This window comes from Pseudomonas sp. Eth.TT006 (genome assembly GCF_054456575.1).
The window spans coordinates 1-57671 of sequence record NZ_JBTJEN010000006.1 but is presented as its reverse complement, the minus strand read 5'-3'; the positions used below and the strand labels follow the sequence as shown (position 1 = coordinate 57671).

At 60.6% G+C, this 57671-nt stretch carries 53 protein-coding genes, 2 tRNA genes and 2 pseudogenes (1 of these 57 running past the window's edge); 35 read left to right on the top strand and 22 right to left on the bottom strand.

Annotated elements, in window-relative coordinates; translation table 11 throughout:
- Both ACXR0M_RS11535 and ACXR0M_RS11530 read right to left on the bottom strand, forming a co-directional pair.
- On the bottom strand, positions 1–88 hold the start of the coding sequence (locus ACXR0M_RS11535; RefSeq protein ID WP_458832011.1) for a WbuC family cupin fold metalloprotein. It extends 386 nt beyond the left edge of the window; the window shows 88 of its 474 coding nt (coding positions 1–88); the start codon lies at positions 86–88; its stop codon lies beyond the left edge, outside the window.
- A 3-nt stretch (positions 89–91) separates the two neighbouring features.
- The gene (locus ACXR0M_RS11530) at positions 92–649 is read right to left on the bottom strand and encodes a hypoxanthine-guanine phosphoribosyltransferase (protein WP_016987197.1); all 558 of its coding nucleotides are present in this window, start codon (positions 647–649) and stop codon (positions 92–94) included.
- 160 nt (positions 650–809) lie between these two features.
- Here ACXR0M_RS11530 and upp point away from each other — a divergent pair, with 160 nt between their 5' ends.
- Positions 810–1448 carry a uracil phosphoribosyltransferase gene (gene upp / locus ACXR0M_RS11525; protein ID WP_007912842.1) on the top strand — a complete coding sequence of 213 codons (639 nt, stop codon included), beginning with the start codon at positions 810–812 and terminating at the stop codon, positions 1446–1448.
- Positions 1449–1450: 2 nt separating this feature from the next.
- Entirely contained in the window at positions 1451–2725 is a 1275-nt protein-coding gene (locus ACXR0M_RS11520) for a uracil-xanthine permease family protein (protein ID WP_007951684.1), read from the top strand.
- Positions 2726–2849: 124 nt separating this feature from the next.
- On the opposite strand, the gene hemH is transcribed toward ACXR0M_RS11520, so the two are convergent.
- Positions 2850–3875: a ferrochelatase gene (gene hemH, locus ACXR0M_RS11515; protein ID WP_458832010.1), complete on the bottom strand. Its 1026-nt coding sequence runs from the start codon at positions 3873–3875 to the stop codon at positions 2850–2852.
- Positions 3876–3888: 13 nt separating this feature from the next.
- Positions 3889–4791: a TIGR01777 family oxidoreductase gene (locus ACXR0M_RS11510; protein WP_458832009.1), complete on the bottom strand. Its 903-nt coding sequence runs from the start codon at positions 4789–4791 to the stop codon at positions 3889–3891.
- A gap of 197 nt (positions 4792–4988) precedes the next feature.
- On the opposite strand from ACXR0M_RS11510, the gene ACXR0M_RS11505 reads away from it, so the two are divergent.
- From ACXR0M_RS11505 to ACXR0M_RS11450, 12 genes are all read left to right on the top strand, one after another.
- Entirely contained in the window at positions 4989–5975 is a 987-nt protein-coding gene (locus ACXR0M_RS11505; protein WP_458832008.1) for an NAD(P)/FAD-dependent oxidoreductase, read from the top strand.
- Positions 5972–6187 carry a TIGR02450 family Trp-rich protein gene (locus ACXR0M_RS11500; protein ID WP_458832007.1) on the top strand — a complete coding sequence of 72 codons (216 nt, stop codon included), beginning with the start codon at positions 5972–5974 and terminating at the stop codon, positions 6185–6187. The genes ACXR0M_RS11505 and ACXR0M_RS11500 overlap by 4 nt, the downstream gene beginning before the upstream one ends.
- Positions 6188–6321: 134 nt before the next feature.
- Positions 6322–7284, top strand: coding sequence for a YbgA family protein (locus tag ACXR0M_RS11495; protein ID WP_458832006.1), 963 nt, complete (start codon positions 6322–6324; stop codon positions 7282–7284).
- Positions 7284–8225 (top strand): MerR family transcriptional regulator, encoded by a 942-nt coding sequence (locus tag ACXR0M_RS11490; protein WP_458832005.1) that lies wholly within the window; start codon positions 7284–7286, stop codon positions 8223–8225. Before ACXR0M_RS11495 ends, ACXR0M_RS11490 begins: the two co-directional genes overlap by 1 nt.
- A gap of 11 nt (positions 8226–8236) precedes the next feature.
- Positions 8237–9682, top strand: a complete 1446-nt coding sequence (gene phrB, locus ACXR0M_RS11485) for a deoxyribodipyrimidine photo-lyase (protein ID WP_458832004.1) — start codon at positions 8237–8239, stop codon at positions 9680–9682.
- The gene (locus tag ACXR0M_RS11480) at positions 9675–10097 is read left to right on the top strand and encodes a nuclear transport factor 2 family protein (protein ID WP_458832003.1); all 423 of its coding nucleotides are present in this window, start codon (positions 9675–9677) and stop codon (positions 10095–10097) included. Before phrB ends, ACXR0M_RS11480 begins: the two co-directional genes overlap by 8 nt.
- On the top strand, positions 10094–10876 hold the full coding sequence (locus ACXR0M_RS11475; RefSeq protein WP_458832002.1) for an SDR family NAD(P)-dependent oxidoreductase: 783 nt from the start codon (positions 10094–10096) through the stop codon (positions 10874–10876). The genes ACXR0M_RS11480 and ACXR0M_RS11475 overlap by 4 nt, the downstream gene beginning before the upstream one ends.
- Positions 10873–12120 carry an NAD(P)/FAD-dependent oxidoreductase gene (locus ACXR0M_RS11470; protein WP_458832001.1) on the top strand — a complete coding sequence of 416 codons (1248 nt, stop codon included), beginning with the start codon at positions 10873–10875 and terminating at the stop codon, positions 12118–12120. The genes ACXR0M_RS11475 and ACXR0M_RS11470 overlap by 4 nt, the downstream gene beginning before the upstream one ends.
- Positions 12117–12932 carry a DUF1365 domain-containing protein gene (locus ACXR0M_RS11465; protein WP_458832000.1) on the top strand — a complete coding sequence of 272 codons (816 nt, stop codon included), beginning with the start codon at positions 12117–12119 and terminating at the stop codon, positions 12930–12932. Before ACXR0M_RS11470 ends, ACXR0M_RS11465 begins: the two co-directional genes overlap by 4 nt.
- On the top strand, positions 12919–14184 hold the full coding sequence (locus ACXR0M_RS11460) for a class I SAM-dependent methyltransferase (RefSeq protein WP_458831999.1): 1266 nt from the start codon (positions 12919–12921) through the stop codon (positions 14182–14184). Before ACXR0M_RS11465 ends, ACXR0M_RS11460 begins: the two co-directional genes overlap by 14 nt.
- On the top strand, positions 14177–14668 hold the full coding sequence (locus tag ACXR0M_RS11455) for a DUF2878 domain-containing protein (RefSeq protein WP_458831998.1): 492 nt from the start codon (positions 14177–14179) through the stop codon (positions 14666–14668). The genes ACXR0M_RS11460 and ACXR0M_RS11455 overlap by 8 nt, the downstream gene beginning before the upstream one ends.
- 52 nt (positions 14669–14720) lie before the next feature.
- Entirely contained in the window at positions 14721–15026 is a 306-nt protein-coding gene (locus ACXR0M_RS11450; protein WP_458831997.1) for a YkgJ family cysteine cluster protein, read from the top strand.
- A gap of 94 nt (positions 15027–15120) precedes the next feature.
- Here the strand turns inward: ACXR0M_RS11450 and ACXR0M_RS11445 are convergent, their stop codons facing one another.
- The 6 genes from ACXR0M_RS11445 to hemA all read right to left on the bottom strand — a co-directional run bounded on the left by ACXR0M_RS11445 (position 15121) and on the right by hemA (position 20480).
- Positions 15121–15639, bottom strand: coding sequence for an acyloxyacyl hydrolase (locus ACXR0M_RS11445; protein ID WP_458831996.1), 519 nt, complete (start codon positions 15637–15639; stop codon positions 15121–15123).
- A 111-nt stretch (positions 15640–15750) separates the two neighbouring features.
- The gene (gene murI, locus ACXR0M_RS11440) at positions 15751–16542 is read right to left on the bottom strand and encodes a glutamate racemase (RefSeq protein ID WP_458831995.1); all 792 of its coding nucleotides are present in this window, start codon (positions 16540–16542) and stop codon (positions 15751–15753) included.
- Positions 16535–17290 carry a molybdopterin-synthase adenylyltransferase MoeB gene (locus tag ACXR0M_RS11435; protein WP_458831994.1) on the bottom strand — a complete coding sequence of 252 codons (756 nt, stop codon included), beginning with the start codon at positions 17288–17290 and terminating at the stop codon, positions 16535–16537. The genes murI and ACXR0M_RS11435 overlap by 8 nt, the downstream gene beginning before the upstream one ends.
- Positions 17284–18114 carry a peptide chain release factor N(5)-glutamine methyltransferase gene (gene prmC, locus ACXR0M_RS11430; RefSeq protein WP_458831993.1) on the bottom strand — a complete coding sequence of 277 codons (831 nt, stop codon included), beginning with the start codon at positions 18112–18114 and terminating at the stop codon, positions 17284–17286. Before prmC ends, ACXR0M_RS11435 begins: the two co-directional genes overlap by 7 nt.
- On the bottom strand, positions 18115–19197 hold the full coding sequence (gene prfA, locus ACXR0M_RS11425; RefSeq protein WP_458831992.1) for a peptide chain release factor 1: 1083 nt from the start codon (positions 19195–19197) through the stop codon (positions 18115–18117).
- Positions 19194–20480, bottom strand: coding sequence for a glutamyl-tRNA reductase (gene hemA, locus ACXR0M_RS11420; protein ID WP_458831991.1), 1287 nt, complete (start codon positions 20478–20480; stop codon positions 19194–19196). Before hemA ends, prfA begins: the two co-directional genes overlap by 4 nt.
- A 311-nt stretch (positions 20481–20791) precedes the next feature.
- Here hemA and ACXR0M_RS11415 point away from each other — a divergent pair, with 311 nt between their 5' ends.
- The 8 genes from ACXR0M_RS11415 (at position 20792) to ychF (ending at position 27704) form a co-directional block, all read left to right on the top strand.
- On the top strand, positions 20792–22516 hold the full coding sequence (locus tag ACXR0M_RS11415) for a tetratricopeptide repeat protein (protein ID WP_458831990.1): 1725 nt from the start codon (positions 20792–20794) through the stop codon (positions 22514–22516).
- 3 nt (positions 22517–22519) lie between these two features.
- A complete protein-coding gene (gene lolB, locus ACXR0M_RS11410; protein ID WP_458831989.1) occupies positions 22520–23137 on the top strand; it encodes a lipoprotein insertase outer membrane protein LolB in 618 nt (205 codons plus the stop codon).
- A 2-nt stretch (positions 23138–23139) separates the two neighbouring features.
- On the top strand, positions 23140–23991 hold the full coding sequence (gene ispE / locus ACXR0M_RS11405) for a 4-(cytidine 5'-diphospho)-2-C-methyl-D-erythritol kinase (RefSeq protein ID WP_458831988.1): 852 nt from the start codon (positions 23140–23142) through the stop codon (positions 23989–23991).
- A gap of 36 nt (positions 23992–24027) precedes the next feature.
- Positions 24028–24102 (top strand) — tRNA-Gln (locus ACXR0M_RS11400).
- A 45-nt stretch (positions 24103–24147) separates the two neighbouring features.
- Entirely contained in the window at positions 24148–25089 is a 942-nt protein-coding gene (locus tag ACXR0M_RS11395; protein WP_003171603.1) for a ribose-phosphate pyrophosphokinase, read from the top strand.
- A gap of 141 nt (positions 25090–25230) precedes the next feature.
- Positions 25231–25830, top strand: coding sequence for a 50S ribosomal protein L25/general stress protein Ctc (locus tag ACXR0M_RS11390; protein WP_458831987.1), 600 nt, complete (start codon positions 25231–25233; stop codon positions 25828–25830).
- 166 nt (positions 25831–25996) lie between these two features.
- Entirely contained in the window at positions 25997–26581 is a 585-nt protein-coding gene (pth, locus tag ACXR0M_RS11385; RefSeq protein WP_458831986.1) for an aminoacyl-tRNA hydrolase, read from the top strand.
- Between the two features lie 22 nt (positions 26582–26603).
- Positions 26604–27704, top strand: a complete 1101-nt coding sequence (ychF, locus tag ACXR0M_RS11380; protein ID WP_458831985.1) for a redox-regulated ATPase YchF — start codon at positions 26604–26606, stop codon at positions 27702–27704.
- A 175-nt stretch (positions 27705–27879) separates the two neighbouring features.
- Here ychF and ACXR0M_RS11375 read toward each other — a convergent pair whose 3' ends face one another.
- Positions 27880–29097 carry an MFS transporter gene (locus ACXR0M_RS11375; RefSeq protein ID WP_458831984.1) on the bottom strand — a complete coding sequence of 406 codons (1218 nt, stop codon included), beginning with the start codon at positions 29095–29097 and terminating at the stop codon, positions 27880–27882.
- 432 nt (positions 29098–29529) lie between these two features.
- On the opposite strand from ACXR0M_RS11375, the gene ACXR0M_RS11370 reads away from it, so the two are divergent.
- The 3 genes from ACXR0M_RS11370 (at position 29530) to ACXR0M_RS11360 (ending at position 33220) form a co-directional block, all read left to right on the top strand.
- A complete protein-coding gene (locus ACXR0M_RS11370; protein ID WP_458831983.1) occupies positions 29530–31587 on the top strand; it encodes a methyl-accepting chemotaxis protein in 2058 nt (685 codons plus the stop codon).
- A gap of 115 nt (positions 31588–31702) precedes the next feature.
- Positions 31703–31779 (top strand) — tRNA-Met (locus tag ACXR0M_RS11365).
- Between the two features lie 286 nt (positions 31780–32065).
- On the top strand, positions 32066–33220 hold the full coding sequence (locus ACXR0M_RS11360) for a Fic family protein (protein WP_458831982.1): 1155 nt from the start codon (positions 32066–32068) through the stop codon (positions 33218–33220).
- 100 nt (positions 33221–33320) lie between these two features.
- On the opposite strand, the gene ACXR0M_RS11355 is transcribed toward ACXR0M_RS11360, so the two are convergent.
- Complete coding sequence (locus ACXR0M_RS11355) at positions 33321–34421, bottom strand: DUF2817 domain-containing protein (protein WP_458831981.1); 1101 nt, start codon at positions 34419–34421, stop codon at positions 33321–33323.
- Between the two features lie 268 nt (positions 34422–34689).
- On the opposite strand from ACXR0M_RS11355, the gene ggt reads away from it, so the two are divergent.
- Positions 34690–36522, top strand: a complete 1833-nt coding sequence (gene ggt, locus ACXR0M_RS11350; protein ID WP_458831980.1) for a gamma-glutamyltransferase — start codon at positions 34690–34692, stop codon at positions 36520–36522.
- Positions 36523–36620: 98 nt separating this feature from the next.
- On the opposite strand, the gene ACXR0M_RS11345 is transcribed toward ggt, so the two are convergent.
- From ACXR0M_RS11345 to ACXR0M_RS11330, 4 genes and pseudogenes are all read right to left on the bottom strand, one after another.
- On the bottom strand, positions 36621–37220 hold the full coding sequence (locus ACXR0M_RS11345) for a flavin reductase family protein (protein WP_458831979.1): 600 nt from the start codon (positions 37218–37220) through the stop codon (positions 36621–36623).
- Between the two features lie 212 nt (positions 37221–37432).
- A pseudogene (locus ACXR0M_RS11340) lies at positions 37433–37870 on the bottom strand (methyl-accepting chemotaxis protein); the annotation flags it as partial.
- Between the two features lie 150 nt (positions 37871–38020).
- A pseudogene (locus ACXR0M_RS11335) lies at positions 38021–38659 on the bottom strand (PAS domain-containing protein); the annotation flags it as partial.
- 220 nt (positions 38660–38879) lie between these two features.
- Entirely contained in the window at positions 38880–40193 is a 1314-nt protein-coding gene (locus ACXR0M_RS11330) for an MFS transporter (protein WP_458831978.1), read from the bottom strand.
- Positions 40194–40533: 340 nt separating this feature from the next.
- Here ACXR0M_RS11330 and ACXR0M_RS11325 point away from each other — a divergent pair, with 340 nt between their 5' ends.
- The 5 genes from ACXR0M_RS11325 (at position 40534) to ACXR0M_RS11305 (ending at position 46266) form a co-directional block, all read left to right on the top strand.
- Positions 40534–41952 (top strand): short-chain fatty acid transporter, encoded by a 1419-nt coding sequence (locus tag ACXR0M_RS11325; RefSeq protein ID WP_458831977.1) that lies wholly within the window; start codon positions 40534–40536, stop codon positions 41950–41952.
- A gap of 151 nt (positions 41953–42103) precedes the next feature.
- Complete coding sequence (locus tag ACXR0M_RS11320; RefSeq protein WP_458831976.1) at positions 42104–42424, top strand: hypothetical protein; 321 nt, start codon at positions 42104–42106, stop codon at positions 42422–42424.
- 142 nt (positions 42425–42566) lie between these two features.
- Positions 42567–44261, top strand: coding sequence for an acid phosphatase (gene acpA / locus ACXR0M_RS11315; protein WP_458831975.1), 1695 nt, complete (start codon positions 42567–42569; stop codon positions 44259–44261).
- A gap of 119 nt (positions 44262–44380) precedes the next feature.
- A complete protein-coding gene (locus ACXR0M_RS11310; RefSeq protein ID WP_458831974.1) occupies positions 44381–45577 on the top strand; it encodes a hypothetical protein in 1197 nt (398 codons plus the stop codon).
- A gap of 173 nt (positions 45578–45750) precedes the next feature.
- On the top strand, positions 45751–46266 hold the full coding sequence (locus tag ACXR0M_RS11305) for an SET domain-containing protein (RefSeq protein ID WP_458831973.1): 516 nt from the start codon (positions 45751–45753) through the stop codon (positions 46264–46266).
- 6 nt (positions 46267–46272) lie between these two features.
- Here ACXR0M_RS11305 and can read toward each other — a convergent pair whose 3' ends face one another.
- Positions 46273–46917: a carbonate dehydratase gene (gene can / locus ACXR0M_RS11300; RefSeq protein WP_458831972.1), complete on the bottom strand. Its 645-nt coding sequence runs from the start codon at positions 46915–46917 to the stop codon at positions 46273–46275.
- Positions 46918–47057: 140 nt separating this feature from the next.
- Between can and ACXR0M_RS11295 the strand changes: the two genes are divergently transcribed.
- Positions 47058–47462: a serine kinase/phosphatase gene (locus ACXR0M_RS11295; RefSeq protein ID WP_458831971.1), complete on the top strand. Its 405-nt coding sequence runs from the start codon at positions 47058–47060 to the stop codon at positions 47460–47462.
- 114 nt (positions 47463–47576) lie between these two features.
- Here the strand turns inward: ACXR0M_RS11295 and rimI are convergent, their stop codons facing one another.
- A complete protein-coding gene (gene rimI, locus ACXR0M_RS11290; RefSeq protein ID WP_041074813.1) occupies positions 47577–48029 on the bottom strand; it encodes a ribosomal protein S18-alanine N-acetyltransferase in 453 nt (150 codons plus the stop codon).
- Positions 48022–48768, bottom strand: coding sequence for an energy transducer TonB (locus ACXR0M_RS11285; protein ID WP_458832203.1), 747 nt, complete (start codon positions 48766–48768; stop codon positions 48022–48024). The genes rimI and ACXR0M_RS11285 overlap by 8 nt, the downstream gene beginning before the upstream one ends.
- A 219-nt stretch (positions 48769–48987) precedes the next feature.
- Between ACXR0M_RS11285 and mksB the strand changes: the two genes are divergently transcribed.
- From mksB to mksF, 3 genes are read left to right on the top strand one after another with little or no spacing between them, the layout of a single operon-like run.
- The gene (mksB, locus tag ACXR0M_RS11280) at positions 48988–50271 is read left to right on the top strand and encodes an Mks condensin complex protein MksB (RefSeq protein WP_458831970.1); all 1284 of its coding nucleotides are present in this window, start codon (positions 48988–48990) and stop codon (positions 50269–50271) included.
- Positions 50261–50962 carry an Mks condensin complex protein MksE gene (mksE, locus tag ACXR0M_RS11275; RefSeq protein WP_127652545.1) on the top strand — a complete coding sequence of 234 codons (702 nt, stop codon included), beginning with the start codon at positions 50261–50263 and terminating at the stop codon, positions 50960–50962. The genes mksB and mksE overlap by 11 nt, the downstream gene beginning before the upstream one ends.
- Complete coding sequence (mksF, locus tag ACXR0M_RS11270; protein ID WP_458831969.1) at positions 50959–53799, top strand: Mks condensin complex protein MksF; 2841 nt, start codon at positions 50959–50961, stop codon at positions 53797–53799. Before mksE ends, mksF begins: the two co-directional genes overlap by 4 nt.
- Before the next feature lie 214 nt (positions 53800–54013).
- On the opposite strand, the gene ACXR0M_RS11265 is transcribed toward mksF, so the two are convergent.
- From ACXR0M_RS11265 to ACXR0M_RS11255, 3 genes are read right to left on the bottom strand one after another with little or no spacing between them, the layout of a single operon-like run.
- Entirely contained in the window at positions 54014–56317 is a 2304-nt protein-coding gene (locus tag ACXR0M_RS11265) for a PqiB family protein (RefSeq protein WP_458831968.1), read from the bottom strand.
- The gene (locus tag ACXR0M_RS11260; RefSeq protein WP_458831967.1) at positions 56310–56933 is read right to left on the bottom strand and encodes a paraquat-inducible protein A; all 624 of its coding nucleotides are present in this window, start codon (positions 56931–56933) and stop codon (positions 56310–56312) included. The genes ACXR0M_RS11265 and ACXR0M_RS11260 overlap by 8 nt, the downstream gene beginning before the upstream one ends.
- Positions 56920–57579, bottom strand: coding sequence for a paraquat-inducible protein A (locus ACXR0M_RS11255; protein WP_458831966.1), 660 nt, complete (start codon positions 57577–57579; stop codon positions 56920–56922). The genes ACXR0M_RS11260 and ACXR0M_RS11255 overlap by 14 nt, the downstream gene beginning before the upstream one ends.
- Between the last annotated feature and the right edge of the window lie 92 nt (positions 57580–57671).

The window sequence follows — 57671 nt, the reverse complement described above, 5'->3', positions numbered from 1 at the left end:
TGTGGTGCTGACGACCACGAGGGCTGGCCGCAGCTTTCTCGGCCAATTCAGCGAATAGCGTTTGATCAAGAAAGCCCGGCGTGTTCATTGATTACATTCCTTTAACGGCAAAGATTCCGTTGGCGTTGCGCCAGTAGCCTTTATAGTCCATGCCGTAACCGAAGATGTAACGGTCGATGCACGGCAGGCCGACGAAGTCTGCTTTCAGATCAGGACGCGCCTTGCGGTCGTGGTCCTTGTCGATCAGTACGGCGGTGTGCACCTTGCGCGCGCCGGCGTGTTTGCAGAAGTCGATGATCGCGCCCAGGGTGTGACCTTCGTCGAGGATGTCGTCGATGATCAGCACGTCGCGGTCGATGAACGAGACTTCCGGCTTGGCTTTCCAGAACAGGTCGCCGCCGCTGGTTTCGTTGCGATAACGGGTGGCGTGCAGGTAGGACGCTTCCAGCGGGAACTGCAGATGGGTCAGCAGTTTGCCGGAGAAAATCAGCCCGCCGTTCATCACGCAGAACACCACCGGATTGCTGTCGGCCAGTTGTTCGTTGATTTGTGCACCGACGCGGGCGATGGCGGCCTCGACCTCAGATTCGGTGTACAGGCAGTCAGCCTCTCGCATGATTTGACGGATATGCTCGAGATCAGCGGACATGGCGCTCTCCAGGGGGATGTTTTCGGAAAAGCGGGCAAAGGTACGCATCCCGCACGGCCGAATCAAGCATTTGTGGACTAACGTACTGAATGTCCTATAGGACATCACCCTCGGATAGATTAATCTAGGCCGGTTTTTTTGCCCGCCGCCGGAGTTTTCCATGCCCATTCTCGAGATCCGCCATCCGCTGATCCGCCATAAACTCGGCCTGATGCGCCGCGCTGACATCAGCACCAAGAATTTCCGTGAGCTCGCTCAGGAAGTCGGCGCCCTGTTGACCTATGAAGCTACCAAGGATTTGCCGCTGGAGTCCTACGATATTGCAGGCTGGTGCGGCACCGTGTCGGTGGAGAAAATTGCCGGCAAGAAGATCACCGTGGTGCCGATCCTGCGCGCCGGTATCGGCATGCTCGAAGGCGTGCTGAGCCTGATCCCCGGTGCCAAGGTTTCCGCTGTGGGTGTGGCCCGCAACGAAGAAACCCTGCAAGCCCACACTTATCTGGAAAAACTGGTTCCGGAAATCGACGAACGTCTGGCGATGATCATCGACCCGATGCTCGCCACCGGCAGCTCCATGGTCGCGACCATCGACCTGCTGAAGAAAGCCGGTTGCAAGGACATCCGCGCCATGGTGCTGGTCGCCGCGCCGGAAGGCATTGCGGCGGTAGAAAAGGCTCACCCGGACGTGACCATCTACACCGCTTCCATCGATGAACGTCTGAACGAACACGGTTACATCATCCCAGGGCTTGGCGATGCCGGTGACAAGATCTTCGGCACCAAGCAGAAGGACGCGTAAGCATGCAGCAAGAGTTCAACGATCCGCTCTGGCGCACGGTGCTGTCCGGCGCCCAGATGCTGTTCGTGGCGTTCGGCGCGTTGGTGCTGATGCCGCTGATTACCGGCCTTGACCCGAATGTGGCGCTGTTTACCGCGGGTCTGGGGACGATTCTGTTCCAGATCGTCACCGGGCGTCAGGTGCCGGTGTTCCTCGCGTCGAGCTTTGCCTTCATCACCCCGATCATTCTCGCCAAGGGCCAGTTCGGCCTCGCCGCGACCATGGGCGGTGTGATGGCGGCCGGCTTCGTCTACACCTTCCTCGGCCTCGCCGTGAAGATCAAAGGCACCGGGTTCATCGACCGTCTGCTGCCACCGGTGGTGATTGGTCCGGTGATCATTTCCATCGGTCTGGCCATGGCGCCGATTGCCGCGAACATGGCGATGGGCAAGGCTGGCGACGGTTCGGAGCTGATTCATTACCAGACCGCGATGATGATCTCGATGCCGGCGCTGCTGACCACGTTGATCGTGGCGGTATTCGGCAAGGGCATCTTCCGCCTGGTGCCGATCATTTCCGGCGTGCTGGTCGGCTTTGCCATGTCGTTCTATTTCGGCGTGGTCGATACCGCGAAGATTGCCGCCGCGCCCTGGTTTGCGCTGCCGCATTTCACCGCGCCGGAGTTCAACTGGCAGGCGATCCTGTTCATCGTGCCCGTGGCCCTGGCCCCGGCCATTGAACACATCGGCGGGGTGATTGCCGTGGGTAGCGTGACCGGCCGTGACTATCTGAAGAAGCCGGGCCTGCATCGCACCCTGCTCGGTGACGGCATCGCCACCACCGCTGCCGGTCTGTTCGGCGGGCCGCCGAACACCACCTACGCCGAAGTGACCGGCGCGGTGATGCTGACCAAGAACTACAACCCGAAAATCATGACCTGGGCGGCGATCTTCGCCATCACCCTGGCGTTCATCGGCAAGTTCGGCGCGCTGCTGCAAAGTATTCCGGTGCCGGTGATGGGCGGGATTCTGTGCCTGTTGTTCGGTTCGATCGCGGCGGTAGGGATGAACACCCTGATCCGTCACAAGATCGATCTGGGCGAAGCGCGCAATCTGGTGATCGTCTCGGTAACCCTGGTGTTCGGGATCGGCGGTGTGCTGGTCGGCACCGGCACCGGTCCGGACGACTTCGGCCTCAAAGGCATCGCGCTGTGCGCGGTGGTGGCGATTGCGCTGAACCTGATCCTGCCGGGCAATGACAGCTGGAAGCACAAGAAGGCGGATGAACCGCTGATCTAACCCTTCAGATCTGCATAGCCTGACAGTCAGCCTTCGCGAGCAAGCCCGCTCCCACATTGAAATGCAATCAAATGTGGGAGCGGGCTTGCTCCGGGCGGCGTTCCGACGAAGCTTTTGGCTCATACTAGAGGGCCAGTGGCGCCCGTTCACAAAGTGTTGCCAACGCCCTGGCCCATTGCGGGTCATCATTCAGGCACGGCACCAGCACCAACTCCTCGCCCCCCGCTTCGCGGAACTGCTCCCTGCCGCGATCACCGATCTCTTCCAGGGTCTCGATGCAATCGGCGACAAACGCCGGGCACATCACCAGAATCTTTTTTACCCCGCTTTTCGCCAGTTCATCCAGCCGCGCTTCGGTGTAAGGCTCGATCCACTTGGCTCGCCCCAGACGCGACTGAAACGACACCGACCACTTGCCATCGGCAATCCCCGCACGCCTGGCGAACTCGGCCGCGGTGCGCAGGCACTGGGCGCGGTAGCAGGTGGCGAGAACTGCCGGCGAAGCGTTCTTGCAGCAGTCCTGATTCTTCAGGCAATGATTGCCGGTCGGGTCGAGTTTGGTCAGATGCCGCTCGGGCAAGCCATGAAAGCTCAGCAGCAGGTGATCGTAATCCTGCTGCAAATGCGCTTGCGCACTGGCGACCAAGGCGTCGAGGTATTCCGGCTGGTCGTAAAACGGTTGCAGCACCGAGAGCTGCACATCGAGTTTGTTCTCGCGAATCACCCGCCGGGCTTCTTCGATCACCGTGGTGGTGGTGCTGTCGGCGAACTGTGGATACAGCGGCGCGAGGGTAATGCGCTTGTGCCCGGCGGCGGTCAGTTGCAACAACCGGGTCTGAATCGAAGGCTCGCCATAACGCATCGCCAGTTCCACCGGGCCGTGGCTCCATTGCGCGGTGACCTGCTGTTGCAGACGGCGGCTGAGCACCACCAGTGGCGAGCCCTCCTCCCACCAGATCGAGGCGTAGGCATGGGCCGACTGCTCGGGGCGCTTGATCAGGATCAGCGACACCAGCAGGCGCCGCAGCGGCCACGGCAGGTCGATCACGTACGGGTCCATCAGAAATTGATTGAGGTAGCTGCGCACATCGGCCACCGAGGTGGAGGCCGGGGAACCCAGGTTGACCAGAAGCAAGGCGTGATCGGTCATGCAACGTCCTATTTCAGAGGCGGCTGGAAAGATCATCCAGAGCCGCGCGTAATTCCGTGAACTGGAAAGTGAAACCCGCTTCCAGCAAGCGTGCCGGCACGGCCTTCTGGCCACCCAGCAACAACAGAGACATCTCACCGAGGCCGACTTTCAGCGCCAGCGCCGGCATCGGCATGAACGCCGGGCGGTGCAGCACGCTGCCCAGCGTCTTGGCAAATTCGCGATTGCGCACCGGTTTCGGCGCGCAGGCATTATAAGGACCGCTCGCCTGATTGCGGTGCAGAAGAAAATCAATCAGGGCGATTTGATCGTTGATATGAATCCACGGCATCCACTGCCGACCATTGCCCAGAGGCCCGCCCAAACCGAGCTTGAATGGCAGCAGCAGGCGCGACAAAAAGCCGCCCTCGGCCGACAACACCAGCCCGGTGCGCACCAGCACCACGCGGATGCCTTGCGCCTCGGCGCGCTGTGCCGTCTCTTCCCAGGCGATGCACAACTGGCTGGCGAAATCATCGATCACCGGCGGCGAATCTTCGCTCAGCTCGCGCTCACCGCCGTCGCCGTACCAGCCAACCGCCGAGCCGGAGATCAGCAGCGCCGGCTTCTGCTCACGGGTTTCAAGCCACGCCAGCAGGGTTTCGGTCAGGGTAATGCGGCTGCTCCACAACAGCGCCTTGCGCCGATGTGTCCACGGCCGATCGGCAATCGGCGCCCCGGCCAGATTGATGATCGCGTCCAGTGGCTCGTCACCCAAATCCTCCAGACGCGCAATGCCGCGCACCTGTGCTCCACAGATTTGCGCAACTTTTTCCGGACGCCGGCTCCACACCGTCAACTGATGCCCCTGCCCTGACCAGTGTCGGCAGAGCTGACGTCCTATCAAACCAGTACCGCCGGTCAGCAATATGCGCATCACATCTTCCTCGCGTGGCGTTTTACCCGGATCACTAGTCTATTTTTATAAGCAGGGATCTTTTCCATCGGGCAGGCTCTATTGTTTAACCATAGGCCAAGCTGTCAGATCGAGAACGCTAGAAGTTATACCAAAAAACAAAATTGTACAGGTTTCAATCACGGCGTAGTCTGTACAGAAAGGTAAACGAGGCCCCTATGACTGTACCTATCGCAATCATCGGCACCGGCATCGCCGGACTCTCCGCCGCCCAGGCGCTCACCGACGCCGGGCATAGCGTCCAGCTCTTCGACAAAAGCCGCGGCAGTGGCGGGCGCATGGCGAGCAAACGCAGCGACGCCGGTTCTCTGGACATGGGCGCGCAATATTTCACGGCGCGTGATCGACGCTTCGCCACCGAGGTTCAGCGCTGGCATGCCAACGGCTGGGTCGCGCAGTGGAACCCGCAGCTCTACACCTGGCAGGGCGGACAATTGAACCTGTCGCCGGACGAACAGACCCGCTGGGTCGGCACGCCGCGCATGAGCGCCATCACTCGCGGTTTGCTCGACGGCCTGGAAGTGCACTTCGCCTGCCGCATCACCGAAGTCTTTCGTGGTGAACAACACTGGCATCTGCAGGACGCGGAGGGCTTTACCCATGGTCCTTTCAGCCACGTGGTGATCGCCACCCCGGCACCGCAAGCCACCGCATTGCTGGCTGCTGCACCGAAACTTGCGAGTGCCGCCGCCGGGGTGAAGATGGACCCGACCTGGGCCGTCGCCCTCGCCTTCGACAAGCCGCTGGATACACCGATCGAAGGCTGCTTTGTGCAGGACAGCCCGCTCGACTGGCTGGCGCGCAACCGCAGCAAACCAGGACGCGACAGCACCTGCGACACCTGGGTGCTGCACGCCAGCAGCGCCTGGAGCCGGCAGCATATCGACCTGCCCAAAGAAGCGGTGATCGAGCAATTGCACGGCGCGTTCGCCGAACTGCTGCACAGTGCCATGCCGGCGCCGACTTTCAGCCTCGCCCACCGCTGGCTCTACGCCCGCCCGGCGACCGGTCATGAATGGGGTATGCTGGCCGATGCTGATCTGGGCTTGTACGCCTGCGGAGACTGGTGCCTGTCAGGACGGGTCGAAGGTGCCTGGCTCAGCGGTCAGGAAGCTGCACGGCGCTTGCACGAGCATTTGCAATGAACCGCATCAATCCGCAAAAACTGCTGCTGTCGAAGTGGACAGCAGCACGGCCGCAACACCGCGAAAAGCATTTTCTGGTCACCGAATTGTTCCGCGACGAGGAAGGGACGGTGCTGCAGGTCGAGTTGCAGGCAGTGCTGACCAAACGCGCTGAACGCTTCGATTGGCAAACGCTGAAAAATAATGATCACTGGCTGCTGGGCTGGAAATAATCACCCTGCCCGTGAAAGTGGGGGCAGCTTCGCAAAAACCTATACAAAACATTTGACTTGTACACGCAGGAATCTATGCTGAGGGAAAGCTGTACAGGAATAACATCCTGTACAGGAATAGATTCGAGGTGTGCATGTCCGACTTTTCTGCATCCCGGCCAAAAATCGCCATCAGCGCCTGCCTGATGGGTGCTGAAGTGCGCTTCAACGGTGGGCACAAGGAATCGCGGCTGTGCAGTCGCACCCTGGCCGAACATTTCGAGTTCGTCCCGCTGTGCCCTGAAGTCGCCATCGGCATGGGGATTCCCCGCGAGCCGATCCGCCTGGTCGGCGATCCGGACCAGCCTGAGGCGGTGGGCACAGTCAACCCGGCGATCAACGTCACACAGCCGTTAGCCGCCTATGGCGAGAAAATGGCCGCAGAACTGACCGACATCTGCGGCTACATCTTCATGCAGCAATCGCCTTCCTGCGGTCTGGAACGGGTCAAGGTCTATCACGCCAACGGCGCGCCGGTGAACGGCGGCGGGCGTGGCATCTACGCGCAGGCGTTCTGTGCACAGCACCCGGATTTGCCAGTGGAAGAAGCCGGGCGCCTGAACGATCCGGTGCTGCGGGAAAACTTCATCACTCGCGTGCTCGCCTACAGCGAATGGCAACAGGTGCTCGAACAAGGCCTGAGCCGTCGCGCGCTCACCGATTTCCACTCGCGCTACAAATACCTGCTGATGGCGCACAACCCGGTGCAGTACAAGGCACTGGGCAATCTGCTGGGCAACATGGGCAAGACCGATCCGGTCGAACTGGGGCCGCGCTACTTCAGCGAGCTGATGGCCGCCCTTAAAAAATGCGCCACCCGGCGTACCCACAGCAATGTCCTGCTGCACATCAGCGGCTACCTGAAACAAGCCATCAGCTCGGAAGACAAACAGGAAATGCAGCATGTGATCGGCCAGTACCGGCACGGCATCGTGCCGCTGGTGGTGCCGCTGACGCTGCTCAAGCATCATTTTCGCCAACACCCGGATCCCTATATTGCGCAACAGGTTTACCTGCAGCCGCATCCGGAAAACCTCAGCCTGCGAAACGCCATTTAATGAACGACACACTCGACAGCAGCGCCCGGGAAGACCTCGGTGCCGACTTCAAGAAAGCCCTTGATGAGGGCTGGCTGCCCATCCGCGAAGTCGCGCGCCAGACCGGCGTCAACGCCATTACCCTGCGCGCCTGGGAGCGCCGCTACGGCTTGATCGTGCCGCAACGCACGCCCAAGGGCCATCGGCTGTACTCCAGCGAACACGTGCAGCGCATCCTGACCATCCTCACCTGGCTCAACCGTGGGGTGGCGGTCAGTCAGGTCAAGCCGTTGCTTGAAACGCCGCAAGCCTTCACCGAATCGGTGGAAAATGACTGGCAGCGCCTGCGTCAGGTGTTGCTCAACGCCGTCACCCAACTCGACGAGCGCGCCCTCGACGACAGCATTAATCAGGCCATGGCCCTGTACCCGCCGCGAACACTGTGTGAGCAATTGCTGCTGCCATTGCTGAGCGAACTCGAGCAGCGCTGGCAGGGCCAGTTCGGTGCGCAGATGGAGCAGGTGTTCTTTTATTCCTGGTTGCGCAGCAAATTCGGTGCACGCATCTACCATAACAATCGGCAGTTGCATGCGGCGCCGCTGCTGTTGATCAATCACTCCGACCTGGCACTGGAGCCGCATCTGTGGCTGTGCGCGTGGCTGATCAGCAGTTCGGATTGCCCGGTGCAAGTCTTCGACTGGCCGCTACCGGCCGGAGAACTGGCGCTGGCCGTCGAACACCTGCAGGCACGTGGCGTACTGCTGTATTCCAGCAAAGCCATGAACCCGGGCCAGTTGCCGAAACTGCTGAATGGCGTAAGTGCGCCGAAAATGCTGGTCGGACCCGCGGTCAGCATTCACCAGACTGAGTTGTCCGTTAAAACCGATGAAATCGCAGATCTGTTCCTGGCTACCGACCCGCTCGCGGCCCATCAGGCACTCGTTCAGCGCAGGCTGATTTAATGGACGCCGCCATGCAATTGATCTGGCTGCGCAGCGACCTGCGCCAACACGACAACACCGCCCTCGCCGCCGCTGCGCAGCGCGGCCCGACAGTTGCCGTGTATCTGCTGAGTCCCCGGCAATGGCTGGAACATGACGACGCCGCGTGCAAGGTCGATTTCTGGCTGCGCAATCTGCGGGAGCTGAGTATCGGCCTCGGCAAGCTCAACATCCCGCTGCTGATTCGCACGGCTGATCACTGGGATCAAGCGCCGGCGGTGTTGCTCGAACTGTGCCTGCAACTGAATATCCGGGCGGTGCATGTCAACGAGGAGTACGGCATTCACGAGAGCCGGCGCGACGCGGCAGTGGCTTTGAGTCTGAAGGACAAAGGCATCGAGTTTCACAGCTACCTGGATCAACTGTTCTTCAAACCCGGCACGGTACTGACCAAGACCGAGAGTTATTTCCAGGTGTACAGCCAGTTTCGCAAGGTCTGTTACGAGCGTCTGCACCGCTCGATACCAGCCTTGGTCAAGACCCCGGGCAAACAGGCCAGGCTCGACATCGACAGCGATCCGGTGCCTGAATCGGTAAAGGGTTTTGCGACGCCGAGCGAATCGCTGCGCGCCCTGTGGCCGGCCGGTGAGCAACACGCCCGGCAGCGGCTCGACACCTTCGCTGACGCGCAGATCGATTACTACCAGAGCGAGCGCGACTTCCCGGCCAAGCCCGGCACCAGTCAACTTTCCGCCTATCTGGCCGCCGGGGTGGTATCGCCGCGCCAATGCCTGCACGCCGCGCTGCAAAGCAATCAAGGCGAATTCGACAGCGGCAGCGTCGGTGCGGTGACCTGGATCAACGAGCTGCTGTGGCGCGAGTTCTACAAACACATTCTGGTCGGCTATCCGCGCGTCTCGCGGCACCGCGCATTCCGCCCGGAAACCGAAGCCCTGGCCTGGCGCAACGCCCCCGAGGACCTGGCGGCGTGGCAAGAGGCGCGCACCGGTTTGCCGATCATCGACGCGGCCATGCGCCAACTGCTGGAAACCGGCTGGATGCACAACCGCCTGCGAATGGTGGTGGCGATGTTTCTGACCAAAAACCTGCTGATCGACTGGCGTGAAGGCGAACGGTTTTTCATGCGTCACCTGATCGACGGTGATCTGGCGGCGAACAACGGCGGCTGGCAATGGAGCTCTTCGACCGGCACTGATTCGGCACCGTACTTCCGCATCTTCAACCCGTTGAGCCAGTCGGAAAAATTCGACAGTGAAGGCCTGTTCATCAAGCACTGGCTGCCTGAACTGGCCGGGCTGAACAAGAAGGACGTGCACAACCCCGCCGCGGCTGGCGGGCTGTTCGGCATTGCGGATTATCCGTCGCCGATCGTCAACCTCAGCGCCTCACGGGAGCGCGCGCTGGCAGCCTTCAAGAACCTGCCCACGCGCGCGTCCACAGGAGCCAGCCATGAGTGAATTCCTGCGCCGCTTCGCCCGCCAGTTTGCCGAGTTGGACAAAGACAACCTGCAGCGGCTGGGTGAGCTGTACAGCGATGACATTCATTTCACCGACCCGCTGCATGAAGTGCAGGGCCTGGCGCAACTGCGGCATTACTTCAGCGAACTGTACGCCAACGTCAGCGGGCTGCGCTTCGACTTCCACGGTTTCGATCAGGTCCGCGACGGTGAAGGTTACCTGCGCTGGGTCATGAGTTACCGCCACCCGCGCCTGGCGGATGGCCAACTGATTCGCGTGGCCGGGTGCTCGCACCTGCTGTGGCGCGACAAGGTGTATCGCCACCGGGATTACTTCGATGCCGGGGCCCTGCTTTATGAACATGTACCCGTATTGGGCCGGATGATTGCCTGGCTGAAAAGGAGATTGGGATGAGTCTTACAGCTCCACGGCGGTATTGGCTGACCGGTGCCAGCAGTGGCATCGGTGCCGCGCTGGCCGAAGATATTCTCAAAAGCGGCGCGCACCTGGCGGTCAGCTCGCGGCAGGTGGCACCGCTCAAAGTACTGTCGCAACGCTATCCGGGGCAAGTGCTGGTGGTCCCTGGGGATTTGACCGACAGCCAGACCGTGCGTGAAATTGGCCAACAGATCGCAGAAGACTGGGGTTCGCTCGATACGGTGATCCTCAACGCCGGCACCTGCGAGTACGTCGACGCCCGCCAATTCGACGCCTCTATAATCGAACACGTAGTGCGCACCAATCTGCTCGCCAGCAGCTATTGCATCGAAGCCGCCCTGCCGCTGCTGCGCAAAGGCACCGCGCCGCATCTGGTGGGGATGGCCAGCTCCGTTACCTACCTGCCACTGCCACGGGCCGAAGCCTATGGCGCATCGAAGGCCGGCCTGCGTTACCTGTTTGAATCGCTGCGCATCGATCTGGCTGATGAAGGCATCGAAGTCACAGTGATCAGCCCCGGTTTTGTCGAAACACCGCTGACGGCAAAGAACGATTTTCCGATGCCGCTGAGCTGGCCTGTGGACAAAGCTGCGCGACACATCTTCGCCAAACTCAAGGATCGGCCGCTGGAAATCGCGTTCCCGGCGCTGTTCATGGCGGCGCTGTGGCCGTTGTCGAAGCTGCCGGCCAACCTGCAACTGGCGATCGGCAAGCGCATGGTGCGCAGCAATCCACCGTTGCGTGATCCCCTGTGAAAATCGCGATCATCGGCAGTGGCATTGCGGGCCTGACCAGCGCCTATCTGCTCAACCGTCGACACGACATCACGGTGTTCGAGGCCAGCGATTGGATCGGTGGCCATACGCATACCGTAGAGGTAACCGTCGAGGGTCGCCCCTATCAGGTCGACACCGGTTTCATCGTGTTCAACGACTGGACCTACCCTAACTTCACCCGTTTGCTGGGCCAGCTCGGCGTGTCGTTCAAACCCACCGAGATGAGCTTTTCGGTGACCGATCCGGATACCGGCCTGGAATACAACGGCAATAACCTCAACAGCCTGTTCGCGCAACGCAGCAATCTGTTATCGCCGGGCTTCTGGGGCATGTTGCGCGACATTCTGCGCTTCAACAAAGAGGCGCAGCGCGACCTCGCCGAACTGCGTATCGCCGCCGACACCACGCTTGACGATTACCTCAAGGCCGGCGGTTACGGCGAACGGTTCATCCTGCATTACATCGTGCCCATGGGCTCGGCGATCTGGTCGATGCCGATGGCCGAAATGCTCAATTTTCCGCTGCAGTTCTTTGTGCGCTTCTTCAAGAATCATGGCCTGTTGTCAGTCAGTGATCGCCCGCAATGGCAGGTGATTGAAGGCGGCTCCAGCGCTTATGTTGCGCCGCTGACGGCATCGTTCCGCGACCGGATCCGTCTTAACTGCGCGGTGACCCGCATTGACCGCGACGAACACGGCGTGGTTATCCACAGCCCGGCCGGAATCGAGCGTTTCGACAAAGTCGTGCTCGCCTGCCACAGCGATCAGGCGCTGAAACTGCTGGCCATTCCGAGCCAGGCAGAGCGAACGATCCTCGGCGCTCTGCCCTACGCCGATAACGAAGTGGTATTGCACACCGATACCCGCCTGCTGCCCTCGCGCAAACTGGCCTGGGCCAGCTGGAACTACCGCTTGAATGGCGCCGGCCACACCCACGCTGCCGTCACCTATGACATGAACATCCTGCAGGGCATCGAGAGCGACACCACGTTCTGCGTCAGCCTCAACCAGAGCGCGGCGATCAACCCGTTCAAAGTACTCGCCAAATACACCTACGCCCACCCGCAATTCAGCCTCGCGGCGGCAGCGGCGCAGAACCGCTGGGCCGAACTGGACGGCGAGCAGCACACGCACTTTTGCGGCGCTTATTGGGCCAACGGCTTTCACGAGGACGGTGTGGTCAGCGCGTTGCGCGTGGCGGCGGCGTTCGGGGAAAGTCTGTGAACAGCGCCCTGTACAGTGGCTGGATCGGCCATCGACGCTTTGCGCCCAGACGCCATGAATTCCGTTACCGAATCGGTCTGTTGTACCTCGATCTGGCCGAGCAGGACGCCGTGTTCGGGTTGTCGAAACTCGCCAGCCGCAGCCGCCTTGCGCCGTTTTCGTTTCGCGAAACCGACTACCTGAAGGCCTTCACTGGCAGCGGCATGCGCCTGAGCGATGCGGTGCGCCAGCAAGTTGGTGTCGCCCTCGGTTACCCGCCGCAGGGTCCGGTGTGTCTGTTGACCCAACCGCGCAGCTGGGGTCTGGCGTTCAATCCGGTGAGTTTCTTCTATTGTCATGAGGCCGACGGGACCCTGGCGGCGATTCTCTGCGAAGTGACTAATACCCCGTGGCGTGAGCGTTATCACTACGTGCTGCCAGCGCGCCCCCCGGTCGATCTGCAGGACTTTCACCAGCATTTCGCGGTGGCCAAGGCCTTTCATGTCTCGCCGTTCCTGCCGCGCGACCTTGAGTACCGCATGAGTTTCAGTCCGCCGGCGCAAACCTTGGGCGTGCACATGGCCGACTGGCAAGGCGAGCAAAAACTGTTCGACGCCACGCTCAATCTGCAGCGCGAGCCGCTCGACCGGCGCAGCCTGCATCGCTACTTGCGGCATTTTCCGTTGATGACCGCGAAAACCGGTCTGGCGATCTATTGGCAGGCGCTGCGCTTGTTATTCAAGCGAGCTCCGATTTTCAGTCACCAGGCTGCCGACGGCAGCTTTCAAATCGCCACTGTGCCTCCCAAGGAGCAGCGTCATGAAATCCTCTAGCTTGCCGGTCAGTCGCTTCAGCACCAACGGTTTGACCGGCTCGCTGCTGCGGCGCGGCGTTTTGCGCCAACTGAGCCAACTGAAAAACGGCCAATTGCTGGTGGTCGAGGACGGCGAACGCCTGATGTTCGGTACGCCGGGCAGTCACCTGTTGGCTGAAATCCATGTGCAGGATGCAGCGGTCTGGGGCATGGTCGCGGGCAACGGCTCGATTGGCGCCGGGGAAGCCTTTATCCATGGTTACTGGAGTTCGCCGGATCTGACGGCGGTGGTGCGCGTGTTCGTCAGCAACCTCGACGTGCTCGACGCCATGGAGCGTGGTCTGGCGCGCCTGAGCCGGCCCGTGGTGCAAGGCCTGCACTGGCTCAATCGCAACACGCGCAAGGGCTCGCAGAAAAACATCGCCGCGCACTACGACCTTGGCAACGATCTGTTCGAACAGTTTCTCGATCCGACCATGATGTATTCGGCAGCGCAGTTCCTCAGCCCCGAGGACACTCTGGAACAGGCGCAACTGAACAAGCTGGAACGGATCTGCCAGAAGCTTGCCCTCAAGCCCGAGGACCATCTGCTGGAAATCGGCACCGGCTGGGGCAGCATGGCGCTTTACGCCGCACAGCATTACGGTTGCCATGTCACCACTACGACCCTGTCCAAGGAGCAATACGCGTTTACCGCCCAACGTATCGAGGCGCTGGGCTTGCAGGATCGCGTGACGCTGCTGCTCAAGGACTATCGCGATCTCACCGGGGAGTACGACAAACTGGTGTCGATCGAGATGATCGAAGCGGTCGGCCATCGCTTCCTGCCGACTTACTTCAAGCAATGCGCGCACCTGCTCAAGAGCAACGGTTTGATGCTGTTGCAGGCGATCACCATCCGCGAACAGCGCTACGAGCAAGCCAGGCGCAGTGTCGATTTCATTCAGCGCTACATCTTTCCCGGCGGCGCCCTGCCCTGCGTGCAGAAGATGCTGGAAATCGTCGGCCGCGACACTGACATGAACCTGCTGCACATGGAGGATTTCGGCCTGCACTACGCACGCACCCTGCGTCTGTGGCACGAAAACTTTCGTCGGGCTCACGGGCGCTTGAGTGAATTGGGTTACGACGATTATTTCCTGCGGCTGTGGGAGTTCTACCTGTGCTACTGCGAAGGCGGGTTCCTCGAACGCACCATCGGCACCGCGCAGTTGCTGCTGGCCAAACCGGCAGCGATGCCGGAACCACTGCTCGGGCGCTTCGATGCTTGAGCGACTGGCCAACGCGGTGCTGTTCCAGGTCGGCTGGCTGGCCTGTGTGATCGGCGGCAACAGTCTGTGGCTGCTGCTGGCGCTGGCGGTGCTGGTGATTCATCTGGGCTGGATCAGCAGTTGGGCGGCGGAAGGCCGCCTGATCCTCAGCGTGGTGATTGTCGGTACAGCGGTGGACAGTGCGTTGCGGGCTGCCGGGGTGTTTGCTTTCGAGGACCCGGCGCCGCTGATTCCGTTGTGGCTGATGCTGCTCTGGGCCTTGCTCGCGACCACGTTGCGCCACTGCCTGCAATGGAGCGCCCGGCCGTGGTGGCTGGCCAGCGTACTGGGTGCGGTGGGCGGCGCCGTGTCGTATTACGGCGGCGGCCGCCTGGCCGGAGTGCAATTTCCCTACGGCGAATGGCCGACGCTGATCGGCATCGCTGTGCTGTGGTCGCTACTGTTTCCGCTGTTGCATTACATGGCCCGACGCCTGAGCCACTGAGCGTCTGTCAGGCCTTTCACACAGTTACCGGCCAGTACCTTAAACTGCCGCCATGAAAACCATTCCTCACCAGCAAATCGACGAACCAGCGGTCACCTGCTCGACCTGCGCCGCCTGCTGCTGTCAGCTCGAAGTGATGCTGATCACCGACACTGGCGTGCCTGAGCGCTTTATCGATACCGATGATTGGGGCGGCGAAGTCATGCTGCGCCTGGACGACGGCTGGTGTGCGGCACTGGATCGCGACAGCATGATGTGCACGATCTACGAGAGACGTCCGCTGATCTGCCGCGAGTTCGAGATGGGTGCACCGGAGTGCATTGAAGAGCGGAAAGGGATTGCCACGGCGTATCGCTGACTGGAAGCAAAAAGATCGCAGCCTGCGGCAGCTCCTGCAGGATGAACTCAATCCCCTGTAGGAGCTGCCGCAGGCTGCGATCTTTTGATCTGGCTTACAGCGGCATCGTGTAATGCAGCGCGTAGCTTTCTACACCGTCGTTGTCGCTGGACAAACCGGCGTTGGAGTAGTGCGTCGCACGGATACCGACTTCATGTCCGCCATTAAAGCGCAGACCAAACCCGATACGGTCTTCGAACTGGAACGAACCGCCGATGTTGTTGCTTTCATACTTGGTGTTGGAAAACGCTGCCACACCAATACCGGCTTCCACATACGGCTTGACCGACTGACCGGCAAACTCGTAAACGAACACGGGCGAGAACGACAGGCTGTTGTTGCTGGAAGTCTTGTCGCCTTCCCAATAGGTATAAGCGCCGCTCCAGTAACCGGTCACGCGACCGACATCACTTTGCAGCCAGCTCTGATCCCAGTCGAAATTCATGCCCAGGCGATAGGTCATGGTCGAGTCGCTGGTTGCCCCCACGGCAAACTCAACGCCAGCGGCCTGTGCGGTAATACTTTGCCCCATCAGTGCAGCCGCAATCGCGGCCAAGCAGAATAGTCGCTTCACGTTGAAACTTCCTTTTCGGAACGATCGTTTGGTTTTCTAGGTGACTCAGCGGTATAGAAGTCAGCGGCTGGTCAGAAGTTCAGCTGACTTTGTAGATATTTCACATTTTTTTTACAAGTCGAATTTTTCTACATCGCCAGCGACCTGGCCCAGCAGCGGCAGGTTCCTGCGAAAGGGCTCGGGGTCAGCGCTGGTCCAGAATTTGACCGGGCGGTTCGGACCTTCGGCGAGCAGATCGCGCTCGGCCAGCAACCGTTGCAGTTGCCGCGCGACCGCCGCGCCAGTGTCGATCAGGCTGATGCTCTCGGGAATCATCGACTTGAGCAGCGGCTTGAGAAACGGATAGTGGGTGCAGCCCAGAATGATCGTGTCGCAACCGCTGGCCAGCAGCGGCTCGACATACTGCTGAAGCAACGCGCGCAACTCGGCGCTGTGCAGATCGCCGCTTTCAATCAGCTCGACCAGACCAGGGCATGGCTGAGTGATGACCCGGACATCGGTAGCGAAGCGATCAAGCAACGCGGCGAATTTGGCGCTCTGCAAGGTGCCGGTGGTGGCGAGTACGCCGACCACACCGCTGCGGGTCGCGGCAGCGGCGGGTTTGACCGCCGGCTCCATGCCCACGATCGGCCACTGCGCAAAGTCCCGGCGCAGATCGGCAACCGCGGCCACCGTGGCGGTATTGCAGGCGATCACCAACGCCTTGGCGCCCTGCTCGCGGAAAAAATTCGCCATCACGCTGCAGCGCTGGCGGATGAACTCCGGGGTTTTCTCACCGTAGGGGATATGCCCGCAATCGGCGAAATACAGCAATGACTCGTGGGGCAGCAAACGCTGGATCTCGGCCAGCACCGACAAGCCGCCGACGCCGGAATCGAACACCGCGATCGGTGCCTCACGCATGCTGCGAACCACAGACGGCGCAAGCCGGATCGCGCTTGACGCGCAACTCACGGAAGCGCGAACCCAAGGCGTCGATCAGCAGCAAGCGGCCCACCAATGGCTCACCGAAACCGACCAGCACCTTCAACGCCTCCAGCGCTTGCAGACTGCCGACCAGTCCCACCAACGGCCCGACCACCCCGGCTTCGCTGCAGGTCAGTTCGGCCTCGCTGCCATGCCCGTACAGGCAGTGGTAGCACGGACTTTCCGCGCGGCGCGGATCGAATACCGACAACTGCGCTTCCAGACGAATCGCCGCGCCGCTGACCAAGGGTTTGCGCGCCGCCACACACGCGGCGTTGACCGCTTCGCGGGTGGAGAAATTGTCGGAACAGTCGAGCACCAGATCCACCGCAGACACGGCGGCGGCCAACGAGTCTTCGTCCAGGGCCTGACGATGGGCAACCAGTTGAATCTCGGGATTGATCGCGCCCAGGCGTTTGAGCGCCGAGTCGACCTTGCTCATGCCGACGCTATCGGTGTCATGGATGATCTGGCGCTGCAGGTTGGTCAGATCGACCGTGTCGAAATCCGCCAGGTGCAGCTCGCCGACCCCGGCCGCCGCCAGGTACAGCGCCACCGGCGCGCCGAGACCACCAAGGCCGACGATCAGCACGCGGCTGCCCTTGAGCTTCAGTTGCCCATTGATGTCAATGTGTTGCAGGAGAATCTGCCGGCTGTAGCGCAGCAATTCCTGATCATTCAGCACGGCAGGCGCCCCAGGCTGATCCGTTGATGGCCGCCCAGATCGGTACGGCTGTGGACTTCTGCAAAACCGCGGGTGAGCAGCAGATCACGCACCGCTTCGGCCTGATCATAGCCGTGTTCAAGCATCAGCCAGCCATCCGCCTCAAGATGATCCGGTGCCTGGGCGACGATCAGGCGCAGATCGTCGAGCCCATCGGCACCGGCAACCAAGGCACTGGCCGGTTCGAAGCGCACATCGCCTTCGACCAGATGCGGGTCGGTCGCAGCGATGTAAGGCGGATTGCTGATGATCAGGTTGAAGCGCTGACCTTCGAGGGCGCTGAACCAGTGGCTGCTGAGTACCGTGGCATTGTTCAGGCTCAGGCGCTGACGATTGCGTTCGGCGAGGGCCACGGCTTCCAGCACGCGATCAACGGCGGTGACCTGCCACGCCGGGCGTTCGCTGGCCAGCGCCAGGGCAATCGCGCCGCTGCCGGTGCCGAGGTCGAGGACTTTGGCCGGGGTTGCTGCCAGCAACTCCAGGGCGGCCTCGACCAGCAATTCGGTGTCCGGACGCGGAATCAGGGTGTGCGGCGCCACTTCCAGATCGAGCTTCCAGAAGCCCTGCTGACCGAGAATATAGGCCACCGGTTCACCACTGCGACGGCGTTGCAGGTACTCGGTGAACACCAGCACCGCCTCGCTCGGCACAATGCGCTCGGGCCAGGTGTGCAGAAAACTGCGCGGCTTGCCCAGCGCGGCGGCGAGCAGCAACTCGGCATCCAGGCGCGCGGTGGGCGAATCCGGCAGTTCGGCGGCGCGCAACAGGCTGGCAATGATGGTCATTTATTCACCTATCGCGGCGAGTTGGTCAGCCTGATACTCGGCCAGCAACGGCTCGATCACCGCTTCAACGCCACCGGCAAGAATTTCGTCGAGCGAGTACAGCGTCAGGTTGACGCGATGGTCAGTCACCCGGCCCTGGGCGTAGTTGTAGGTGCGGATACGCTCGGAGCGATCACCCGAGCCCACGAGCAATTTGCGCTCGCTGGCAATCGCGTTGGCCGCGGCGGCGGTCTGCTGATCGTTGAGCTTGGCCGCCAGCCACGCCATGGCCCGCGCCCGGTTCTTGTGCTGGGAACGTTCTTCCTGACACTCGACCACGGTGCCGGTCGGTATGTGGGTGATGCGGATCGCCGAATCGGTGGTGTTGACGTGCTGACCACCGGCCCCGGAGGAACGGTAGGTGTCGACACGCAAATCCGCCGGATTGATCTCGATGGCCTCGCGCTCGTCCGGCTCGGGCAATACCGCCACGGTGCAGGCCGAGGTGTGGATACGGCCCTGGGATTCGGTGGCGGGGACACGCTGTACGCGGTGCGCGCCGGATTCGAATTTCAGCTTGCCGTAAACGTTGTCACCTTCAATCCGCGCGATGACTTCTTTATAGCCACCGTGTTCGCCTTCGTTTTCCGAGAGGATCTCCACACGCCAGCCACGCCGCTCGGCGTAACGCGAGTACATGCGGAACAGGTCGCCGGAGAAAATCGCCGCCTCGTCGCCACCGGTGCCGGCGCGGATTTCGAGGAACACGTTGCGCCCGTCGTTCGGATCCTTGGGCAGCAACATGCGTTGCAGATCGTCTTCCAGCGTGATCAGCAATTCCTTGGCTTCACGGACTTCTTCCACGGCCATTTCACGCATGTCCGGGTCGCTGTCCTTGAGCAGTGCCTGCGCGCCTTCAAGATCGCTTTGCACGCCGAGCAGCTTTTTGTAGGCCTGCACGACCGGCTCCAGCTCGGCATATTCCTTGGAATAGGCGCGGAATCTGGTCTGATCGGAAATGACTTCTGCGTCGCCGAGCAGCGCGGTCAGTTCTTCGAAACGGTCCTGGAGGACATCCAGCTTATTGAGCAGTGACGCTTTCATTGCGGTTTTTTATCCGAAAAACTATCCGGTGAGCCCTCGAGGGCAAAGAGTTCCTGGGCCATGGCCAGCGCATCGAGGCGGCCTTCGGCAGAAAGCTTTTTCAACTGCACGCTCGGTGCATGCAGCAGTTTGTTGGTCAGGCCGCGAGCCAGTTGGCCGAGCACGTCTTCAGCGTTGCCGCCGTTGGCCAGCATGCGCAGGGCTTTTTGCAGCTCCTCGTCACGCAGGCGTTCGCTCTGTTGACGATAGGCCTTGAGCACGTCGACCGCCGCCAGTTCGCGCAGGCGCACCATGAAATCGTCGGCGCCGACCGAGACCATCTCTTCCGCCGCCTGGGCTGCGCCCTGCCGGCTCTTGAGGTTTTCCGCGACCACTTCGTGCAGATCATCGACGCTGTAGAGGTAAACGTCGTCGAGTTCGCCGACTTCCGGCTCGATATCCCGAGGCACGGCGATATCGACCATGAAGATCGGCTTGTGCTTGCGCTGCTTCAGCGCGCTTTCGACCGCGCCCTTGCCGAGGATCGGCAACTGGCTGGCGGTCGAGCTGATCACGATATCGCTGCGCACCAGCTCCGCCGGAATGTCCGAAAGCAGCACCGCGTGCGCGCCGAACTGCTCGGCCAACAGGCTGGCGCGTTCCAGCGTACGGTTGGCAACCACGATGCGCTTGACCCCCAGTTCATGCAAATGGCGGGCGACCAGGGTGATGGTCTCGCCGGCACCGATCAGCAGCGCCTGGCTGCGTTGCAGATCGCTGAAAATCTGCTTGGCCAGGCTGACGGCAGCAAACGCCACGGATACCGGGTTTTCGCCGATGGCTGTATCGGTGCGCACCTGCTTGGCGGCATTGAACGTCGCCTGAAACAGGCGCCCCAGCAGCGGGCCGATGGTGCCGGCCTCGCGGGCCACGGCATAGGCCGATTTCATCTGGCCGAGAATCTGCGGTTCGCCCAGCACCAGCGAGTCGAGCCCGGAGGCGACACGCATCATGTGACGAACTGCCGCATCGTCTTCGTGCACATAAGCACTGGCGCGCAGCTCATCGAGGCTCAAATGGTGATAATCGGCCAGCCAGCGCAGCACGATATCGGCAGACAGCTGATCTTGCTCGATATAAAGCTCGCTGCGATTGCAGGTGGAGAGGATCGCAGCTTCGCGGCTGTCGGTGAGTCGGCAGAGCTGCTGCAAGGCCTCCACCAGCTGCTCAGGGGTAAAGGCCACGCGCTCGCGGACGTCTACTGAAGCAGTCTTGTGGTTGATACCGAGTGCAAGGAAGGCCATTCAAGGTCGCTGATGGTGACGTGAAGCCGGCAATTGTCCTACTTCGTCAGATTCAGAACAACTACCGCTGACTATTGTCCCAATGGTCGGCCACTATAATGGGCACAATTGAGCTCTTGTAGGAGCTGCCGCAGGCTGCGATCTTTTGATCTTGCTCTGGATTCGAAAAGCAGAAGCAAAGATCGCAGCCTGCGGCAGCTCCTACGGGGTCGTCAGAACTGGGGATCAGCGTAAATTGCCTGTGCGGTTATGTTTGGCCGAAGGCTTGTGTCATGATGATCCGACCGCAGGTTAGTCGTCCTTCTCTATATATGAATAGATCTTCCGCGTTGCTCCTTGCTTTTGTCTTCCTCAGCGGCTGCCAGGCCATGGCACCCGTTTCGCCGGACGGTACCCCGCCGGTCGAAGACACCACGCCCGCGCCTGAAAAGCCCAAGGTTTACAGCTCGTTCAGCGAGGAAACCGTTTTCAGTCTGTTGAGTGCCGAACTCGCCGGCCAGCGCAATCGTTTTGACATTGCCCTGGACAACTACGTGACCCAGGCCATCAACACCCAGGATCCTGGCGTTTCCGAGCGCGCGTTCCGCATTGCCGAATACCTGGGCGCCGACCAGCCTGCGCTGGACACCGCACTGATCTGGGCCAGAAATGCCCCGGATGACCTCGAAGCGCAACGCGCCGCGGCCGTGCAACTGGCCCGCGCCGGGCGTTATGACGACTCCATGGTCTACATGGAGAAAGTCCTGCAGGGCAAAGGCGACACCCATTTCGATTTCCTCGCGCTGTCGGCCGCCGACACCGATCAGGAAACCCGCAACGGCCTGATGAAAAGTTTCGACCGGCTGCTGCAACGTCACCCGAAAAACAGCCAGCTGATTTTCGGCAAGGCCTTGCTGCTGCAACAGGACGGCGACAACAAAGCCGCACTGACCCTGCTCGAAGACAACCCGCCGGAAGATGGCGAAATCGCCCCGATCCTGCTGCGCGCCCGTCTGCTGCAAGCCCTGAATCGTGGCGACGAAGCCCTGCCGCTGCTGCGTAAAAGCATCAAGCAATACCCGGACGACAAGCGCCTGCGCCTGACGTATGCGCGCACCCTGGTCGAACAGGACCGGATGGACGACGCCAAGGTCGAATTCTCCACCCTCGTTCAGCAATACCCGGAAGACGATGAACTGCGCTATTCGTTGGCGCTGGTCTGCCTGGAAGCCAAGGCCTGGGACGAGGCCAAGGGTTATCTGGAAGACCTGATCGCGCGGGAAAGCCACGTTGATTCGGCACACCTGAACCTCGGTCGCATTGCCGAAGAGCGCAACGATCCACAGGGCGCGCTGATCGAATACGCCCAAGTCGGCCCGGGCAATGACTATCTGCCAGCGCAATTGCGTCAGGCCGATATCCTGATGAACAACGGCAAAACCGCTGAAGCACAAAGCAAACTGGCGGCCGAACGCGACGCGCAACCGGATTACGCGATCCAGTTGTACCTGATCGAATCCGAAACCCTGTCGGCCAACAAACACGACGACAAGGCCTGGAAAGTCTTGCAGCAAGCCCTGCTGCAATACCCGGACGACCTGAATCTGCTTTACACCCGGGCCATGCTCGCGGAAAAACGCAATGACCTGGCGCAGATGGAAAAAGACCTGCGCCTGATCATCAAGCGTGACCCGGACAACGCCATGGCGCTTAACGCCTTGGGTTACACCCTGTCTGACCGCACGACCCGCTACGCAGAAGCACGCGACCTGATCGAACAGGCGCACCGGATCAATCCAGAAGATCCGGCGGTACTCGACAGTCTCGGCTGGGTGAATTACCGCATGGGCAATCTGGATGACGCCGAGAAATACCTGCGCCAGGCGCTCGATCGCTTCCCGGATCACGAAGTCGCCGCACACCTTGGCGAAGTCTTGTGGGCCAAGGGCAATCAGCGTGAAGCCAAGCAAATCTGGGGCAAATTCCTCAAGGATCAGCCCGACAGCACCATCCTGCGCAGCACCATCAAGCGCCTGACCGGATCCGAGACTCTCTAACTCATGTTTTTGCGCCACGTTATTGTTTTCAGCTTCATCGCCCTGCTCGCCGGTTGCGCGGGTTTCGGCGCTCGTGAATCGGTCGAGGGCCACGGCAGTCCGGCTCAATGGGCTGCCAACAAACAGCAACTGACCGGTCTCGATGGCTGGCAGATCGACGGCAAGATCGGCATCCGTGCGCCGAAAGATTCCGGCAGCGGCACACTGTTCTGGCTGCAGCGTCAGGACTACTACGACATCCGCCTGTCCGGCCCGCTGGGTCGCGGTGCGGCGCGTCTGACCGGGCGTCCGGGCAAGGTCTCGCTGGAAGTCGCCAATCAGGGCCGTTATGACGCCGAGTCGCCGGAAGCGCTGCTCGAAGAACAACTCGGCTGGAAACTGCCGGTGTCCAATCTGGCCTGGTGGGTGCGTGGTCTGCCGGCACCCAGCAGCAAAAGCCGCCTGACCCTCGATAACAACAGTCGCCTGGCCAATCTGGAACAGGACGGCTGGAAGGTCGAGTACCTCAGCTACGCCGAGCAGAACGGTTACTGGCTGCCGGAGCGGATCAAACTGCATGGCACCGATCTCGACGTGACGCTGGTGATCAAGACCTGGCAGCCGCGCAAGCTGGGGCAATAAACATGAGTGCTCCACGCCTGACGCTGCCGTCGCCGGCCAAGCTCAACCTGATGCTGCACATTCTCGGTCGCCGTGAAGACGGCTATCACGAGCTGCAGACGCTGTTTCAATTCGTCGATTACGGCGACGAAATCACCTTCGCCGTGCGCGATGACGGCGTGATTCGCCTGCACACCGAGTTCGCCGGTGTGCCGCATGACAGCAACCTGATCGTACGTGCGGCAAAAATGCTCCAGGCACAATCCGGCTGCACGCTCGGCATCGACATCTGGATCGACAAAGTCCTGCCCATGGGCGGCGGCATCGGCGGTGGCAGCTCGAATGCGGCCACGACCCTGCTCGGTCTCAATCATTTGTGGCAACTGGGCTGGGATGAAGATCGCCTGGCGGCACTGGGTCTTTCGCTCGGCGCCGATGTCCCGGTTTTCGTCCGTGGTCACGCGGCATTTGCCGAGGGCGTGGGCGAGAAATTGACCCCGGTCGACCCCGAAGAACCGTGGTATCTGGTGCTCGTGCCGCAAGTCTCTGTAAGTACGGCAGAAATTTTTTCCGATCCTTTGTTGACACGTAACACGCCGCCCATTAAAGTGCGCCCCGTTCCCGAGGGAAACAGTCGAAATGACTGCTTGCCGGTAGTTGCAAGGCGTTATCCAGAAGTACGTAACGCATTGAATTTGTTAGGTAAATTTACCGAAGCAAAACTTACCGGCACTGGAAGTTGTGTGTTTGGGGGCTTCCCAAGCAAAGCTGAAGCTGATAAAGTCTCGGCCCTTCTGACAGAGACCCTTTCAGGGTTTGTAGCAAAAGGAAGCAACGTTTCGATGTTGCATCGCAAGCTGCAAAGTCTGCTCTAAAGGAATCAGGTGCCAGGCACTTGAAGCAACAGATACAGGGGCGTCGCCAAGCGGTAAGGCAGCAGGTTTTGATCCTGCCATGCGTTGGTTCGAATCCAGCCGCCCCTGCCATTTTCTATACTCATCCAGGTTACCCTCAGCCTCTAGGTACTGCGCGTGTCCAAGATGATGGTCTTTACGGGGAACGCTAACCCCGATCTGGCTCGGCGTGTTGTACGTCAGCTGCATATCCCTCTCGGTGACATCTCTGTCGGTAAATTCTCCGACGGCGAAATTACTGCCGAGATCAATGAAAACGTTCGCGGTAAAGACGTTTTCATTATTCAGCCGACTTGCGCTCCGACCAACGATAACCTGATGGAACTGGTAGTGATGGCTGATGCCTTCCGCCGCTCCTCGGCTACTCGTATCACTGCTGTTATTCCTTATTTTGGTTATGCCCGTCAGGATCGCCGTCCGCGTTCCGCACGTGTGGCTATCAGCGCGAAAGTCGTCGCTGACATGCTTACCGTAGTCGGCATCGACCGTGTTCTCACGGTTGATCTGCATGCTGACCAGATTCAGGGCTTCTTCGATATTCCGGTAGATAACATCTACGGCTCCCCGGTTCTGGTGGATGACATTGAAGATCAGCGCTTCGAAAACCTGATGATCGTATCCCCGGACATTGGTGGCGTCGTGCGTGCACGGGCCGTTGCCAAATCCCTGGGCGTGGATCTCGGAATCATCGACAAACGCCGTGAGAAAGCCAATCACTCTGAAGTGATGCATATCATCGGTGATGTCGAAGGGCGTACCTGCATTCTGGTCGATGACATGGTCGATACCGCCGGCACTCTGTGCCATGCGGCCAAGGCCCTGAAAGAGCATGGCGCAGCCAAGGTCTTCGCCTACTGCACACACCCTGTGCTGTCGGGTCGGGCCATCGAGAATATCGAAAATTCCGTGCTGGACGAGCTGGTGGTGACCAACACCATCCCGCTGTCCGCTGCAGCACAAGCCTGTGCACGTATCCGTCAACTGGATATCGCACCGGTTGTTGCCGAAGCGGTTCGCCGCATCAGCAATGAAGAATCGATCAGCGCGATGTTCCGTTAAGGGCCCTGCCCTTCTCGAAATGTCTCGTTGACGAAAAGCGCCCCGCCCCGGCATTCCTGCCGGGGCGGGGCTTTTTTGCCCATACCGTGTTCGGCGCTGGTCGCAAACGCCACTCGGTCATGGCTATTTTGGAGATACAAAATGAACGAATTTACTCTGAATGCTGAAGTGCGTTCCGACCTGGGGAAAGGTGCGAGCCGCCGCCTGCGTCGTCTCGCCGCCCTGGTTCCAGCTGTTGTTTACGGTGGCGACAAAGCCCCTGAATCCATCAGCATGCTGGCCAAGGAAGTTGCCAAACTGCTCGAAAACGATGCTGCCTACAGCCACGTTATCGAACTGAACGTTGGCGGCACCAAGCAGAACGTCATCATCAAGGCTCTGCAACGTCACCCAGCCAAAGGCCACGTGCTGCACGCTGACTTCGTACGCGTTGTAGCCGGTCAGAAACTGACCGCTATCGTGCCAGTTCACTTCGTCGGTGAAGAAGCTCCGGTCAAGAAAGGCGGCGAGATCTCGCACGTTCTGAACGAAATCGAAGTGACCTGCCTGCCGAAAGATCTGCCTGAGTTCATCGAAGTCGACCTGTCGGCTCTGGAAATCGGCGCAATCGTTCACCTGTCCGACCTCAAAGCCCCTAAAGGCGTTGAGTTCGTTGCACTGGCTCACGGTGACGACAAAGCTGTTGCAAACGTACACGCTCCACGCGTTGCTCCAGAAGCTGAAGAAGGCGCTGCAGAGTAAATCACTCTGTATTGCCGGAGCTTGAGGAAACATCGCGGAACGAAACGTAGCGAGAAAGCGGGCGAGAACGCGGCGTTTACTCTTGAGTAAATGAAGTTTTTCGTCCACTTTCGCCGCACACACAGACGGCGATGTTATCCACAACTCCAAAGGAAGGGCCCCTATCGTGACTGCCATCAAACTGATCGTTGGCCTGGGAAATCCAGGCGCTGAATACGAACAGACCCGGCATAACGCAGGGGCCCTTTTTGTTGAGCGTATCGCCGCCGCGCAAGGTGTGAACCTGGTGGCCGATCGCAAATATTTCGGCCTGACCGGGCGCTACTCGCATCAGGGTCAGGATGTTCGTCTGCTGATTCCCACCACGTACATGAACCGCAGCGGCCAGGCCGTAGCGGCACTCGCCGGTTTCTTCCGCATCCAGCCTGAAGAAATCCTCGTGGCGCATGACGAACTCGACTTGCCTCCGGGCGTTGCCAAGCTCAAGCAGGGCGGCGGCCATGGCGGTCACAACGGGTTGCGCGACATCATCGCGCAACTGGGCAATCAGAATACGTTCTACCGCCTGCGGCTTGGCATCGGCCACCCGGGCGTCGCCAGTATGGTTTCAAATTTCGTCCTGGGTCGTGCGCCACGCGCCGAACAGGAAAAACTCGATGCCAGCATCGACTTTGCCCTCGGCGTGCTGCCGGATATCCTCGCCGGTGAATGGAACCGCGCGATGAAAAACCTGCACAGCCAGAAGGCCTGACTCTACTCCGAGGGGAAACACCATGGGATTCAATTGCGGCATCGTCGGCCTGCCTAACGTCGGCAAGTCCACCCTGTTCAACGCTTTGACCAAATCCGGTATCGCGGCCGAGAACTTCCCCTTCTGCACCATCGAGCCGAACAGCGGCATCGTGCCGATGCCGGACCCGCGTCTGGACGCTCTGGCGGCCATCGTCAACCCGAAGCGCATCCTGCCAACCACCATGGAATTCGTCGACATCGCAGGCCTGGTGGCCGGCGCCTCGAAAGGTGAAGGTCTGGGCAACAAGTTCCTGGCCAACATCCGTGAAACCGACGCCATCGCTCACGTGGTGCGCTGCTTCGAAGACGAAAACGTGATCCACGTTTCCAACAGCGTCGACCCGAAGCGCGACATCGAGATCATCGATCTGGAACTGATCTTCGCCGACCTCGACAGCTGCGAGAAGCAACTGCAGAAAGTCGCGCGCAACGCCAAGGGTGGTGACAAGGAAGCGGTGGCGCAGAAGGCGCTGCTGGAGCAACTGATCGCCCACTTCACCGAAGGCAAGCCAGCGCGCAGCCTGATGAAGAACATGAGCGCCGACGAAAAGGCGATCATCAAGGGCTTCCATCTGCTGACTACCAAGCCGGTCATGTACATCGCCAACGTCGCTGAAGACGGTTTCGAGAACAACCCGCACCTGGACGTGGTCAAGGCCATCGCCGAAGAAGAAGGCGCGATGGTGGTCCCGGTCTGCAACAAGATCGAAGCGGAAATCGCCGAGCTCGACGACGGCGAAGAGAAGGACATGTTCCTCGAGGCCCTGGGCCTGGAAGAGCCTGGCCTGAACCGCGTGATCCGCGCCGGCTACGAAATGCTCAACCTGCAGACCTACTTCACCGCCGGTGTCGAAGAAGTCCGCGCCTGGACCGTCAAGGTCGGTGCCACCGCACCCCAAGCGGCCGGCGTGATCCACACCGACTTCGAGAAAGGCTTCATCCGCGCCGAAGTCATCGCCTACAACGACTTCATCCAGTACAAGGGCGAAGCCGGTACCAAGGAAGCCGGTAAGTGGCGCCTGGAAGGCAAGGATTACATCGTTAAAGACGGCGACGTGATGCACTTCCGCTTCAACGTGTAAGCGACACGCCCAAGAAAAAGCCGCGTTTGATACGCGGCTTTTTTGTGCCTGCGATTTATGCCTGAACGCGATTCCCTTGTGGGAGCGGGCTTGCTCGCGAAGGCGTCGTGTCAGCCAGTACATAGGTAGCTGATACACCGCCTTCGCGAGCAAGCCCGCTCCCACAGGGGTGGAGTCAGGCCTTCTTGGTGCGCGGCAGGAAAATCGCCAGCACCCCGAACAACGGCAGGAACGAACACAGGAAATACACATACTCAATCCCGTGCACATCCGCCAGGTGCCCGAGCAGCGCCGCACCAATCCCGCCGAAACCGAACATCAAACCGAAGAACACCCCGGCAATCATCCCGACATTGCCCGGCACCAGCTCCTGCGCATAAACCACAATCGCCGAGAACGCCGAGGCGAGGATGAAGCCGATCACCACGCTGAGGACGGTGGTCCAGAACAGATCGACATGAGGCATCAACAGCGTGAACGGCGCCACGCCGAGGATCGAGAACCAGATCACTGCCTTGCGCCCGATCTTGTCGCCAATCGGCCCGCCGAAGAACGTCCCCGCCGCCACCGCGCCTAGGAACAGGAACAGGTGCAACTGCGAACTGGCCACCGACAGGTCGAACTTCTCGATCAGGTAGAACGTGAAGTAACTGGTGAGGCTGGCCATGTAGAAATACTTGGAGAACACCAGCAACCCGAGCACCACCAGTGCGCTGATCACCCTGCCCTTCGACAGTCCGTGCGTCGCGGCCTGACCGGCCTTGAGCTTGAACAGGTTGAGGTGATGCGCGTACCAGCGGCTGATGCGGTACAGGACGAACAGCGCGAAAACCGCAAACAGCCCGAACCACGCCACATTGCCCTGCCCGAATGGAATGATGATCGCCGCCGCCAGCAACGGACCAAACGCCGAGCCGGCGTTACCGCCGACCTGGAAGGTCGATTGCGCCAGGCCGAAGCGTCCGCCCGAGGCCAGCCGTGCAATGCGTGACGCCTCGGGATGAAAGGTCGAGGAACCGATACCAATCAGCGCCGCCGCCAGCAGAATCAGGGGAAAACTGCCGACCACCGACATCATTACGATGCCGACCAACGTGCAAATCGAACCGGCCGGTAACAGCCACGGCTTGGGATGGCGATCCGTGTGATAACCGACCCACGGTTGCAACAGCGATGCAGTCAACTGGAAGGTCAAGGTGATCAGGCCGACCTGGGTAAAACTCAAACCGTAGTTGGCCTTGAGCATCGGATAGATCGACGGCAGCACCGACTGAATCAGGTCATTGATCAAATGCGCCAGCGCCACGGCGCCGATGATACGCATCACCAGTGGGCTGCTTTGTGGAGCAGCGGATGCCGAAGCAGCGGCGGTCTGAGGGTTGCTGATAGCCATGGAAATTCCGGACAGCAGATGGGTGCACGAAGGCAGGTGCGCCAATGTGCCATTTTTCGGTGCGCCAGCGCCATCCCCTTAGCCAGCTAACTAACTGACCGATCCCAACTGTAGGAGCTGCCGAAGGCTGCGATCTTTTGATCTGGCTTTTAAAAACAAAATCAAAAGATCGCAGCCTGCGGCAGCTCCTACACCGGGCGTGGAACATCTGCATGACTGATAGCGCAACGCCATGGTCTGAATCTTGCCTTGCTTCTCCCCTCGAACGCGGCGGCCTTACAAAGGCCACCGAGAATGGGAAGTTTCGCTACAGAGCCGGCCTACAGAGCGGGCGAGAGTGAACTTTCGAGGCCTTTTAGCAGGGCACAACGTCCCGGTTGCACGACCGCGATGCACGCCATTGGTGCGTGGTGTCCAGAGGAGTCATGAGGCATGCAGGCTTTCCTGTCACCGGGGATCAAATTGCTCGGGCGGTTTGGATTCGCGCGTAAATTCCAGCTGTTGTTTCTGTTGTTCATTCTGCCGTTGGCCGGCAGCCTGTTGATGATCGGCCAGGACTACCGCGACAAGCTCAACCTGATTTCCGGCGAACGGGCCGGTGTGCGCCAATTGCTCAGCCTCGATGCGCTGGACAACCTGCTCGCCGCCCAGCGTGACCGCGCCGCGCGCTGGCGCGCCACCGAAACCAATCGCCAGCCAACCCCGGCCACCCTCGCCGCCATGGCCGCGTTCGACGCCGTGCAACCGGCGCTCGTGCAAGCTACCAGCGATCTGGGTAACGCCTTGACCAAAGAAGGCGCCGAAGGCGAAACCCTCGCCCGCTATCAAGCGCTGCAGACCGCACTCGGTGGCCTGGATTCGAAAAGCCTCAGCGGCGTCGGTTGGTGGCCGGACGGTTACGACCGCTTCACCAACGCCCTGACTGCCCTGCAGGCGTTGCGCGAGCAGATTGTCATGGACAACCGCCTGACCCTCGCCCCTTGGCTGGAAACCTATTTGCTGACCCAGATCTCCACCCAGCACGCACCGGACCTGATCGAGCGCGTCGGCCGCCTCGCCGCCGTCGGTCAGGCTTCGGTGGTCTCGGGTCAGTTCACCCTGCAGAGCCGCCTGCAACTGCGCGACTTGCGCAGCCGCATCGGCGATGCCCGCGAGCAACTGGTGAAAACCGCCGGCCTGCTCGAAGCCCGTTTGCCGAGCGATCTGCAAAGCTGGGCCGGCCAGTACCACGACAGCCTCAAGCGTCTTGATGCCGGCCTGAAAGTGCTGGATGACGGCGTGTTCGGCGGCAGCATCACGCTCAAACCTGAAGACTTCGAACGCAGCCTCGATGCACTGCTCGCTGATCTCGCTTCGCTGCGCCAGCAATCACTGCTGTCGCTGGATCAGCGTCTGGATGCGTATCACGCCTCGGCGATTCGCCAATTCATCGTGGTCGCCGCGGTGTTCGGCTGCTTGCTGCTGGCGGCGCTGTATCTGTTCGTCTGCCTGCAAGCCTCGATCCGCCGCAGCGCCAGCGGCATCACCCTGCTCGCCGAAGCCCTGCGCGATGGCAACCTGAGCCTGCAAGTGCCGGTGGCCGGGCGCGATGAGCTGGCAGCGATCAGCAATGCGCTCAACGTCGCGGTGGTGCAACTGCGCACCAGCATGCTCGGCGTCGATCACGAAACCTCGCAACTGAGCCACGCCGTACGCAGCCTCAACGACCACTCCAGCGGCGCGCTCAGCGAAGTCGAAGCGCAGCAATTGCAGATCAGCCAGATCGCCGCTGCCGCGACGCAACTGGCCGCGACCTCGCAAGGCGTCGCGCAGAGTTGCGAACAGGCCTCCGGCAGCGCCCAGCAGACCCGGCGCATCGCCGCTGACAGCAGCCGCGACAGCCAGCGCACCACGGCGAGCATCCAGCAGCTCAATCAACGCCTGAACGAGACCGCCGCAGCACTCGGGCGCGTCAGCGAGCAAGGCCAGCAGATTCAACTGGTGGTCGACACCATTCGCGGCGTGGCCGAGCAGACCAACCTGTTGGCGCTCAACGCCGCGATCGAAGCGGCACGCGCCGGCGAACAAGGTCGCGGGTTTGCCGTGGTCGCCGATGAAGTGCGCAGCCTGTCGCAACGCACCCAGTCGTCAACCGCGCAGATTGCCGGCACGGTCGACAGCCTGCGCGCTACGGTCAACGAGGCGGTGAGCCTGATGGAAGCGGCGTGTGGTCAGGCGCAGACCGATGCCCAAGCCGTTACCGGTCTGGGCGAGCGCTTGGGCGAGATCGCCACGGCGGTGCAAAGCGTCACCGATACCCTGGCGCAGATCGCCACGGCGGTCGAGGAACAGGCGAGCACCGCCGATGAGGTCAGCGGCAACATCCAGCAGGTCGATCAGGCGGCTGTGCGTCTGCTTGAAGGCGCACGGGCGGTGAACCTGGCGGCGGACACGTTGAGCCAGGGCAGCCAGGCCTTGAGCGCGAATACGGCAAGATTTCAGCTGCGTTAACGCCCCGCCCGACGCGGATTTTCCGCGCCGGGAGATAAGCGGTTGAAAATAAGAAGAAATATTTTAAATTTACGCTTGACGCTTTTCCATTTCAGGGGAATAATGCGCGCCACTTGGCTACATAGCTCAGTTGGTTAGAGCATAGCATTCATAATGCTGGGGTCCGGGGTTCAAGTCCCTGTGTAGCCACCAAGTACTAAAAACGGCTTACCGAAAGGTAGGCCGTTTTTTTATGCCTGCAATAATCCCCGCCTCCGGTAACCCCCCTGCCAAAAGTCAATCTCCAGCCCCTTCGATTGGCTCGTAGCCCCTTGTCAGTCAGACTTTCTTACAGTTTACGTTCCGGTTTTTTTCACATAAGCAAATATCAAATTCAAGATAATGCTAACCTCACGATCATGCTTTAAGCCAATAAATCCGGCAAAACCCGACAGAAAATTCAAGATAATAGAAAACGTTACTTGAGATAATCATTATTATGGCCGAGTTCTTCCATCACGATCTGACGCTGCTCAACCCTTCTTTTGACTCTGAGCTGGTGGATGTCTTGAGCGAACTGGAGCACCTGCGTCGTCTGAGGCTCGAAGGCGATACACCTGCACAGGTGTTCCACCAACTCAAGTCCTTATTCCATGCATTGGAAAGCCTCGGCTCTGCGCGCATTGAGGGCAACCATACAACCCTGGCGGACTACATTGAGAGCAAAGTGGAAGGAAAGGCCCACGAAACTGACCAGCTTCGTGAGGTAGCCAACATTGAGGATGCGATGGATTACATCGAGCAGATCATGACGCCGGGCGCAGAACTGACCGAGCGTACGATCCGTGAGTTACACGCGATGACCGTCAACAACCTCCAGCGCGAGGGCGACAAAACACCAGGCGCTTACCGCAGCGGTGGCGTGCGGATTTCACAATCCGATCATCTGCCGCCCGACTTCATCCAGATTCAGGCATACATGGAGGAACTCGTCGAATTCGTTAACCGCAAGGACCCCCCCAAATATGACTTGATGAAGGTCGCGCTGGCGCACCACAGATTTGGCTGGATACACCCGTTCGGTAACGGCAACGGCCGCGTGGTCAGACTGCTCACTTATGCGTTACTGATGAAATATGGTTTCAACGTAAATACGGGCGGTCGCATCTTGAATCCTACGGCCGTGTTCTGCAACGACCGAGAACGCTATTACTCAATGCTCGCAACAGCTGACAAGGGAACAAAGGAAGGGTTGGAGCAATGGTGTACGTATGTCTTGCAAGGCATTCGCGATGAGCTTGAAAAGGTCGACCGTCTTACCAATTATTCTTATCTCACCAAGTGCATTCTCGTCCCCGCTATCGCCTTTGCCCGGGATAGAGAATGGATCACCGAGACAGAGGAGCTGGTGCTCTCTGCGGCAATTAAACTGAAGATAGTGAAATCTGCAGATGTGGCAGCCGTACTCCCCAAACATTCGAGTAATCAACGCAGCTACTTGATCAAAAAACTGGTGGATCAGGGAATGCTCTTACCGCTTACCTCTGGAGCGAGGCAGTACACGATTGGATTTTCCAACAACTATCTGATTCGGGGGGTCATCAAGTCGCTCAGAGAGCAAGGCTTCATTCCCGCTCCTTTGGAAAATCCCTGAGTGCCCCTCTACCACCGGCATTATTCGAATTCTGCTGAACCAGACACCTACCGGTTTGAGCAGCGGACTATGGGATACTCACCCGAATGATCATCTGGTTTCAGCCTGCCAACGCCATCAGACCTTTCGCCCAAATCTGCCGAGTCCGTAACCCCACCATTGCCCGCCAGTCCGGATCCGCCGGATAAAACTGCTCCAGCAGCTGCAACTTGATCGCCCGCCCCTGCGCACCAAGCGGATCACCATGCAGATGCAACCAATGGTCATCGCGTAAATGCCGATGCACCTGCGGCCCCGGATAGGTGCCGCACTCGATCACGAACGGCATCAGTCGCACGCCCGGCAAAGCATCAAGCAGCGCCTGCGAGGTGTACCCGGTAGCGGTTGCAGCGACACCGGTTTCGCTCAAGGTATAGGCGCCGGTGTGCAACGTGTAAAGCCACGGGCCATAAATCGCCTGAGCTTGCGCGAGTGCCGGGTAAGGCGCCTGGGTGATGGTCAGCAACATCGGGTGGCCGTACTCGCCGGCGCCGGTGTGCAGGTCGAAGCACATCACGGTTTCAGCGCCCGCCAGATGTTCATCGATGATCTGCTGCAGCGTGCGATTCGACCAGCTCGGCGCGCGGCCGCCGTAGAACAGACCGTCGGGATGACTGTGCTGGCCGCCCTCGACAATCGACATCACCGCCGGCCAGCCGTGTTCAGCAATCTTTGCATTGAGCAAAGCGTCCGCCCGCGCACGCTCCTGGCCCTGCAAATCAGTGCAGGCGTAAATCTCGTGCAAGGCTGCGTAGGCGCGGTTGTCTGGCAAAGGCCCGGTGAAATCCAGGTGATTGCGGTTGAGGTCGATGTTGTCTTCGTTGACCCGCCGCAGCCACGCGGTGCCCCACGGATTGATCAGATGCACCATCACCACGGCGACATCCTCAGGCAACGAACCGGGCACGAAGCGCTTCAACCAGTCGATCTGGCAATCGGAACCGTAATAGCCCTCGACTCCGTGCGTGCCGCTGAGTGCCACCAGCCGCCTTTTGGCCAGCGGATTACCGAGCACGGCGACGTCGGTACTCAGTGGTTCGCCAAAGGGGCCGCAGCGTGGATGCGCGTAGGAGGTGAGCGACGCTCCGACGGCGTGGGCGGCGATCAGGAATTGTTCGCGTTGATCGCGGTAACTGGACGCGGTGGGAAACTCGCTGTGCATGTCGGCCTCTTGTGATTTTTATGGCTTGTAAGTGTAGGAGTGAGCCTGCTCGCGATGACGCCATACCATTCAATATCAATACTGACTGATCCACCGCCATCGCGAGCAGGCTCGCTCCTACAGGGGATCGTGTGCGGTCAATCGACTGAGGTTGACCCTAGCGAATATCCGTCCTGAAAAGAAAGACAAAAATGCGCACCGGTTTGCGTCGCGACCGACCGGTCGATACAGTCCGTCAGACCTTCACCCCACGGACGGAGAGCACCACGTGTTTCCAGCCCAGCCCCTGAGCCGCTTTCGCCTGCCGGCCCTGACCCTGATCGTCAGCGCCCTGACCCTCACCGCGTGCAACGCCCCGCCCTCCTCGACCTTGCCGCTGGCACCGGAAGCCGCCTCCGGCTATCGCACCGATCTGCAGACCCGTCACGCCAGCAAGCACATGGCCGCTGCGGCTAACCCACTGGCGGCCGAGGCCGGGCGCGAGATGCTGCGCAAGGGCGGCTCGGCGATCGACGCGGCGATTGCCATGCAAGCGGTGCTGACCCTGGTCGAGCCGCAATCGTCCGGGATCGGTGGTGGCGCGATGATCGTGCTGTGGGATGGCAAACAGGTGCGCACCTACGACGGTCGCGAAACCGCCCCGGCCGGCGCCACCGAAAAGCTTTTCCTGCAGGCCGACGGTAAACCGATGCCGTTCCCGCAAGCACAGATCGGCGGGCGTTCGGTCGGTACGCCGGGGGTGTTGCGTGCACTGGAAATGGCGCATAAGCAACACGGTCGGCTGCCATGGGCCACGCTGTTCGAACCGGCGATCAAACTCGCCGAGCAGGGCTTTGCGATTTCTCCGCGCCTGCATTCGCTGCTGGAGTCCGACCCGGTGATCCGTAAATCACCAGCCATGGCCGCGTACTTCCTCAACCGCGACGGCAGCGTCAAAGCCGTGGGCACGCGTCTGCAGAATCCGGCACTGGCCGCCGTGCTCAAGCGCATCGCCAACGAAGGTGCGGACGCGCTGTACACCGGACCGATCGCCGAAGAAATCGTCGCCAAGGTGCAGGGCCACGCCAACCCCGGCAGCCTGTCATTGAAAGATTTGCAAGGTTACCAGGCCAAAGAGCGCGCACCGCTGTGCACCGATTACAAACGCTGGCAGGTCTGCGGCATGCCGCCACCGTCGTCGGGAGGGATCGCCGTGGCGCAGATCCTCGGCACCCTGCAAGCCCTGGAAACCCGCGATCCGCGCCTGTCGCTGACACCGCTCAAACCGCTGAAAACCACTAAACCGGCGGGTATCGAACCCGATCCGCAAGCCGTGCACCTGATCGCCGAAGCCGAACGCCTGGCCTACGCCGACCGCGCGCAATACGTTGCCGACACCGACTTCGTGCCGGTCCCGGTCAAAGGCTTGGTAGACCCGGGCTACCTGGCCAGCCGCGCCAGCCTGATCGGCGAACGCAGCATGGGCAGCGCCAAACCGGGTACCCCGCCGGGCGTGCAAGTCGCCTATGCGCCGGATCGCTCGCCGCTGCGCATCTCCACCTCGCAAGTCGTCGCGGTGGATGACCTCGGCGGCGCGGTGTCGATGACCACCACCATCGAAGCGGCGTTCGGCTCGCACCTGATGGTCCAGGGTTTTCTGCTCAACAATCAGCTGACCGACTTCTCGTTCATCGCCGAAGAGAACGGGCAGAAAGTCGCCAACCGCGTCGAACCCGGCAAACGCCCACGCTCGTCGATGGCGCCGACCCTGATCTTCGATCGCAACAGCGGCGAATTCCTCGCCAGTGTCGGCTCGCCTGGCGGCTCGCAGATCATCGAGTACGTGGCCAAGACCACCGTCGGCCTGCTCGACTGGAACCTCGACTCGCAAAACGCCATCAGCCTGCCCAACTTCGGCAGCCGCAACGGCCCGACCGAACTGGAACAAGGCCAGTTCAGCCCGGCACTGATTCAGGTGCTGAAAGACAAAGGGCATGTGGTGAATGAAATCGACATGACCAGCGGCACCCAGGCCATCGTGCGGGTCAAGGATGCGCAGGGTAAGGCGTCGTTGGAAGGTGGCGCGGATCCGCGGCGTGAAGGGGAAGCGTTGGGGGATTGAGATTACGACGCAAAAAGAAAAGGCTTACCGCGAGGTAAGCCTTTTCTTTTTGCAGCGGGTTTAGCCCGAGAGATCGCAGCTTTTCCATCAGGCGAAACTCACAGCGCCAGAGTTTTACCGTCCAGTGCATCGCCAATGGCCAGGAAATGCCCGCCGGCCACGTGGTGCAGCGTGCGCAAGCCGTCGTGCCCGTCGAAATGCCAACGCCCTTCACTGAATACACGCGCATCGGCTTGGGCAGCAATGACTTCGGCAAGGAACAGGTCGTACTGCTGGTGGTTGTGCGGTTCGGGCAACAGGCGGCATTCGAGCCAGGCGACGCAGCCTTCGAGCAGCGGCGCAGCGACTTGCTCAGCGGCAAAGGTCTGCAGGGCGTACGCCTGAAATTTGTCCTGGCCGTGGTTTTGGCTGATTTCCAGCCCCGAGGTGTTGCCGACGGTTTGCACGATGTCGGCCTGATTGACGCACGGCACATTGAGCACAAAAGTGCCGGAGGCTTCGAGCAACTGCCGGGTCCAGGTGGACTTGTCGAGGACCACCGCGACTTTCGGCGGCTCGAAGTCCAATGGCATCGCCCACGCGGCGGCCATGATGTTGCGCTGACCGTCATGCGCGGCGCTGACCAGCACGGTCGGTCCGTGGTTGAGCAGGCGGTAGGCTTTGTTCAGGGGCACCGGGCGGCGGTGGGAAACGCTCATGGGGATCTGCTCCGGGGAAAAAGGAACAGATTGTAGCGCCAGCACTGAAAGATCTGCCGCCGAAAACCTGTAGGAGCTGCGGAACGCTGCGATCTTTTGATCTTGATCTTGATTTTGATTTTGATTTTGATTTTTCAATTCAAAGCGAAAGCAAAAGCAAAAGATCGCAGCCTCGTTGCACTCGACAGCTCCTACAGGGGCCGGCGTGCAGGTCAGTTGGAAAGCTGGTTGGCGAACTGGCCGACCGCGTCCACCACTTTCTGCGCGCCATCCTGAATCTCGACGATCACCGTGCCCGCTTCCGCCGCGAGCGCCAGGCCTTGTTCGGCCTGCAGTTTGCCGTCAGTCATCAGGGCTACGGCGTTGCGCGCCATTTCCTGGTTCTGCCGCACCACGGTGACGATTTCTTCGGTCGCCTGACTGGTGCGCGAAGCCAGTTGGCGCACTTCGTCGGCCACTACCGCAAAACCTCGGCCCTGCTCGCCGGCACGGGCCGCTTCGATGGCCGCGTTGAGCGCCAGCAGGTTGGTTTGCTCGGCAATGCCGCTGATGGTCTTGACGATGGTGCCAATCACCTGCGACTGCTCGTTCAGTGCCTCGATGCCCTCGCCGGCGGCCTGCATGTGGCGCGACAGATCACGCATCACATTCACCGCCTCAGTCACCACCGTGGTGCCGCGCTGGGCGGTGCTGTCGGTTTGCTGCGAGGTGCTGTACGCGATGCTGGCCGCGTCAGCAACGGCCTGCTCGCGATTGACCTGATCGGTAATGACGGTGGCGAACTTCACCACTTTGTACAGTCTGTTGTTGGCATCGAGCACCGGGTTGTAGGACGCTTCCAGCCAGACCACACGGCCGTGGCTGTCGACCCGCTTGAAGCGCGCGGCGACAAACTCGCCATTGTTCAGGCGACGCCAGAAATTCTGATACTCGGCGCTGTTGTACTCCTCCGGCGTGCAGAAGATCCGGTGATGTTTGCCCTTGATCTGCGCCAGGCTGTAACCCATGCCGTTGAGAAAGCGCTCGTTGGCGTTGAGCACGTTGCCATTGAGGTCGAACTCGATCACCGCAGTCGAACGCACCAGCGCGCCGATCAGGTTCTCGTGTTCACGGGAAGCCTCGATGGTGCGGGTCAGGTCACTGGAGAAAATCGAGAAATGCTTGATCCGCCCGTCCGAGGAGCGCACCGGCTGCACGATCGAGCGCAGCCACGCCTCTTCGCCGTTACCGCGCAGCAGGCGCACGGCCCCGGCGAAATGTTCGCCACGGGTCAATGCAGTCTTGAAACGGTGGTGAAAATCGTCAGCCTTCACATGCGCCGGAACGATGTCTTCAATGGCGCGGCCGATCAGATCCTGGCTCTTGTAGAGCATCTCGCCGAGAAAGTTGTGATTGACCGACTGAATCCGTCCGTCGGGCTCCAAGGTCAGCACCAGCATCTCGCTTTCCAGGCTTTCCTTCACTTGCAGCAGGCTGGAAAGTTCTTCTCGAAGGGTGGCCAGCTCTTGCTTCAGGCGTTTGTTGAACATGGGAAAGTACCGATGGGCAGGGTGGAAAGCGGGATACAACCCTAACCATCGGCCTTGGAAAACTTTTCTGAATAGCGATTACGACTGGTCGGTCGAAAATAATCCTGACTGACTATTCGTCCTGCAGCCGTCAGGAACAGGGCGCCACCGAACGGCGCCCGACGCCGGGCATGCGCACACCGAAGTACGCCGCACTGAGCATCCCGACCACACCCATCACCGCGCAGAACATCACGCAGATCCATGGGCTCCACGGCATCAGACCAATCAGCAACAGCGGTGTGATACTCGCCCATGCGGCGTAGGCGATGTTGTAGGTGAAGGAAATGCCTGACACACGGATACGCGCCGGGAACAATCCGACCATCACCGACGGCACCGCGCCGACCACACCGCAGCCCAGGCCGGCGATGGCATACGCTAACCCGACCCAGTTGCCGCCGCTGATCAGGCAGCTGTAAAGCACGCCGATGCCCAAAGGCAGCAGCAGGCTGTAGAGCATGACCGTGCGCCATGCGCCGAGACGATCCACCAGCAGCCCGGCGATCACGCAGCCGATGTTGAGGAAGACGATGCCCAAGGCGCTGAGGGCGAAGGTGTGGCTGGCGCTCATGCCGAAGGTTTTCTGCATCATGGTCGGGGTGATCACCACGAACACCACCACCGCCGAGGTCAGCACACAGGTCAGCAGCATCGCCGGCAACATCGCCAGACGATGCTCGCGCAGCACGGTGCGCAGCGGCAGTTCGACCCGCGCCTCACGCTGCGCTTCCATGGCCATGAACACCGGGGTTTCGCTCAACCAGCGACGCAGATAGACGCCGATCACACCGAACACACCACCGAGCAGAAACGGATAGCGCCAAGCGTAATCGAGGATTTCCGCCGGGCTGAAGACTTGCGCCAGAAACGTCGCAGTCAATGCGCCGATCAAGTACCCGAAAGTCAGCCCGGCCTGCAAGAAGCCCAAGGCATAACCGCGATGGGCGCTGGGCGCGTGCTCGGCAACGAACACCCAGGCGCTCGGCACTTCCCCGCCGACCGCTGCGCCCTGAAGGATGCGCAGCGCCAGCAACAGCAGCGGTGCGAAGTAACCGATCTGCGCGTAGGTCGGCATGATCCCGATCAGCAGGCACGGCATCGCCATCATCAGGATACTCAGACTGAAGACCTTTTTACGGCCCAGGCGATCGGCGAAATGCGCCATCAGGATCCCGCCCAGCGGCCGTGCCAGATAGCCCGTCACGAAAATCCCGAAGCTTTGCAGCAGCCGCAGCCACTCGGGCATTTCCGGCGGGAAGAACAACTGGCTGAGGGTCAGGGCGAAGAACACGAAGATGATGAAATCGTAGATCTCCAGCGCCCCACCGAGGGCCGCAAGGCCGAGGGTCTTGTAGTCGGAACGGCTGAACGGCGCCGGTCGGGCTGTGGATTGGGCAGTCATGGCAAAGAACTCTGGCAGGCAAAAAACCAAGGCGCTCATGGTCTACGCAAATCCGCCCGGGGACAACCCGTTAGACCATAGTCCCGGTTTTGCAAAACCTGCTCACAAAGCAGCGGCAGTTGATTTACTGTTAAGGCCTGTCCGGCGGGTAGCTCCTTTCTCTGACCACCGAGGGAATACCTGTGGGAGCGGGCTTGCTCGCGAAGAGGCCGGCACATCCAGAATCGATGTTGACTGACCTGCCGCCTTCGCGAGCAAGCCCGCTCCCACAGTAGGGTGCGTTGTGAGAAATCGGGCAACTCGCGGACCACAATAACCATAAAAATCCGAGGTACTCCCTGTGGCCGTTGATATCGAAGATAGCCGCTCCGCGCGCTTTGCCTTGCGCTGTTCAAGCTTTGCCGAACGCTGGTTCCCCGATTCCTGGGTGTTCGCCGCGTTGGCCGTGATCATTGTCGCGTTGGCCACCCTGGCCATGGGCGCCAAACCCACCGATGCCGCGATGGCATTCGGTGACGGGTTCTGGAGCCTGATTCCGTTCACCATGCAAATGGCCTTCGTGGTGATTGGCGGGTACGTGGTCGCCAGCTCGCCGCCAGCGGTCAAACTGATCGACAAACTGGCGCGCATTCCGAAAAACGGCCGCTCAGCCGTGGCCTGGGTCGCACTGATCTCGATGGTCGCCTCGCTGTTGAACTGGGGTCTGTCGCTGGTGTTCGGCGGTTTGCTGGTGCGTGCCCTCGCCCGCCGCACCGATCTGAAAATGGATTATCGCGCTGCCGGTGCTGCGGCTTATCTGGGTCTTGGCGCGGTGTGGGCCTTGGGCTTGTCGTCGTCGGCCGCGCAGTTGCAGGCCAACCCGGCCAGTCTGCCGCCGTCGATCTTGTCGATCACCGGGGTGATTCCGTTCACCCAGACCATTTTCCTCTGGCAGTCGGGGGCCATGTTGCTGGCGCTGATCGTGGTTTCGATCATCGTCGCCTACGCCACCGCGCCCGGCCCGAACTCCGCGCGCGACGCCAAGGACTGCGGGATCGACCCGGCCTTCAATCTGCCGCCGCTGCAACCGCGCACCCGGCCGGGTGAGTGGCTGGAACACAGTCCGCTGCTGATCATTCTGCTGGTGCTGTTGGCGGCGGGATGGCTGTTCCACGAGTTCTCGAGCAAACCGGCGATTACCGCGATTTCCGGGCTCAACACCTATAACTTCCTGTTCATCATGCTCGGCGCCCTGCTGCACTGGCGCCCGCGCAGCTTCCTCGATGCGGTGGCCCGGGCGGTGCCGACCACCACCGGCGTGCTGATCCAGTTCCCGCTGTACGGCTCGATTGCTGCGCTGCTGACCACGGTCAAAGGCGCCGATGCGCAAACCCTGGCGCATCACATCTCGACCTTCTTCGTCAGCATCGCGTCCCACGACACCTACGCGCTGTTGATGGGCGTGTACTCGGCGATTCTCGGCTTCTTTATCCCGTCCGGCGGCGGCAAGTGGATCATCGAAGCGCCATACGTGATGCAGGTCGCCAACGATCTGCAGTACCACCTCGGCTGGGCGGTGCAGATCTACAACGCCGCCGAAGCGCTGCCGAATCTGATCAACCCGTTCTACATGCTGCCGCTGCTGGGCGTGCTGGGGTTGAAGGCGCGGGATCTGATCGGTTTTTCGTTTGTGCAGTTGCTGGTGCACACGCCGCTGGTGCTGCTGTTGTTGTGGGCACTGGGGACAACGTTGGCGTATACGCCGCCGGCCATTCCTTGAGTCAAACGGAGAGACTTCCGACAACGTTCAGATCCTCTTCTTACGAACACCGCTGCCCAGTCCCACGCTCCCCGTGGGACTGGGCTGACTTATCCTCTGCGTGTCTTCGTTTAGCTTGTCCGGGACCAAAAACCTGTCCAAGGAAGAACCCATGACACCGATATCCAAAACGCTGGAAGAGCTGATCCGTGAGATTTATCAGGACGGCAGCGTCTCCGTAGTCGAGTACAACAAACTGCGCGACGATGCCGACCGCCGCATGGACGCGGTCATTCAAGAGTTTGGCCAACACAACAACCTGACCGCTTTCCAGAAAGCCATGGATGTTGCAATGCAATTGCTGCAGACCGCAGTCATTGATGCCAAAAAAGCCAGGTTGACTGACACTGGCGAAGCCATTGTCAAAGATGCCGTCACTGCACAACTCGAATACCTGCGTGCCGGCAGCGAGCTGGCACTACATCTTTTGTAATCGAGTAAAAAACCTGTGGGAGCCGAGCTGATCGCTCCCGCATTTGTTTTTCGCTTACTTTAAATCGTCACCCGACTGTCACATTCACTTGCTAGCGTCCGCCCGAAACATACTGAAACAATTAGGCTGGGCGGGCTGACAAATGAAAGATGAGACAGATGGCACTGACGCACCTGAATCCAACCAACCCACCGACACCAGTCGCCGGCGCTTTCTCGGTGGCGTCGCGGTGCTCGGGGTGGGCGCCACGCTGGCCGGGTGTGGCAGCGCCGGTGATCAGCCGGGCAAACCGGCCGAACGCCCGCTGACCCCGGCCGAGCTGGACAAGGCCCTGCACGACCAAGTGCAAACCGTGGTGGTGATCTACGCCGAGAACCGTAGTTTCAACAACTTGTTCGGTGACTTCCCTGGTGTCGAGAAGCCGCTGTCCGCGCTCAAGCTGGCGGATTATCAGCAACGGGATCGCGATGGCAGCCTGCTGCAAACCTTGCCGCCGGTCTGGGGTGGCGTGTTGCAGGTCGGCCCGCAAACTCTGGATGGCGTGACGTATCCCAACGGCACGCAGTTTCAGGAAAACCTGCCCAACGCACCGTTCGCCCTCAAGGGCCCGAATGGCGAAGACCTGCCGTTCGGTCTGGTCACCCGCGATCTGTGGCACGTGTTCTATCAAAACCAGATGCAGATCAACGGCGGCAAAAACGATGGCTTCGTCGCCTGGGCCGACTCCGGTGGCCTGACCATGGGCCATTACGCGCAGAGTCGTTATTCCCTGCGCCTGTGGGATGTGGCGCAGGAGTTCGTGCTGTGCGACAACTTTTTCCAGGGAGCTTTCGGCGGGTCGTTCCTCAACCACCAATACCTGATCAGCGCCACCGCGCCGTTCTATCCGGACGCGGCCAATTCGGTGGCCAAGTCACAGATCGCCACATTGCAAAGTGCCGACCCGGCCGACCCGCGCCTCAAACCGCTGGAGCAATCGCCGGCCAGCGCCATGAGCGGGCCGCCGCAGTTCGGCCCGAGCGCGCTGACTCCGGACGGTTTCGGCGTCAACACCCTTGCGCCGCCCTACTGGCCGACGTGGATTCGCGACCCGCAGCGCCCGGAATACGCCAAGCCTGATCTGCCCAACGTGCTGGTCCCGCAGACTCACGAACACATCGGCGACAAGCTGTCGAAGAAGAACGTCGACTGGGCCTGGTACGCCGGCGCCTGGCAGGCCACGCTGGAACAGTTCAAGGACTCCGGTGGCATTCCGAAAATCCCCAACTTCCAGTATCACCACCAGCCGTTCAACTACTTCAAGCAACAGGGCCCGGAAAACCCGCAAGAGCGCAGCAAACGCCTGCGTGATGCCGGTCTGGGGGATGAGTCGAGCACCAACAAATTCTTCGCCGACGCCGAGGCCGGCAAGCTGCCGGCGGTGACGTTCTACAAGCCGCAGGGCAACCTGAACATGCACGCCGGTTACGCTGACGTCGCCTCCGGGGACCGGCACATTGTCCGCGCCTTGAAGGTGCTGCGCGAGAGCCCGCAGTGGAAAAACATGGTGGTGATCGTCACCGTCGATGAAAACGGCGGCTGGTGGGACCACGTGGCGCCGCCCAAGGGTGATCGCTGGGGGCCGGGGTCGCGGGTGCCGGCGCTGGTGGTGTCGCCGTTCGCGCGCAAAGGCACGGTGGATCATACGGTGTACGACACGGCGTCGATCCTGCGTCTGATCACCCGGGTGTTCCAGCTCGAAACCCTGGACGGCCTCAAGCAGCGGGACGAGGCGATGATTGCCCGTGGCCAGAAACCCATGGGCGACTTGACCAACGCCCTGCATTTTCCGGTCTGAAATCAGGTTCTGCGAGCTGACGCAAAAATCCGTGAATCACCGCTTCTCTGTGCAACACGGCTGATCCACTATGAAGCGCCCCGACCTCCCGGGGAACCCACGCTGAAAAGGATCTGAGCATGTTCAAACTCGCAGGACTTGTACCAAAGACACTGGCCCCCGCAGCCATGGCGCTGGCCGCGCTGACCTTGAGCGCGGTCGCCCACGCCGATGTCGACCTGAAACTCGGCAGCAGCGAACGCGTCACCCGCCTCTTCGCCTACCCCAATAATTGCAACGTGATCTGCTATCGCAACTGGTCGCTGGAGCAGACCGTCGCTCACTACCTGAGCCAGAGCGTGCAACGCGATGGCTACGCCAATGCCAAGGTATTGGTGAAAAACGATAACGGGCAGATTTACGTGGAAATCAGCGGCGTACCGAAAGGCTACGACAAGCCGCTGTCGGCATTGCTCGACGCTGGCGATCTGGCCTACAACGGCGCCAGCAAGCTCAACGCCGATGGCAAATGGGCCTACAGCTGGTACCTGTTCCTGCCGCTGGGCATGGCCCTGGAAAACCGCAAGAGCGTCGAGCTGCTGCACTTCCCGCCGGACTATTCGTTGACCCAGGCTCAGGATTACCTGCGCTCGAACACTACCGATCGCTGGGCCACGCTGCTGAGCGCCAACGGCATTCCGGCCGACCAGACACCGGCCTATCAGACCATCATCGACATCGCGCCAATCGCCGCGCCGTCCAACGCCGGCAGCGACCTGGAAGGTGTCTACGATTACTTCAAGGATTATCAGACCACGCTGGTCAAGCAGTTCAGCCAGACCAGCGCCGGCACCACCCTGCCAATGGTCGCGTTCGGTGCGCCGGTGCGTAACTGGATCAAGCAGCAATACGGGCCAACCGTGGCGGTTTTGGGCCTGGCGACCATCAGCCCGAGCGCCGGGGTGAATGTGCCGGTACTGGGTTCGAACCACCCGAGCTACATCTGGTACGCCGCCGACCCGGCCAGTTACAACGGCGATGAAGCCAAGGCAGACGCCGCCGGCCTGAAGGTCATGGGCCAGGACTTGAGCGCAGCGTGCTGGCAGGCCGGTATGGGCCGCAAACCGGGTACTGATGCGAAAACCCTGCTCAACAGTTGCACGCAGACCTGGCAAGTGACACAGAAGGTCAAGACCTGCGAGCTGTTCTACACCTCCATCCGCAACCTGACCCCGGCGCAGGCGGCTGCCAAGTGCTCGACCACACCGGTCAAGGCGCAGCTGCAACAGCTTAAAGGGGAATTGCCGGCGACTGCGGTGCCAGCGCCACACCTCTGATTCGCTGACAAGACTTCCCGTGTCAGCCAATGCTGACGCGGGAAGCAGCCGATCACGCCTGTCAAATCTGACAGTAGACGGTGAGCGCCATTCAGGAAATGATTGGATCCAAACCGCGACTGACAGGACGTCAGCGCCACACGAGTCACCCCACTTTGCTAACAGGGACCGTTATGAACAACCACGCCTTTCCGCACGCCATCCCCCCCGATACGCCAGGCATCTACCCGTTCGCCGGGCTGCCGGTGCGCCTCGGCTTCCCCTCCACCGTTGATTTCAAGGTAATTCAGGATGAGCACGGCCACGCTAGCGTGGTGGCTCGTCGGGATTTTCTGCGCACTACCCGGATGTGCCGCGTTTCCGGGCAATTGCTGCCCTATCGTTGTCGGCAGACTCGCCAGTTGCTCAGCGGCATCCATATTTATGACCCGCGTTTCTGCGGTCTGCTTGAGCATGCCTGCGACCCGAATGTATTCCTCGACATGAGCGAACTGTGGCTGTGGGCGCTGCGCGATATTCACCCGGGCGACCGCTTGACCATCGACTTCGCCGCCACCGAGGACCGCCTGGTGCGGCAGTTCGCCTGCACCTGCGGCGGGCCGCGCTGCCGTGGGTGGATCACCGGTTACGACGAACCAACCAGCATCGAAGGCCAGCGCTTCCTGCAGCGCTGGTGGCGGGCGCACTGATCGGGCTTACAGCGCGCCGATCGGACGCAGGCGGTACTGCGGCGGCAATTGCTCGAAACCACTGATGGTGGTGTTCAGGCTCTTCCAGCGACCGTCCTTGATGCCGTAAATGCAACCGTGAATCGACAGGCTCTGCCCGCGATGCCAGGCGTTCTGCACGATACTGGTGTGAGCAACATTGGCCACTTGCTGGACCACGTTGAGTTCGCAGAGACGGTCAACCTGTTCTTCTTCGGTCGGCAGCCGGGCCAGCTCTTCGCGTTTTTCGTAGTACAGGTCACGGATCGAGCGCAGCCAGCCATCGATCAGACCGAACTGACGATCCTGCATCGACGCCCGCACCCCGCCGCAACCGTAATGCCCGGTAACGAGGATGTGTTTGACCTTGAGCACGTCGACCGCGTACTGGATCACCGACAGGCAATTGAGGTCGGTGTGCAGCACCACGTTGGCGACATTGCGGTGCACGAACAGATCGCCCGGCAACATGCCGACGATCTCGTTGGCCGGCACCCGTGCGTCGGAGCAGCCGATCCACAGATATTCCGGGGTCTGCTGGCGCGCCAGTTTGGCGAAGAACTCCGGATCTTCCTTGGTGATCGCGTCAGCCCAACGCTCGTTGTTATCAAGCAGGTCTTGTAAGTCATGCATGGTGTAAGGCCTCAAGAAAGATGCGCAGGTAGGACAGACGCCCCTGCGTCCGGGTCACGCCAGACCTCCAAGTGTTTTTCTTGGAATTCTTCAGCGCGCGGTGAGTCCACTCAGTAAGGCCCACAGTATGAGGAATAGCCATGACTGATTCACGACGTCCGTACGATGCGGTGCAACCTGAACCGATCGACGATAACGAGGACCGCATGGGCTCGGTGCATGAGCTGGATTTCGATGAAGATGAACCCAGCGCGAAAATCGGCGACGAGATTCCGCCGCGCGAACGCGAGCAACTGATGCCCAAAGAACGCGTGCGCGAGGCCGGCCTGACCGGCGCATCGACCGCTGATCATCAACCGACCGATGATGATTTGAGCCCGGAAACCCTGATTCGCGAAGACGGCGCGCGGGATGGCGAAGAAGCCGGCACAGGCAATCAGGCGGATTGGGATTTGAGCATTGTCGACGAAGATGACATCGGCGGCGGCAATGGTCTGGATGAAGCGGAGCTGGCGCAACGTGATCCGGTGGATGGCAATCGCTGACCGACCCGCTCCCCTGTAGAAGCTGCCGCAGGCTGCGATCTTTTGATCCTGTTTTATAAAATCAAAAGCAAGATCAAAAGATCGCAGCCTGCGGCAGCTCCTGCAGAGGTTTCCTCAGTCGACCAGGGTGCAGGCCATGACCACCGCGTCTTCGCGCCCGCCCACCGCCGGATAATAATCGCGACGCCGGCCAATCTCATTGAAGCCATAGCGTTCGTACAGCTTGAACGCAGCGGTATTGCTGTCCCTCACTTCCAGAAAACATTCCCGAGCGTCAGCCTTGTAGGCAATCGACATCAGATGCTCCAGCAACGTCAGCCCCAGCCCGCGCCCCTGATTCTCCGGTTTGACCGTGATGTTCAGCAGGTGCGCCTCATCCAGAATGATCTGCACCACGCCGTGCCCGACCTGTTGCTGGCCTTCGAACATCAGCCAGATCTGGTACTTGCCCAGCCCGTCGAGAAAAATCCCGCGAGTCCAGGGATGGCTGTACGCCGCGTATTCAATCTTCAATACCGCGTCCAGATCCGCCTCGGTCATCGGGCGGAACGATACCGCTTCACTCATTCGATAATTTCCAGCGCGCCATCAGCCGACGCATGGCTTGCCACACGGCGGCCTTGCGCTGTGGCTCTTCCATTAACAATTCCAGACCCGGAATGGCCCAGGCCAGGCCCAGGCCTTCGATCTGCCATTCAGTGTTGAACGCTTCGGCGCCCGCTTCACCGGCAAAGCGTACCGCCGGCAGGCCGATCAGCCATAGGCAGGTACACGGCGCCGCTTCCATTTGCACCGAGAGAAAGCCCTGAACGAAGTCGCGCGCGGCTTCCGGACCTTGATCCATGTTGCCGCGATTGAGCCACGGCCAGCGCACCGGCTCGCCGACGATCTGCGGCGCATCCGGCAAACCGGCGGCGCGCAGCATGTCCTTGAGCAGCAGATAGGCCGGATCGCGGCTCTGGAACGCCTCGCCTGTGGGTAACTCCACCAGCAGCAGGCAAGTCCCGGCGCGCAGCAATTGCAACGCGAAACGCGGTGGCGGCACGGGCGCGGGTTTGGCGACAACCGGCGCCTCCTCGACCGCTTCCGCCACTTTGGCGTCATGGCGGGTACTGGCGGGTGACGGGCGCGGCACTTCGATTTTCGGCCGTTCGACCGTACGGGCGGCAGGCTGCACCGCCGTTTCGGCCTGCACCACCGGCATGACCGGAACCTCGGGTTCGGGCTCGGGCATGTCCAGCAGCTCGGGCCGCGACGGGGCGGCGAAGGGCAATTCGGTGCGCGGCAGCCAGTTGACCACCTGCATGGCGTTCAAATAGGCGCGGCGGCGGGACTCGATAAGCAAAGGTCGGCCACTTGTGGATAACTGAAAGTGCGCTGATTCTACCGCCGTTCCCTCAAGATCGCCCGCAGTTGATCGATAGTTTTAGTCTCGATAAAACGACAGCCCGTCCCGAGAGTGAAGCGCATCCCTCACGATGCAGTACAATCGCGGCTTTTAATCGCCAACCAGCCGGCCATTCCGATGATCGAACCCAAGCGCGTCTTGCGCGCCCTCGCTGAACACTGGGCACTTCTGGAGCCACTGTGCGAGCACTTCGACCAAGGCACCTTGAGCCTCAACGAACTGCGCTCGCAACTGGCCGCCCAACAACTGGACAGCACGCCGCAGGACATCACCAGCCTGCTCGACGTGTGGATTCGCCTCGACATTCTGGTGCCCGTGGCGAAAAGCCCGAACCGCTTCGAGCTGAACGCGCAGATCCACGACTTCCTCGCTTACCTGCGCCGTGAGCACCGGCTGGGCCTGTGCCTGGAAATCGAAGCCTACCTGCGTCACCTCGAACGTCTGGCCGGTTACATTCAAGACGCCTTCGAAGTCCGCGACGGCAACGACCTGGCCCGGCAACTGCGCTTGCTCGACATGCGTGTGCGGGATGTACTGAAAAAGCTCGATAACGACGAGCAGGCCCTGATCGCCGTAGCCGAACGGGCCAAGACCAGCGACCGGCAGATCCCGCTGCGTCAGCGTTATGCCGAAGTGCTCGCCACCTGGGACGAATACGTCGAGCCGATGATCGATCTGGTCAACGCCGACGGCGCCTTCGAACAAGGCGTGCGCAAGGTCGAAACGGTGTTGCTGAAGCTGCTCAGCGAACAGCAGCGCCTCGGCCATCTGGTCGATGACGACATGCTCCTGCGCACCCACGCGCGCATCCTCGAAATGCAGACCAGCGCCCAGTTGACCCTGCGCCATGCCCGTGAACTGCTGCTGCCGCTGCGTGAAGAAGCGCGCCGGCACAACGCCGTGACCCGTGGTGCTGCGCTGGCGCTGGCGGCGATTCGCCGTAAAGGCATCGATGCCGTGCCGCAAGCGGCGATGCCGCTGTTCACCCGGCCGCAAAGCACCTTCCTCGGCAGCGCCAGTCAGGTCGAAGCCTACGTCTATGCCCTGGCGCGTTTCGAGCCGAAACCGGCGCGCTTCCCCAAGGCGCACAAGACGCAAAAGTTCGGCGACGCACCACGGGCACCGCGCACCGTGCGCGAGATGGTCGAGCGTTGCGAAGAGTCCCTGCCAATGCCGGATCTGATGACCTGGCTGCTGGAGCAGGAACCGGACGGCGCTACTGACGAATTGCTTTACTGGTTCTCGCGTCTGTCGCGGGAAAAACGCTTCAAGCGCGAGCGTCTGGAACGCCGCGAATACCACACTCACGAGCATCAGGTCAGCCTGCGCTCCTTCGCCCTGCTCTCGGCCCGCGACCCTGCCGCCGCCGAGGATTCTGCGAGCATCCCCCATGCATCTTGATCTATCCGAACTGTCCCAACTGGCGCCGATCTTCCGTGAGCTGTTCAAGGGCTATCACGTCAGCCGCCGCGACCCGGAACTGTACGCGCAACTGTCGAACTTCCAGGATCAATACCGCACGCTGTTCAAGGCGCTGGGCTTCGAACTGGTCTGCGATACCCGTGGTTTCTACTACTTCGTACCGGACATGGCCGCTGCCGCGGTGAACAAGACCGCCCAGCGTCTGGCGCTGTTCACCTTCATCCTCGTCGAGCATCTGGCCGATCAGGGCCGTGACCCGATTGCCGTGCTCGACGGCGGCAGCCTCGGCCGCGAAGAACTGCCTTCGCTGCTGGACAAATACCGCGACCTGTTCATTCAGGCCGAAGTGCAGACCGTCGAAGAGCTGGAAGAAAAAATCATGCGCCGCATGACCCAACTCGGCTTTGCCGGCGAAGAAAACGGCGTGTACCGCTTCCTGCCGCCGATGCATCGCTTCCTCGACGTGTGCTTGTCGGTGCAGCAGGACCGCGATCTGGCGGCCAGCGTACACAGCGTCCTGCCGCTGCCGGCGCCAGTGCTGATCGACGAAGAGGCCGAAGCGAAATTCCTCGAAACCGACGATCCTTTGGATCTCAGCGAGTTTGCAGAAGAAAGCGAAGAAGACGCACTGGCCCGCGCCATTGCCGAAGAACAGGAGTCCGACGCATGAGTCAGGAACGCTATGGCATCCGCCGCTTTGCCCTTTTGAACACCGCCGGTTACAGCCTCGGTCTGTTCCCGCTGGAAGAACCGCTGTCGGTCTACGGCGCGAACAACCTCGGTAAATCGGCGTCGATCAACGCGCTGCAGTTCCCGATTCTGGCACGCATGTCGGACATGAGTTTCGGCAAGTACAGCCTCGAACAATCGCGGCGTTTCTACTTCGCTTCCGACACCAGCTACATCCTCGTCGAAGTCAATCTGCCGCACGGCCCGCACGTGATCGGCGTGGTCGGCCGTGGCCCGGGCGGTGGTTTCGGTCACCAGTTCTTCGCTTACGCCGGCAAGCTCGACCTGGCGCATTACCAGAAGAACGACACCTGCCTGCGGCAGAAAGAGCTGTTCAGCAACCTTGAGAAGGAAGGCCTGAAAGCCTACGAACTCAAGCCGGATGAACTGCGCCGCTTGCTGGTTGGCGGTCACACCTCGATCCCGCTGGACCTGACGCTGATCCCGCTGCGCTCCACCAGCGAGCAGAGCCTGAAAACCTTCCGCGCGTTGTTCATCAACCTGCTGCACATGCGCGAAATCACCGCGGCCAAGTTGAAGCAACTGTTCCTCGACGCGTTCGAGCACAGCCTGCGTTCCGGCAGCGTCGATTACATCGCCGCGTGCGAAGAAGCCTTCCGCGACGTACGCCGCATGGAGCAGGACTACAACTCGCTGGTCGCCGCCGGCCCACTGGTCGAAGCCTTGGCCAACGGCGTGAAACAGCGCGACGTGCTGCGCGGCAAACTGCATCGCCTGTCGCCGCTGCTCGACTCGCTGCTCGGCACCTGGTCGGACTACGCCACTGCGCGCAAGGAAGAGCTGACGATTCAGGCCGAACACTACCGTCGCGAGCAGGACGACCTGCAAAACGACCAGCGTGGCGGCACTCAGGAGCTGATGCGTCTGGAGCGGGAAATCTCCGGGATCCAGCGCTGGCTCGGCGAGTTGTCGGTGCTGAAAAACCGCTTCGCACTGGTCGATGACGTGAAAGTGCTGGAGCAACAATTGCTCGCCGCCAAGGACGCTCACGACGAACTGGCCGGTGCCTTGGCGCAATCACGTCAGTTCAGCGCCGAGGATCTGGAAGAGCGTCTGCGCGATCTGGAAAAACGCCTGAAGTCGGTGAAGCAGCAACTCGATCACGCCGATAACAACAGCTATGCCCGCCTGCGCGAAGAGTTCTCGCAACAGGACGTCGAGCGCCTGATGCGCCTGTTCAACAGCGCGCTGTTCAGCCTGCCGCTGGGCGAACACGGCATCACCCTCGACGAAGACGGCGAGTGGGTGAAGTCGGTTGAGCTGATCCTCGATGGCTTCAAGGGCGAACGTTTCGAAGTGCCGGGGCTGTCGATCGACATCTCGCACATCGAGCCGCCGGCCCTGCAAGCGCTGGCTGACCGCGCCGCGCTGCGCGACCAGAAAGAGCGTCTGGAAAAAGAACTCAAGCAACTGAAAACCCAGCAAGCCGTGGCCGCCGACCGCGCCGCGAGCAAGACCCAGACCGAAGCGCTGTATCAGCAGGTACTCGACGCGCAGAAGGCCCTGGAAGATTTCCGTCGCACCCAGACCCTGAGCGCCGAAGAAGGCGACAAGCTCGAGCAACTGGCGCAGATGGAAGCGGCGCAGGACGAACTCAAGCGTTCCAGCGATGCCTTCACCGAGCGCGTCCAGCAGCTGTCGGCGAAGCTGCAACTGGTCGGCCGGCAGATCGCCGACATGGAAGCCAAGCAGCGCACCCTCGACGACGCCCTGCGCCGTCGGCAGTTGCTACCGGCGGACCTGCCATTCGGCACGCCGTTCATGGATCCGGTCGACGACTCGATGGACAACCTGCTGCCGCTGCTCAATGACTACCAGGACAGCTGGCAGGGCCTGCTGCGCGCCGACGGTCAGATCGAAGCACTGTACGCGCAGGTGCGCCTGAAAGGCGTGGCCAAGTTCGACAGCGAAGACGACATGGAGCGCCGTCTGTCGTTGCTGATCAACGCTTACGCGCACCGTACCGACGAGGCGCTGACGCTGGGCAAGGCGCGTCGTGCGGCAGTGACCGATATCGCCCGGACCCTGCGCAACATCCGCAGCGACTACGACAGCCTCGAGCATCAACTGGCGCTGTTCAACCGCGAGATCAACAAGCGTCAGGTGTCCAACCTGCAGAGCTTCCGCATCGTCCTCGCGCCGAACAAGGAAGCGCTCAAGCACATCGACCAGATCATCCACAGCGCCGGTCAGTATGAAGAAGGCGAAACCCTGTCGGTGTTCGATCTGAGCCAGAGCGCCGAGCAAGACAACAAGAACGAAGAGGCAAAGGAATATCTGGCGCGGCTGGTGGCGGCGAACCACAACCAGCTCGGCCTCAAGGATTTGTTCGAACTGGCGTTCGAGATCACCAAGGTCAACGGTCAGCCGGTGATCCACACTGACATCGACGGAGCAGCGTCCAACGGCACCACCATGACCATCAAGGCGCTGACCAACATGTACTTGTTGCTGCACTTGATGGACCGTGACCTGGCCGGTCGCGTGCGTCTGCCGTACTACCTCGACGAAGCGGCGGACATCGACGAGAAGAACCAGGCCGCGCTGCTGGAAACCAGCCTGCAACTGGGCTTCGTGCCGATTCTGGCGAGTGTGAAGCCGCAGGTCTGCGCCAGTGTCGCCATCGACCTGGAAGGCGGCAGCGGCCCGGCGGGGATCTACATCGACGAGGCGGACTGGAAGTACATCCGTCGTCACGATGCGGTGAAAGCCACGGTCAATGTTGCAGCGGATGAACCGGAGCTGGATGCGGTTTGATCGGCTTTAGCTGAAGACAAAAAAGGGCCGCGATCTGATGGGATCGCGGCCCTTTTTTTGGCTGGAGTTTTTTGCTGGCTTTCAGGGCCTCATCGCTGGCAAGCCAGCTCCCACAGGGTTTTGAGTTGAACACAAATTCTGTATAGGACTCGTTCCCTGTGGGAGCGGGCTTGCCCGCGAAGGCGTCCTCCCAGACGCCACATCAGTTAACGGATTATTTACCGAGCGAAATCTTCGGCGCCCAGGTCAGCCACTCATCCTCGAACTTGTCGAACAACGGGAACGTTTGCTCCGCCCGCGCCGGGCTACCCATGCGCTCACCGTCTGGCGTGGCGAAGGCGATGCCGCCCTGGATCACCGTCTCCAGCGACTCGGTACGCACCGTCATGCCCTTGAACAATCCAATGTCGAACCCGACACCGCTGGTGTTCCAGAACCGACTGCCACTGCGCACCAGCGGCGCGTATTTCGGCTCGATCAGAATGTGCACCAGCACCCGGTCGGCGGTCTGGCCCAATTCATAACCGGTAACCTTGCCCACGGTGATTTCGCGGTAGGTCACCGGCACACCGGGTTTCAGCGAACCACGGCGGGCGGCGCTCAATACCAGACTCAAACCAGCCTCTTGCTTGACCACCTCTGGCGCTTTGGCCAGCGCGACGAAGTTCTTCTGCGGGCCAAGGTTTTTCGCCGCCGGCTGCACTTCCAGGTATTGCCCGGTGACCAGGGTTTCCAGATTCTCGGTCTTGATCAGTCCCAACTCGGGCTTCACCACCCAGAACTGGCTGCCGACCCGCGCAATTTTCTCCGGCACTTCAGTGATGCGCGCGGTGATCATTACCGATTGCAGGTCGTCAGTCAGATCGACGTCTTCAATCTTGCCGACATCCAGCCCTTTGAAACGAACCGGGGTGCCCGGGCGCAAGCCATCGGCGCGGTCGACCTTGATCGTCACCAGTGTGCCTTTCTGGTTGGCCTCGTCATGGTTGGCGAACAGACGGAAACGCGGAATACGCTTTTGCAACGGCGCCTTGGCTTGCGGCGTTTCGAAGGCGATACCGCCGGCCATCAGCGTCTGCAGTGATTCGCTTTTCACCTGAATGCCGCCGGTCAAACCACCGGTGAGGGTAATGCCGCTAACGTTCCAGAAGCGGGTCGAGGCGTTGACCAGGTTTTCGTATTCCTTCTCGATATGGACGCCGACGACAATTTGCTTCTTGGTCTTGGAGAACTGATAGCTCTGCACCGAGCCGACCTTGACCTGCTTGTACAGAATCGGGCTGCCGACTTCGATCGAGCCCAGCACGTCGGTGAACAACACCAGATGCAGGCCTGGGGCGCGCAGATCCAGTGGCGGGGCTTTTGGTCGGGCTTCGAACTCGCGTTTCGGTGCGGCCCCTTTGTCACCCGGGCGTACCGCAATGTAATTGCCCTTCACCAACGCTTCGAGTCCGGTGATACCGGCCAGGGAAATCGACGGTTTGACCACCCAGAACTGCGTACCCTCGACCAGATAGTCCTCAGCCAGAGGGTCAAGTGTAAGCTCGGCCGTGGCGCTGTTCAGGTCCGGATCGATTTTCAGCGCTTTCAGGTTACCGACCTGGATGCCCTTGTACATGACCGGTGTGCGGCCGGCCTGCAGACCTTCGAAGTCGCTGAGTTTGACCTTCACCCGAATGCCGGCAGCGGCCGCGTCGAAGTCTTCGTACAGGCGGAACGGCAGGCTTGGATCAGTCGGCGGACTGTCTTTGCGGTTCTCCGGCGTGGCGAAAGCGATACCGCCGGCAACAATACTGGCCAGGGATTCGCTGCGGACTTTTACGCCGGACAGATTGGCGTCGATGCTGATGCCGCTGGCATTCCAGAAACGCGTGTGTTTACGCACCAGTTTGGCGTAAGTCGGCTCGATGAACACTTTGAGCTCAACGGTGCTCTGGTCTTCGGAGAGCACGTAACTTTTGATTTGCCCAACTTTGATCTGCTTGTAGAACACCGGGCTGCCACGGTTCAGCGAACCGAGGCGATCGGCCTTGATGGTCAGGTGCAGACCGGGTTTGGAGTCCGACAGCGGCGGCTCTTCGGCCAGCGCCTTGAACTTGCGCGTCGGCTCGCCTTCGCCAGGGCTGATCGCCACGTAATTACCCGACACCAAGGTTTCCAGGCCGGTGATACCGGCCAGCGTCACGCTCGGCTTCACCAGCCAGAAACGGGTGCTGGTTTTGAGGTATTGCTCGACATCCTTATTCATCTCGATGCTGGCAATCACGCCTTTGGAGTTGCCTTCATCGTCGAGTTTGAGTGTCTTGACCTTACCGACCGACATGCCTTTGTACATGACCTCGGTCTTGTTGGCCTGGATGCCTTCTCCGCTTTCGAACCGCACCTGAATCTCGATCCCGGTTTCGTTATAGGCACGCCAGCCGAGCCAGCCACCGATGATCAGGGCGATCAGGGGCAGTACCCAAATGGCAGACCAGTTGGAGGCCGGTCGGGTTTTCGCTACAGGCAGATCAGTCATGGTCGTCGTCCGACTCCGTGTTATCCCAAATCAGTCGGGGATCGAAAGTTACTGCGGCAAGCATCGTCAGGATCACCACACTGGCGAAGGCGACGGCGCCAAGGTTGGCTTCGACACTGGCAAGCCGGCCGAAATTGACGACCGCCACGAGAATGGCAATCACAAAAATATCGAGCATCGACCAGCGACCGATGAACTCGATGAAGCGGTACATCCAGATGCGCTGCCGTGCAGACAATGGCTGGCGCCGTTGTACCGAAAACAGCAACAGTGCGATGCCCACCAGTTTGAAGGTCGGCACCAGAATACTGGCGATAAACACCACGGCGGCAATCGGGATCATGCCGTGCTGCACCAACTGGATCACGCCGGACATGATCGTGCTCGGGTCACCTTGGCCCAGAGAGCTGACGGTCATGATCGGCAATACGTTGGCCGGGATATAGATAATCGCGGCGGTGATCAGCAATGCCCAGGTTCGAGCCAGGCTGTTCGGCCGGCGGGCATGTACCAATGCACCGCAGCGGGTGCAGGTTTGCTCGTCGGTGTCCGCGTCCTGCCGGTTCAACTCGTGGCATTCGGTACAGATCAGAATGCCCGCATCAATCGCCCGCATGGGGGTCTTCTCCTGATAGCGCTTGCCAGATCTGATGCGGTGACATCACCACCTCCAACCAGACCTGAACCAACAACAAGCCGACGAAACAGGCCAGACCGAGACCAACGGTGATGGCCGCCATGTCCGCCAGTTTGACGATCGCCACCAATACGCCCATGAGGTAGACCTCGAGCATGCCCCAGTCTTTGAGGTGGTGATAAATGCGATACAGCAGCAAACCGTAACTACGCCCAATGTTGAAGCGGATCGTCAGCAATACGAATAACTGGCAGAGCAACTTAAGTAACGGAATCGCCATGCTGCAAAGAAATACTACGATGGACACACCGCGCATGTCGGTGTTGAACAGCCCGACCACGCCGCTCCAGACGGTGTCCTGCGACGACTGCCCGAGTACATTGAGCTGCATGATGGGTAAAAAGTTCGCCGGCACAAACAACAGCAATGCCGCGATCACCAGAGCAAGACTGCGCTGCACCACATTGTGGCGGTGGGCATACAGCTCATAACCGCAACGTGGACACAGAGCCTTCTCACCGTCAGCGAGCTTGGGCTTGCGCATCAGCAGGTCGCACTCGTGACAGGCCGCCAGGTCTTCCAGCGGTAAATCTGACAGCCCGGGGGCGTCAACCGACTCTGACATAAAGGCTCTGGCTCCAAAAATGGTGAGGGCTATTCTAGTGTTCTGATTCGAAAATAACTGTGCAAAATTGTTCGCTGCCTAAGTAAAAATAC

Coding starts and splice junctions, on each gene's coding strand:
- mksE (WP_127652545.1), top strand. CDS start 50,261: ATGCATCTTGATCTATCCGAACTGTCCCAACTGGCGCCGATCTTCCGT.
- prmC (WP_458831993.1), bottom strand. CDS start 18,114: ATGACCATCATTGCCAGCCTGTTGCGCGCCGCCGAACTGCCGGATTCG.
- acpA (WP_458831975.1), top strand. CDS start 42,567: ATGAAAGATGAGACAGATGGCACTGACGCACCTGAATCCAACCAACCC.
- ACXR0M_RS11490 (WP_458832005.1), top strand. CDS start 7,284: ATGAACGACACACTCGACAGCAGCGCCCGGGAAGACCTCGGTGCCGAC.
- rimI (WP_041074813.1), bottom strand. CDS start 48,029: ATGAGTGAAGCGGTATCGTTCCGCCCGATGACCGAGGCGGATCTGGAC.
- ACXR0M_RS11530 (WP_016987197.1), bottom strand. CDS start 649: ATGTCCGCTGATCTCGAGCATATCCGTCAAATCATGCGAGAGGCTGAC.
- ACXR0M_RS11500 (WP_458832007.1), top strand. CDS start 5,972: ATGAACCGCATCAATCCGCAAAAACTGCTGCTGTCGAAGTGGACAGCA.
- phrB (WP_458832004.1), top strand. CDS start 8,237: ATGCAATTGATCTGGCTGCGCAGCGACCTGCGCCAACACGACAACACC.
- mksB (WP_458831970.1), top strand. CDS start 48,988: ATGATCGAACCCAAGCGCGTCTTGCGCGCCCTCGCTGAACACTGGGCA.
- ACXR0M_RS11475 (WP_458832002.1), top strand. CDS start 10,094: ATGAGTCTTACAGCTCCACGGCGGTATTGGCTGACCGGTGCCAGCAGT.
- ACXR0M_RS11330 (WP_458831978.1), bottom strand. CDS start 40,193: ATGACTGCCCAATCCACAGCCCGACCGGCGCCGTTCAGCCGTTCCGAC.
- ACXR0M_RS11355 (WP_458831981.1), bottom strand. CDS start 34,421: ATGCACAGCGAGTTTCCCACCGCGTCCAGTTACCGCGATCAACGCGAA.
- ACXR0M_RS11375 (WP_458831984.1), bottom strand. CDS start 29,097: ATGGCTATCAGCAACCCTCAGACCGCCGCTGCTTCGGCATCCGCTGCT.
- ACXR0M_RS11450 (WP_458831997.1), top strand. CDS start 14,721: ATGAAAACCATTCCTCACCAGCAAATCGACGAACCAGCGGTCACCTGC.
- can (WP_458831972.1), bottom strand. CDS start 46,917: ATGCATGACTTACAAGACCTGCTTGATAACAACGAGCGTTGGGCTGAC.
- ACXR0M_RS11390 (WP_458831987.1), top strand. CDS start 25,231: ATGAACGAATTTACTCTGAATGCTGAAGTGCGTTCCGACCTGGGGAAA.
- ACXR0M_RS11260 (WP_458831967.1), bottom strand. CDS start 56,933: ATGCGGGCGATTGATGCGGGCATTCTGATCTGTACCGAATGCCACGAG.
- murI (WP_458831995.1), bottom strand. CDS start 16,542: ATGCGTGAGGCACCGATCGCGGTGTTCGATTCCGGCGTCGGCGGCTTG.
- ACXR0M_RS11285 (WP_458832203.1), bottom strand. CDS start 48,768: ATGCAGGTGGTCAACTGGCTGCCGCGCACCGAATTGCCCTTCGCCGCC.
- ACXR0M_RS11505 (WP_458832008.1), top strand. CDS start 4,989: ATGACTGTACCTATCGCAATCATCGGCACCGGCATCGCCGGACTCTCC.
- mksF (WP_458831969.1), top strand. CDS start 50,959: ATGAGTCAGGAACGCTATGGCATCCGCCGCTTTGCCCTTTTGAACACC.
- prfA (WP_458831992.1), bottom strand. CDS start 19,197: ATGAAAGCGTCACTGCTCAATAAGCTGGATGTCCTCCAGGACCGTTTC.
- upp (WP_007912842.1), top strand. CDS start 810: ATGCCCATTCTCGAGATCCGCCATCCGCTGATCCGCCATAAACTCGGC.
- ACXR0M_RS11480 (WP_458832003.1), top strand. CDS start 9,675: ATGAGTGAATTCCTGCGCCGCTTCGCCCGCCAGTTTGCCGAGTTGGAC.
- ACXR0M_RS11460 (WP_458831999.1), top strand. CDS start 12,919: ATGAAATCCTCTAGCTTGCCGGTCAGTCGCTTCAGCACCAACGGTTTG.
- hemA (WP_458831991.1), bottom strand. CDS start 20,480: ATGGCCTTCCTTGCACTCGGTATCAACCACAAGACTGCTTCAGTAGAC.
- lolB (WP_458831989.1), top strand. CDS start 22,520: ATGTTTTTGCGCCACGTTATTGTTTTCAGCTTCATCGCCCTGCTCGCC.
- ACXR0M_RS11520 (WP_007951684.1), top strand. CDS start 1,451: ATGCAGCAAGAGTTCAACGATCCGCTCTGGCGCACGGTGCTGTCCGGC.
- ispE (WP_458831988.1), top strand. CDS start 23,140: ATGAGTGCTCCACGCCTGACGCTGCCGTCGCCGGCCAAGCTCAACCTG.
- ACXR0M_RS11495 (WP_458832006.1), top strand. CDS start 6,322: ATGTCCGACTTTTCTGCATCCCGGCCAAAAATCGCCATCAGCGCCTGC.
- ACXR0M_RS11305 (WP_458831973.1), top strand. CDS start 45,751: ATGAACAACCACGCCTTTCCGCACGCCATCCCCCCCGATACGCCAGGC.
- ychF (WP_458831985.1), top strand. CDS start 26,604: ATGGGATTCAATTGCGGCATCGTCGGCCTGCCTAACGTCGGCAAGTCC.
- ACXR0M_RS11320 (WP_458831976.1), top strand. CDS start 42,104: ATGACACCGATATCCAAAACGCTGGAAGAGCTGATCCGTGAGATTTAT.
- ACXR0M_RS11370 (WP_458831983.1), top strand. CDS start 29,530: ATGCAGGCTTTCCTGTCACCGGGGATCAAATTGCTCGGGCGGTTTGGA.
- hemH (WP_458832010.1), bottom strand. CDS start 3,875: ATGACCGATCACGCCTTGCTTCTGGTCAACCTGGGTTCCCCGGCCTCC.
- ACXR0M_RS11415 (WP_458831990.1), top strand. CDS start 20,792: ATGAATAGATCTTCCGCGTTGCTCCTTGCTTTTGTCTTCCTCAGCGGC.
- ACXR0M_RS11265 (WP_458831968.1), bottom strand. CDS start 56,317: ATGACTGATCTGCCTGTAGCGAAAACCCGACCGGCCTCCAACTGGTCT.
- ACXR0M_RS11360 (WP_458831982.1), top strand. CDS start 32,066: ATGGCCGAGTTCTTCCATCACGATCTGACGCTGCTCAACCCTTCTTTT.
- ACXR0M_RS11345 (WP_458831979.1), bottom strand. CDS start 37,220: ATGAGCGTTTCCCACCGCCGCCCGGTGCCCCTGAACAAAGCCTACCGC.
- ACXR0M_RS11310 (WP_458831974.1), top strand. CDS start 44,381: ATGTTCAAACTCGCAGGACTTGTACCAAAGACACTGGCCCCCGCAGCC.
- ACXR0M_RS11510 (WP_458832009.1), bottom strand. CDS start 4,791: ATGCGCATATTGCTGACCGGCGGTACTGGTTTGATAGGACGTCAGCTC.
- ACXR0M_RS11455 (WP_458831998.1), top strand. CDS start 14,177: ATGCTTGAGCGACTGGCCAACGCGGTGCTGTTCCAGGTCGGCTGGCTG.
- ACXR0M_RS11295 (WP_458831971.1), top strand. CDS start 47,058: ATGACTGATTCACGACGTCCGTACGATGCGGTGCAACCTGAACCGATC.
- ACXR0M_RS11255 (WP_458831966.1), bottom strand. CDS start 57,579: ATGTCAGAGTCGGTTGACGCCCCCGGGCTGTCAGATTTACCGCTGGAA.